Annotated in this window: 55 protein-coding genes and 2 pseudogenes (1 of these 57 running past the window's edge); 37 read left to right on the top strand and 20 right to left on the bottom strand. The window is 69.4% G+C overall.

Going from position 1 to position 56783, the window contains the following annotated elements:
• The 3 genes from PSU4_RS18885 to PSU4_RS18875 all read right to left on the bottom strand — a co-directional run.
• A protein-coding gene (locus PSU4_RS18885; RefSeq protein ID WP_147110107.1) for a pyridoxamine 5'-phosphate oxidase family protein crosses the window boundary here: on the bottom strand, positions 1 to 94 show its 5' portion. 410 nt of this gene lie to the left of the window's left edge; only the first 94 of its 504 coding nucleotides appear in the window; it begins with the start codon at positions 92 to 94; its stop codon lies off the left edge, out of view.
• Between the two features lie 59 nt (positions 95 to 153).
• The gene (locus tag PSU4_RS18880) at positions 154 to 1548 is read right to left on the bottom strand and encodes an MFS transporter (protein WP_147110105.1); all 1395 of its coding nucleotides are present in this window, start codon (positions 1546 to 1548) and stop codon (positions 154 to 156) included.
• 354 nt (positions 1549 to 1902) lie between these two features.
• On the bottom strand, positions 1903 to 2727 hold the full coding sequence (locus PSU4_RS18875) for an IclR family transcriptional regulator (protein WP_147110103.1): 825 nt from the start codon (positions 2725 to 2727) through the stop codon (positions 1903 to 1905).
• Positions 2728 to 2775: 48 nt separating this feature from the next.
• On the opposite strand from PSU4_RS18875, the gene PSU4_RS18870 reads away from it, so the two are divergent.
• The 5 genes from PSU4_RS18870 (at position 2776) to PSU4_RS18850 (ending at position 7616) form a co-directional block, all read left to right on the top strand.
• Positions 2776 to 3915, top strand: a complete 1140-nt coding sequence (locus PSU4_RS18870) for a cupin domain-containing protein (RefSeq protein ID WP_147110101.1) — start codon at positions 2776 to 2778, stop codon at positions 3913 to 3915.
• Positions 3912 to 4760 (top strand): fumarylacetoacetate hydrolase family protein, encoded by an 849-nt coding sequence (locus tag PSU4_RS18865; protein WP_147110122.1) that lies wholly within the window; start codon positions 3912 to 3914, stop codon positions 4758 to 4760. The genes PSU4_RS18870 and PSU4_RS18865 overlap by 4 nt, the downstream gene beginning before the upstream one ends.
• Complete coding sequence (locus PSU4_RS18860; RefSeq protein WP_281290705.1) at positions 4757 to 5437, top strand: maleylpyruvate isomerase family mycothiol-dependent enzyme; 681 nt, start codon at positions 4757 to 4759, stop codon at positions 5435 to 5437. The genes PSU4_RS18865 and PSU4_RS18860 overlap by 4 nt, the downstream gene beginning before the upstream one ends.
• Before the next feature lie 10 nt (positions 5438 to 5447).
• On the top strand, positions 5448 to 6665 hold the full coding sequence (locus tag PSU4_RS18855) for an FAD-dependent monooxygenase (RefSeq protein WP_147110097.1): 1218 nt from the start codon (positions 5448 to 5450) through the stop codon (positions 6663 to 6665).
• 492 nt (positions 6666 to 7157) lie between these two features.
• The gene (locus PSU4_RS18850) at positions 7158 to 7616 is read left to right on the top strand and encodes a GNAT family N-acetyltransferase (RefSeq protein WP_147110095.1); all 459 of its coding nucleotides are present in this window, start codon (positions 7158 to 7160) and stop codon (positions 7614 to 7616) included.
• Between the two features lie 759 nt (positions 7617 to 8375).
• Here PSU4_RS18850 and PSU4_RS18845 read toward each other — a convergent pair.
• A complete protein-coding gene (locus PSU4_RS18845; RefSeq protein ID WP_186817050.1) occupies positions 8376 to 8819 on the bottom strand; it encodes a hypothetical protein in 444 nt (147 codons plus the stop codon).
• A gap of 97 nt (positions 8820 to 8916) precedes the next feature.
• Entirely contained in the window at positions 8917 to 9360 is a 444-nt protein-coding gene (locus tag PSU4_RS18840; protein ID WP_147110092.1) for an Hsp20/alpha crystallin family protein, read from the bottom strand.
• A gap of 180 nt (positions 9361 to 9540) precedes the next feature.
• Here PSU4_RS18840 and PSU4_RS32915 point away from each other — a divergent pair, with 180 nt between their 5' ends.
• From PSU4_RS32915 to ppk2, 4 genes and pseudogenes are all read left to right on the top strand, one after another.
• On the top strand, positions 9541 to 10044 hold the full coding sequence (locus PSU4_RS32915) for a helix-turn-helix domain-containing protein (RefSeq protein WP_147110091.1): 504 nt from the start codon (positions 9541 to 9543) through the stop codon (positions 10042 to 10044).
• A 322-nt stretch (positions 10045 to 10366) separates the two neighbouring features.
• Positions 10367 to 10522 (top strand): annotated as a pseudogene (locus PSU4_RS18830) (IS1380 family transposase); the annotation flags it as partial.
• A gap of 1123 nt (positions 10523 to 11645) precedes the next feature.
• Positions 11646 to 13463: a glycoside hydrolase family 15 protein gene (locus PSU4_RS18825; protein WP_147110089.1), complete on the top strand. Its 1818-nt coding sequence runs from the start codon at positions 11646 to 11648 to the stop codon at positions 13461 to 13463.
• 95 nt (positions 13464 to 13558) lie between these two features.
• Entirely contained in the window at positions 13559 to 14455 is an 897-nt protein-coding gene (gene ppk2, locus PSU4_RS18820; RefSeq protein WP_147110088.1) for a polyphosphate kinase 2, read from the top strand.
• On the opposite strand, the gene PSU4_RS18815 is transcribed toward ppk2, so the two are convergent.
• Complete coding sequence (locus PSU4_RS18815) at positions 14445 to 15482, bottom strand: LysR family transcriptional regulator (RefSeq protein WP_147110087.1); 1038 nt, start codon at positions 15480 to 15482, stop codon at positions 14445 to 14447. The genes ppk2 and PSU4_RS18815 overlap by 11 nt on opposite strands.
• 83 nt (positions 15483 to 15565) lie before the next feature.
• On the opposite strand from PSU4_RS18815, the gene PSU4_RS18810 reads away from it, so the two are divergent.
• Genes PSU4_RS18810 through PSU4_RS18795 form a run of 4 tightly spaced genes read left to right on the top strand, consistent with a single transcriptional unit; the run spans position 15566 to position 18898 of the window.
• Entirely contained in the window at positions 15566 to 16759 is a 1194-nt protein-coding gene (locus tag PSU4_RS18810; protein ID WP_147110086.1) for a thiolase family protein, read from the top strand.
• A complete protein-coding gene (locus tag PSU4_RS18805; protein WP_147110085.1) occupies positions 16756 to 17433 on the top strand; it encodes a 3-oxoacid CoA-transferase subunit A in 678 nt (225 codons plus the stop codon). Before PSU4_RS18810 ends, PSU4_RS18805 begins: the two co-directional genes overlap by 4 nt.
• Positions 17430 to 18107, top strand: a complete 678-nt coding sequence (locus PSU4_RS18800) for a 3-oxoacid CoA-transferase subunit B (RefSeq protein WP_147110084.1) — start codon at positions 17430 to 17432, stop codon at positions 18105 to 18107. The genes PSU4_RS18805 and PSU4_RS18800 overlap by 4 nt, the downstream gene beginning before the upstream one ends.
• Positions 18104 to 18898 carry an alpha/beta fold hydrolase gene (locus PSU4_RS18795; RefSeq protein WP_147110083.1) on the top strand — a complete coding sequence of 265 codons (795 nt, stop codon included), beginning with the start codon at positions 18104 to 18106 and terminating at the stop codon, positions 18896 to 18898. Before PSU4_RS18800 ends, PSU4_RS18795 begins: the two co-directional genes overlap by 4 nt.
• A 45-nt stretch (positions 18899 to 18943) precedes the next feature.
• Here PSU4_RS18795 and PSU4_RS18790 read toward each other — a convergent pair whose 3' ends face one another.
• The 6 genes from PSU4_RS18790 to PSU4_RS18765 all read right to left on the bottom strand — a co-directional run bounded on the left by PSU4_RS18790 (position 18944) and on the right by PSU4_RS18765 (position 23778).
• Positions 18944 to 20248, bottom strand: coding sequence for an NAD(P)/FAD-dependent oxidoreductase (locus tag PSU4_RS18790; RefSeq protein WP_186817048.1), 1305 nt, complete (start codon positions 20246 to 20248; stop codon positions 18944 to 18946).
• A gap of 79 nt (positions 20249 to 20327) precedes the next feature.
• Positions 20328 to 21194, bottom strand: coding sequence for a ferritin family protein (locus tag PSU4_RS18785; RefSeq protein ID WP_186817047.1), 867 nt, complete (start codon positions 21192 to 21194; stop codon positions 20328 to 20330).
• A 157-nt stretch (positions 21195 to 21351) separates the two neighbouring features.
• Positions 21352 to 21693 (bottom strand): MmoB/DmpM family protein, encoded by a 342-nt coding sequence (locus PSU4_RS18780; protein WP_147110079.1) that lies wholly within the window; start codon positions 21691 to 21693, stop codon positions 21352 to 21354.
• On the bottom strand, positions 21690 to 22046 hold the full coding sequence (locus PSU4_RS18775; protein ID WP_147110078.1) for a Rieske 2Fe-2S domain-containing protein: 357 nt from the start codon (positions 22044 to 22046) through the stop codon (positions 21690 to 21692). The genes PSU4_RS18780 and PSU4_RS18775 overlap by 4 nt, the downstream gene beginning before the upstream one ends.
• A complete protein-coding gene (locus tag PSU4_RS18770; protein ID WP_147110076.1) occupies positions 22043 to 22297 on the bottom strand; it encodes a toluene-4-monooxygenase system B family protein in 255 nt (84 codons plus the stop codon). The genes PSU4_RS18775 and PSU4_RS18770 overlap by 4 nt, the downstream gene beginning before the upstream one ends.
• 14 nt (positions 22298 to 22311) lie before the next feature.
• Complete coding sequence (locus PSU4_RS18765; RefSeq protein WP_147110074.1) at positions 22312 to 23778, bottom strand: YHS domain-containing protein; 1467 nt, start codon at positions 23776 to 23778, stop codon at positions 22312 to 22314.
• A 201-nt stretch (positions 23779 to 23979) separates the two neighbouring features.
• On the opposite strand from PSU4_RS18765, the gene PSU4_RS18760 reads away from it, so the two are divergent.
• Positions 23980 to 24525 (top strand): hypothetical protein, encoded by a 546-nt coding sequence (locus tag PSU4_RS18760; protein WP_147110072.1) that lies wholly within the window; start codon positions 23980 to 23982, stop codon positions 24523 to 24525.
• On the opposite strand, the gene PSU4_RS18755 is transcribed toward PSU4_RS18760, so the two are convergent.
• On the bottom strand, positions 24446 to 25516 hold the full coding sequence (locus PSU4_RS18755) for a LysR substrate-binding domain-containing protein (protein WP_147110070.1): 1071 nt from the start codon (positions 25514 to 25516) through the stop codon (positions 24446 to 24448). The genes PSU4_RS18760 and PSU4_RS18755 overlap by 80 nt on opposite strands.
• A 73-nt stretch (positions 25517 to 25589) precedes the next feature.
• Here PSU4_RS18755 and PSU4_RS18750 point away from each other — a divergent pair, with 73 nt between their 5' ends.
• From PSU4_RS18750 to catC, 11 genes are all read left to right on the top strand, one after another.
• Complete coding sequence (locus PSU4_RS18750) at positions 25590 to 26585, top strand: AraC family transcriptional regulator (RefSeq protein ID WP_186817046.1); 996 nt, start codon at positions 25590 to 25592, stop codon at positions 26583 to 26585.
• Positions 26586 to 26913: 328 nt separating this feature from the next.
• Positions 26914 to 27828 (top strand): LysR family transcriptional regulator, encoded by a 915-nt coding sequence (locus tag PSU4_RS18745; RefSeq protein ID WP_147110066.1) that lies wholly within the window; start codon positions 26914 to 26916, stop codon positions 27826 to 27828.
• A gap of 160 nt (positions 27829 to 27988) precedes the next feature.
• A complete protein-coding gene (locus tag PSU4_RS18740) occupies positions 27989 to 28378 on the top strand; it encodes a hypothetical protein (RefSeq protein WP_147110064.1) in 390 nt (129 codons plus the stop codon).
• 54 nt (positions 28379 to 28432) lie between these two features.
• The gene (locus PSU4_RS18735) at positions 28433 to 29380 is read left to right on the top strand and encodes a ferritin family protein (protein ID WP_147110062.1); all 948 of its coding nucleotides are present in this window, start codon (positions 28433 to 28435) and stop codon (positions 29378 to 29380) included.
• The gene (locus PSU4_RS18730) at positions 29377 to 29661 is read left to right on the top strand and encodes an MmoB/DmpM family protein (protein WP_147110060.1); all 285 of its coding nucleotides are present in this window, start codon (positions 29377 to 29379) and stop codon (positions 29659 to 29661) included. The genes PSU4_RS18735 and PSU4_RS18730 overlap by 4 nt, the downstream gene beginning before the upstream one ends.
• 1 nt (position 29662) lies before the next feature.
• Positions 29663 to 31192, top strand: a complete 1530-nt coding sequence (locus PSU4_RS18725; protein WP_147110058.1) for a YHS domain-containing protein — start codon at positions 29663 to 29665, stop codon at positions 31190 to 31192.
• Positions 31193 to 31194: 2 nt separating this feature from the next.
• Positions 31195 to 31515, top strand: coding sequence for a phenol hydroxylase subunit P4 (locus PSU4_RS18720; protein WP_147110056.1), 321 nt, complete (start codon positions 31195 to 31197; stop codon positions 31513 to 31515).
• 10 nt (positions 31516 to 31525) lie between these two features.
• Entirely contained in the window at positions 31526 to 32578 is a 1053-nt protein-coding gene (locus tag PSU4_RS18715; RefSeq protein ID WP_147110054.1) for an NADH:ubiquinone reductase (Na(+)-transporting) subunit F, read from the top strand.
• A 24-nt stretch (positions 32579 to 32602) separates the two neighbouring features.
• Positions 32603 to 33706, top strand: a complete 1104-nt coding sequence (locus PSU4_RS18710; protein ID WP_147110052.1) for a mandelate racemase/muconate lactonizing enzyme family protein — start codon at positions 32603 to 32605, stop codon at positions 33704 to 33706.
• Between the two features lie 37 nt (positions 33707 to 33743).
• Positions 33744 to 34592, top strand: coding sequence for a catechol 1,2-dioxygenase (gene catA / locus PSU4_RS18705; RefSeq protein ID WP_147110050.1), 849 nt, complete (start codon positions 33744 to 33746; stop codon positions 34590 to 34592).
• A 115-nt stretch (positions 34593 to 34707) separates the two neighbouring features.
• Positions 34708 to 34983 (top strand): muconolactone Delta-isomerase, encoded by a 276-nt coding sequence (catC, locus tag PSU4_RS18700; protein WP_147110048.1) that lies wholly within the window; start codon positions 34708 to 34710, stop codon positions 34981 to 34983.
• Between the two features lie 165 nt (positions 34984 to 35148).
• On the opposite strand, the gene PSU4_RS18695 is transcribed toward catC, so the two are convergent.
• Entirely contained in the window at positions 35149 to 35643 is a 495-nt protein-coding gene (locus PSU4_RS18695) for a DUF1059 domain-containing protein (protein ID WP_147110046.1), read from the bottom strand.
• A gap of 281 nt (positions 35644 to 35924) precedes the next feature.
• Positions 35925 to 36956 (bottom strand): helix-turn-helix transcriptional regulator, encoded by a 1032-nt coding sequence (locus PSU4_RS18690; protein WP_147110044.1) that lies wholly within the window; start codon positions 36954 to 36956, stop codon positions 35925 to 35927.
• A gap of 89 nt (positions 36957 to 37045) precedes the next feature.
• Between PSU4_RS18690 and PSU4_RS18685 the strand changes: the two genes are divergently transcribed.
• The 6 genes from PSU4_RS18685 to PSU4_RS18665 all read left to right on the top strand — a co-directional run bounded on the left by PSU4_RS18685 (position 37046) and on the right by PSU4_RS18665 (position 43631).
• Positions 37046 to 37483, top strand: a complete 438-nt coding sequence (locus PSU4_RS18685) for an ester cyclase (protein WP_147110042.1) — start codon at positions 37046 to 37048, stop codon at positions 37481 to 37483.
• Between the two features lie 262 nt (positions 37484 to 37745).
• On the top strand, positions 37746 to 37895 hold the full coding sequence (locus PSU4_RS31425) for a hypothetical protein (RefSeq protein WP_186817045.1): 150 nt from the start codon (positions 37746 to 37748) through the stop codon (positions 37893 to 37895).
• 454 nt (positions 37896 to 38349) lie between these two features.
• On the top strand, positions 38350 to 39315 hold the full coding sequence (locus PSU4_RS18680; protein ID WP_222596320.1) for a DUF4268 domain-containing protein: 966 nt from the start codon (positions 38350 to 38352) through the stop codon (positions 39313 to 39315).
• Positions 39316 to 40401: 1086 nt separating this feature from the next.
• The gene (locus PSU4_RS18675) at positions 40402 to 40680 is read left to right on the top strand and encodes a hypothetical protein (RefSeq protein ID WP_147110038.1); all 279 of its coding nucleotides are present in this window, start codon (positions 40402 to 40404) and stop codon (positions 40678 to 40680) included.
• A 146-nt stretch (positions 40681 to 40826) separates the two neighbouring features.
• Entirely contained in the window at positions 40827 to 42008 is a 1182-nt protein-coding gene (locus PSU4_RS32910; protein WP_307724795.1) for an Rv2175c family DNA-binding protein, read from the top strand.
• 900 nt (positions 42009 to 42908) lie between these two features.
• Positions 42909 to 43631, top strand: coding sequence for a hypothetical protein (locus PSU4_RS18665; RefSeq protein WP_147110036.1), 723 nt, complete (start codon positions 42909 to 42911; stop codon positions 43629 to 43631).
• Positions 43632 to 43781: 150 nt separating this feature from the next.
• Here PSU4_RS18665 and PSU4_RS18660 read toward each other — a convergent pair whose 3' ends face one another.
• Positions 43782 to 44261 (bottom strand): very short patch repair endonuclease, encoded by a 480-nt coding sequence (locus tag PSU4_RS18660; RefSeq protein ID WP_307724794.1) that lies wholly within the window; start codon positions 44259 to 44261, stop codon positions 43782 to 43784.
• 91 nt (positions 44262 to 44352) lie between these two features.
• Between PSU4_RS18660 and PSU4_RS18655 the strand changes: the two genes are divergently transcribed.
• The 4 genes from PSU4_RS18655 to PSU4_RS18640 all read left to right on the top strand — a co-directional run bounded on the left by PSU4_RS18655 (position 44353) and on the right by PSU4_RS18640 (position 51287).
• Positions 44353 to 45453 (top strand): DNA cytosine methyltransferase, encoded by a 1101-nt coding sequence (locus PSU4_RS18655; RefSeq protein ID WP_246115204.1) that lies wholly within the window; start codon positions 44353 to 44355, stop codon positions 45451 to 45453.
• 49 nt (positions 45454 to 45502) lie between these two features.
• The gene (locus tag PSU4_RS18650; protein ID WP_222596319.1) at positions 45503 to 47146 is read left to right on the top strand and encodes an ATP-binding protein; all 1644 of its coding nucleotides are present in this window, start codon (positions 45503 to 45505) and stop codon (positions 47144 to 47146) included.
• 65 nt (positions 47147 to 47211) lie between these two features.
• Positions 47212 to 50163, top strand: coding sequence for a Z1 domain-containing protein (locus PSU4_RS18645; RefSeq protein WP_222596318.1), 2952 nt, complete (start codon positions 47212 to 47214; stop codon positions 50161 to 50163).
• Between the two features lie 182 nt (positions 50164 to 50345).
• Positions 50346 to 51287, top strand: a complete 942-nt coding sequence (locus PSU4_RS18640) for an HNH endonuclease (RefSeq protein ID WP_147110031.1) — start codon at positions 50346 to 50348, stop codon at positions 51285 to 51287.
• Between the two features lie 216 nt (positions 51288 to 51503).
• Here PSU4_RS18640 and PSU4_RS18635 read toward each other — a convergent pair whose 3' ends face one another.
• The 3 genes from PSU4_RS18635 to PSU4_RS32825 form a co-directional block, all read right to left on the bottom strand.
• Positions 51504 to 52613, bottom strand: coding sequence for a NaeI family type II restriction endonuclease (locus PSU4_RS18635; RefSeq protein ID WP_222596317.1), 1110 nt, complete (start codon positions 52611 to 52613; stop codon positions 51504 to 51506).
• Between the two features lie 311 nt (positions 52614 to 52924).
• A complete protein-coding gene (locus tag PSU4_RS18630) occupies positions 52925 to 53188 on the bottom strand; it encodes a hypothetical protein (protein ID WP_147110029.1) in 264 nt (87 codons plus the stop codon).
• A 91-nt stretch (positions 53189 to 53279) separates the two neighbouring features.
• The gene (locus PSU4_RS32825; RefSeq protein ID WP_281290704.1) at positions 53280 to 53408 is read right to left on the bottom strand and encodes a hypothetical protein; all 129 of its coding nucleotides are present in this window, start codon (positions 53406 to 53408) and stop codon (positions 53280 to 53282) included.
• Between the two features lie 23 nt (positions 53409 to 53431).
• Here PSU4_RS32825 and PSU4_RS32475 point away from each other — a divergent pair.
• Together PSU4_RS32475 and PSU4_RS31900 are read left to right on the top strand one after the other, a co-directional pair.
• Positions 53432 to 53797 (top strand): annotated as a pseudogene (locus tag PSU4_RS32475) (IS110 family transposase); the annotation flags it as partial.
• A 170-nt stretch (positions 53798 to 53967) separates the two neighbouring features.
• Entirely contained in the window at positions 53968 to 54669 is a 702-nt protein-coding gene (locus PSU4_RS31900; RefSeq protein WP_222596316.1) for a transposase, read from the top strand.
• A 533-nt stretch (positions 54670 to 55202) separates the two neighbouring features.
• On the opposite strand, the gene PSU4_RS18620 is transcribed toward PSU4_RS31900, so the two are convergent.
• Positions 55203 to 56285: an IS110 family RNA-guided transposase gene (locus PSU4_RS18620; RefSeq protein ID WP_246115203.1), complete on the bottom strand. Its 1083-nt coding sequence runs from the start codon at positions 56283 to 56285 to the stop codon at positions 55203 to 55205.
• Between the last annotated feature and the right edge of the window lie 498 nt (positions 56286 to 56783).

Here is a 56783-nt window from a genome sequence, read left to right as displayed (position 1 = left end):
AAAGATTCGGCGAGCCGTCTTCGCAGACGGTTGCTGCGAACGCGAGCCAAGCCCTCTCCACGATGCTGCGCATGTCTTGATCGATGAGTGCCATGAAGCCTCTCTCTTTCAGATATCCGTCCCGCACAACGTATGTCGGGCTGCGGGACACGGCTACGGGGTCACGCTGCTTGAGGCTGTGTCGCGTTCACCCTCCGGTGGAGCCTCTTCAACGCCCGCGGACGCCGATCCGAGGTCGACGTGCTTGGTCTCGGGTCCCAGCACCGCACCCAGAATGACGAGACAGCCGCCGAGCGCGAGGAAGACCAGTGGCGTCATGTCGTAAGGCATGAGCTGAGACAGGCCTTCCTGGTAGAACGCGTAGAACGAGGGGATGATGACGGCTGCGGTGTAGCCGAGTCCGTATGCGCTCGATCGGACGCCGACATGGAAGCGCTCAACGATGTAGGTGCTCACGACGGAGTAGATCGACACCACCACCAGCACCAGCAGCACCACAACGACCCCGACGGGGACAGCGCCGTGCACCCTGCCGCTCGCCACCAGCCAGAACAGCACTGGAGCGACCACCGTGATCAGAACACCGTTGCCGAGAAGGAACGTCTTCCGCCCTATCCGCTGCGACAGCGCACCGGCGCCCAGATAGCTCGCGGCCAGCAGCGCGTAGGCGATGACGAGCACCAGGGTGGACTCGACGCTGGTGAGCCGACCACTGGTCTTGAGCACGCCTGGTAGCACCGCGCCGATCATGTTGAAGGCGAGCCACACGCCCGACATCAGCACGAAGACCTGCAGGAAGCCCCGGAGGTTACCGCCACGCATCAGCTCTGCGAGGGGCGAGCGCCCCGGGTTCTTCTGCTTGTCGTTGGTCCACGCCTCCGACTCGTGGACGTTCCGCGCATACCAGACAGCCCACGCGAGGGCAAGTACCGCGCCGATGATGAACGGGATCCGCCAGCCCCACGTCACATAGGGCGAGTCCGGGCCGCCCACCGGAACTACGAGGAGCAGGCCGAAGGTGAGCAGGGCAATTGTGCAATATGCGAGCGGGAAGCCGGTCATGATGACCGCTCCGTCGAATCCTCTGCGCGACTTCTGACTCTGCTCCAACGCAAGCGGCGTCGCCGCGGTGTACTGCCCACCGAGGAAGACGCCATCAAGGAATCGCAGGGCCACGAGGAGAACGATCGCGGTCAGGCCGAGCGTGCCGTAGCCGGGCAGCAGTGCGATTGCCAGGGTGCACAGCCCGAAGCCGAACAGGGAGACGATCGTGACGCGCCGTCGTCCGTGACGGTCGGCCAGATGGCCGAAGATCAGTGCTCCGACGGGGCGGCCCAGGAGGGTGGCCACGAAGATCGCGGCGGCGACGATCCGGCTCGTCGACTCCGACATCCCTTGTGGCACGAAGTAGGCCAACGCCGGTCCGAGAACGATGACTGGGAGATAGACATCGAACATGTCGACAAACAACCCGACCTGTGCCCCGAGTCGGGCCTTGACGCCCGTGCCGGGGCGACTCTGCGCGCTGTGTGGTGGTGACTCGTTCATTGAGGCCACTCCGTGAGGGGTCGGGAACATGCTGTGAGGGACAGCGTCGACCGTTGAGCGGTCGATGCGGGCTCCCAGTAGATGCATTCATCACAGGAACGGCCTAGAGATTTCCGCACACCAGAACATTCGGCAGGACAGACGAGTCCCTGTGGTCACGAAGCCAAACATCACTGCTGGTAGACCGTCATTCGGCTCCGAAGGTGCGCGTGTCAGAGACGATGGTGGCTCTGGACGAGGCAAGTGAGCGTTCTTCACCAAGGAACCTCTGGGCGCCCTCGCCCTGAGGCGAAGACCTGTTCCTCCGCCGGAAAATCGGACATACACCTGGCGTGGGGGCGGTGCGACGCAGACTCACCCACCTAGCTGTCCCGATCTTGATCCGGCGCGCGCGGCGGTCGAACCGGCACCGTATCCTTCCTCTTCCCGCGAAGCGGCGGCGAGTTCGAGGTCCCGCGCGATGGCCTCCGCGGTTGCGGCCAGGAGGTTGACCCACTCGGGCAAGCGGTCCTTCTGATAGCGAGCCGTCGGCATCGCGATCGAGATCGCTGCGGGCAGCGACTTCGGAGACTCGGGCACGGCGCACCCAATCGCCGTGAGGCCGGTCTCGGTGAGCTCCTCGTTGAGTGCGAAGCCCTGTCGACGGATTCGGCGCAACGACCGCAGAAGTGCATCGGCGTCGGTCACGCCGGACTTGGACTTGTCGAAGAGTGCGCGAAGGACGTCAGGTTCGAGGGCGGCGAGCAGAGCTCGACCCCCGGAGGCTAGGTGGGCCGGGAGTACGCGCCCCTCGCGATCGCCGACTCGGAGCACCTGGTCGCATTCGGCTGTCGCGACGAACCGGATCTGGTCGCCGACGAGCACCATCAGGTTGCTCGTCTCCATCGTCCGTGTCGTGAGGATCGCCAGGTGCGGAAGTGCGATGCGACGCAGTTCGGTGACCGGCTCGGTTACCGGTTGGGCGCGCAGAATCGGGCCGGCAACGTACCGGCGGTCGTGGTCTTGTTCGGCGAAGTCCCGGTACACGAGCATCGCCAGCAGGCGGTGGGCCGTGGAACGTGCGACGCCCAACCGCGCAGCGGCCTCCGTGACCCGCAGCGGCCCCTCCTGCTGCAAAATCGTCGCCAAGCGCAGGGCATGGTCGACCGAGTCGATTCCGTACGTCGGTTTGTTCTTCACATCAGAACTGTAGCGCTCGTTTTGCGGAAACTCTTTAGTCTCCTGCCTATGACAGCCACGGCCGCACACCAACAGACAGGCGCTGGGTCGCCGGTGAACCTGCGCGCCTCCGAGGGCCCCCGGCAGCCCGAACCGACACCGGAGCTGAACGAGCTCTATCGCAGCTTTGAGGACGAACTCCTCGTCCCGCTCTGGACCGAGATCGGCGATCTGATGCCGCCCAGCCCACGCCCGCAGGCGCAGGCCCACACGTGGCGATGGGCGAATCTGCTCCACCTCGCTGAACGCTCCGGCACTCTCGTGCCGGTTGGGCGTGGCGGCGAGCGGCGGGCTATCGCACTTGCAAACCCCGGGCTGGGTGGAGCCCCCTATGCCACCCCCACGCTGTGGGCGGCCATCCAGTACCTCAACCCCCGTGAAGACGCCCCAGTGCACCGCCACAGCCAGCACGCGTTCCGGTTCGTGGTCGAAGGTCAAGGCGTCTGGACCGTGGTCGACGGTGATCCTGTCGCCATGCGCCGCGGGGATTTCCTACTCACCCCTGGCTGGCGATTCCACGGTCACCACAACCAGTCCGGCACGCCCATGGCCTGGCTCGACGGACTCGACATCCCGTTCTCTCATTACGTCGGTTCCGGGTTCTCCGAACACGGCCCTGACGCTGTCGAGGACCATTCGACCCCGGCACTGTCGCGGTCCGAACGACTGTGGGCACACCCTGGTCTGCGCCCTGTGTCGCAGCCGGGCTCTTCGGGGAGCTCGCCTATCGCCGCCTACCGCTGGGAGCACACGGACGCTGCCTTGCACGACCAGCTGGAGCTGGAGGCCGAGGGGCATCCCGGTGTTGTCGAGGCCGGCCACGCCGCGGTCCGTTTCACCAACCCCACGACCGGTGGCGACGTCATGCCGACGATCCGCGCAGAGATGCATCGATTGCGCTCAGGTGTCACTACCGCTGCCCGCCGCGAGGTCGGCTCCTCAGTGTGGCAGGTGTTCGAGGGCGCCGGCGCGGTCGAGGTCGGCAGCCGGCGTTGGGACGTCGAGCGCGGTGATCTGGTTGCGGTGCCTTCATGGCAGCCGATGACCATTACGGCTGGGACATCTCTGGATCTGTTCCGGTTCGCGGACACCCCGATTTTCGAAAGCCTGCACGCGGCGCGAGTTCACGTCGACGGAGACCACTCATGAAACTGACGACCCTGCGAACCTCGGCGGGCTCACGCGCTGCGCGCGTCGATGGCGAGACGACGGCAGTCGAGATCGGGCCGTCAGACGTCGGCGAGCTGCTCGCGGACCCGGGCTGGCGTCGTCGCGCCGAGGAGGCAGACGGACTGCGCCACGACATCAGCAGCACCGACCTCGGCGCCGTGGTGACCCGCCCCGGAAAGATCTTCTGTGTCGGCCTCAACTATCGCAGCCACATCCTTGAGATGGGGCGTGAGCTCCCGCGGTTTCCCACCCTGTTCGCGAAGTACCCCGAGGCCCTCATCGGTCCGAACGACGAGATCACCCTCGACCCAGCCTCGTCGGCCGTCGACTGGGAAGCCGAACTCGCCGTCGTCGTTGGATCGACGGTGCGGCGGGCGAGTCCAGCGGAGGCTTCGGCTGCGATCGCCGGGTTCGCCGTGCTCAACGATGTAACGATGCGCGACTGGCAGTACCGGTCAGCGGAGTGGCTCCAGGGAAAGACGTTCGAGGCCACGACGCCGTTCGGCCCGTACCTGGTGACCCCGGACGAGCTGCCGGGCGGAGTACACCCGGAGCTCGAACTCAGCTGTGCCGTCGAGGGGGAAACCGTCCAGTCCGCGAACACCAGAGACCTGGTGTTCGACCCGGTCGAGCTGGTGTCGTACATCTCGACGATTCTCACGCTGCACCCCGGCGACGTCATCGCCACCGGCACTCCCGGCGGGGTCGGCCACGCACGCGAACCCAAGCGCTACCTCTACGACGGCTCCGTGCTCACCACCTCGTTCGCCGGTCTGGGCGAGCAGCGCAACGTGGCTCGTGCAGCTGCGCGGGTGCCCGCGTGACCGGGGTCGCCCTGGACGCACGTCCCTGGGCCGAGGCCGGGACCCGGATGCTGCTCGACGACGTCGCTGATCTGTCCGCGGCCGACCTCGACCAAGGCTGCCGGCTGCCCAACTGGACACGCCGCCACCTCCTCGCCCACGTTGCGTCCAACGCCGAGGCGATCTGTCGGTTGCTCGCGTGGGCGCGCACCGGGGTCGAGACCCCGATGTACGCCTCGCCGACGCAGCGGGCAGCCGACATCGAAAACGGGGCAGCTCGCCCGGACCTGCGTGCCTGGGTCCGGGACACGGCCCGCGAGCTGGTTTATGCCGCGTCGAGCCTCCCGGACGAGGCATGGCCGGTCGAGGTCGTGACGGCGCAGGGGCGCACCGTCCCGGCGAGCGAGATCTGGTGGATGCGGGCCCGTGAGACCTGCATCCACGTCGTCGATCTGGACGCAGGCACAACATTCACCGACCTCCCCAGCCCGTTCCTCACAACACTGCTCGACGACGTCGCAGTCTGGCGCTCCGCACGGCCGGGCCCTGCAATCACGCTCGTCACACCGACCACTACCCACCACATCGCCGGGGACGGCGACCCGACGACGGTCTCCCTTCCGCTCGCGTCCGCTGCTGCCTGGCTGGTCGGCCGCTACCCAGAACCGTCGCTGCCGGGTCTGCCCCGCTGGTTGTAGAGGAGTTTCAATGACCGAAGCGTCCATCGACGTGTCCGGGACGGGCGGATCGGGAGCCCCTGTGGACGCCATTGTCGTCGGCGGCGGCATCGGCGGGCTCGGCACCGCGCTCGCGCTGCACCGCGCCGGCCGCACTGTCCGGGTCCTTGAGCAGGCCGCGGAGTTCGGTGAGGTCGGCGCGGGCCTGCAGATGGCGCCCAACGCCACCCGCGTGCTCCGGGAGTGGGGTCTGCTCGACGATGTGATCGAGCAGGGTGTCACCCCAAGGCGGCTCATCATGCGAGACGCCGTCGACAACCAGGTTCTGACCCAACTCGACCTCGAAGACGCCGGGCGACGTTACGGCGCGCCCTACGTCGTGATCCACCGCAGCGACCTGCACACCATCCTGGTGCAGGCGTGCCGAGATGCCGGGATCGAGCTGGTCACCGCGACGAAGGTCGAGCAGGTCGAAACCGGCCCAGACCACGCCACAGCGGTCAGCGACCAGCGCCGTGACACGGGCAGCATCGTGGTAGCGGCCGACGGGTTGAACTCACAGCTGCGCAGCCGGCTCAGCGACGACCAGCCGATCAGCTCGGCATACGTCGCCTACCGGGGCGCGGTCCCGCTGTCAGACATGCCCGACCAGGATGCGCTCGCCCTCGAGGACGTGACCGTCTTCGTCGGTCCCGCATGTCATTTCGTGCAGTACCCCCTCCGTCGTGGCGAGATGTTCAACCAGGTGGCGGTCTTCCAGTCCCCGAAGGCCCTCGCCGGCGAGGAGGACTGGGGCACCCCGGACGAGCTCGGCGCCGCATTCGCAGGCACGTGTGAATCTGTCCGCGCCGGCCTGCCGTACCTGTGGCGAAACCGTTGGTGGCGGATGTTCGATCGCGAGCCCATCGACTCCTGGGTGGACGGACGCGTGGTCCTGACCGGCGACGCCGCCCACCCCATGCTCCAGTACCTCGCGCAAGGCGCATGCCAGGCACTGGAGGACGCGGTATGCCTCGCGGAGCAAGCCGAGAAGTACCACGACGGTGAGCAGACCGACTGGGACCGGGCTCTCGAGAGCTACACAGCACTCCGGACCGTCCGCACAGCGACGGTCCAGCGACGAGCTCGTCAGTGGGGAGATCTGTGGCACTGCGGTGGTCTCTTCCGTGACACCCGCAACGCGCTGCTCCGTGACCGAGACACCCACGACTACCGCTATATCGACTGGCTCTACGGCTCGGAGCTCTGATCCCCCGCTCGTCCGGGTCAACGGCCCGAGACACACTCACCGGGCAGGGCGGCGGTAGTGGCCGGCACCCAGCGCGTCGCGCCTCGGTGGGTGAGAGCCTCGACTTCCGCGGCCTCGTCGGTCGCGCCGATGACCGACGTCGGGGCCGCATTCAAGTACGGCGACCCGGGGTCCGGTCGATCGTGGGTTCTACATGCTGGCACTGGCCGACCTGCTGACCAAGCAGCGGACCTTCGCTACGCGGAGTTCCTCGGTCCGCAACACTCGCAATGCTTTCGGCGACGGGACAGCAGTGCACCTACGAGATCTGGACGTAGTTTTCCGTGAACATCGGAGCCAGGAGGTCTGGCCCCGAGCGGACGGCGGGGCAGCCGGCGGCGTGCTCGGTTGGCTGACGCACAGGTGAAGCTGTCGACGGCAGATCGAACGATGCAGACGTGAATCACCCCTTCCGAAACGGGGGTGATCCACGGGGTAGGAGAGCGGAGCACCATGAGCACGCAGGGGCACGTCGGCGGCGGAGACGTCCTCATCCGTGAGGTCGACAGGGCGACGTTCGACTCGGGGCTATTCGATCTGCTCGCCCAGCTCCGCCCCGGCTTCACTCGTAACCTCTTCGAGGAACTCACGACCGTCGGTTACGACCAGGGCCTGAGATTCATCGTCGCGGATGACTCCGACGGCATTCCCATCGCTGCTGCCGGATATCGGGTCCTGTCGACGAGTCGCGGTCGGATTCTCTACGTCGACGATCTGGTGACCTCTGAGGCGCTCCGCTCGAGGGGATTCGCCAGCCAGTTGCTGGCCGAGCTGCGAACCCGGAGCCGTGATGCGGGCTGTGTGCGGGTGGAGCTCGACTCCGGTGTCACGAATACTCGTGCCCACCGGTTCTATCTCCGGGAGCGACTCGACATCGGTGCCTATCATTTCGCGATGCGGGTCGACGTCTGATCTCCGCGCCATCAAGCACGGCAAGGGGCCTCGGCGCCGCCGACATAGGTGTGTCGCTCCGCGCATTCGATCGGCTGACGCTGCGCGACATCCAGGATGCCGCCGGCAACGCCGGCTCACGGCACCACCCGCGGCTACGGGAGCGAGCCCGTCACAACCTCGATCGCCATGCCACCTACGCCGTGGCGGCCTACTTGGTGGCCGAGACTGCTGCCGGTGAGGCGGAGGAACAGCGGTGGCAGTAGCCACCGCCGGACAACTCGTGCGTCTCGGCATTAGAATCGTTGGCGCACAACGATGCAGAAGCCCATACGGGCTGGGCCTGAACCGCCCACTGACCGCTCCGCCGACCGCGAAACTCCGACACTGCCCAGGGTCCAGCGGCGTTCCTCAGGCCCCGCTGGCGGCAACGCAGCTTCGGTCGGTTCAGCGGTCGCGGCGGGCGAGACTCGGTCAACGCGGTGACCGGGCCCTCCCAACCTGGTGGAGAGAGGCCTCGGCGCGCTCATCCAGGGAACCGAGCGCCCGCTGTTCTGTTCCTCGTGACCTGCGCATGTCGTTGCAGGTGGTGGCCGAGGGGGCCCGGCCACCACCTGCTGGTCGTCATCGGTTCGTTGTGGGCGCGGCCAGGGGGCGTTCGGCCGCGCGCGTGCGTTCGGTGACGCTCACCCCCTCTCGTCGGCAGCGGATCGGTGGGCTCGGCCGTGCGGCGCCGTCGCGGCGTGCCGTCCGGTCGGTCTCGGGGCGTGGTCTGCGAGGTCAGTGCACGACTGCGGGACGGGGCAGGCCGTCCGGTCGGACGTCGCCGGCCTGCACGGCCGCGGTGTCGGGGTGCTCGGCGGGCGGGCAGGCTCCGGTGCGGAACGAGGTGACGACGAACCTCGTCGACGCGGGGCCGTCGTCGGCGCGGGTGGACACCACCCCGGCGACGTCGAGCTCGTCGAGCTGCGCGAGGAGTCGCGCCAGGGCCACCGGGGCGTCGGGCGGCTCGTCCTGCGACTGCGCGAGGGTGCGGTGCAGCGACCCGGTGTGCCATCCGTGACGGTCGCCGGCTCCCGACGGGGTGGGCACGACGACGTCGATCAACCATCGTGGTCGGCCACCGGACGCCGCCGGTGCAGGCCGGACGACGATCTCGCTGATCCGGTCGGCGCGGACGAGGCCGCCGTCGCACATCTGCAGCCATACGTGCTGGAGGCTCACGGGAACTCCTGGTCGGTGTCCGGTTCGGGGGGGGGTTGGTCATGGGCCCGGTACGGCCCGGGCCGGCGCGACGGGCCGGGCCGTACCGGGCCGACGGTCAGGGCGATCCGGTGCTCAGCGCCCGTGGGCCTGCGCCGGCCGTCACTGCGATGGAGCGGGGCTTCGCCCTCTCGGCGACAGGAATCCGGAGCGTCAGGACGCCGGCGTCATAGGAGGCGTGGATGTGGTCACCGTCGAGCGCGTCGCCGAGGAACAGCTGGCGGGAGAAGGCGCCGAGCGGGCGCTCGGACACCTGCATCTCGACGGAGCCGTCCTGGGTCGGCCGGCGTTCGGCCCGGACGGTGAGGACGTCGCGTTCCAGGGAGATGTCGATCGCGGACGGGTCGACACCCGGCAGGTCGAACTCGACGACGTACTCGTCGCCCTGCCGGTAGGCGTCCATCGGCATGCCCGCGGGACGCGACCAGGTCCCGGGTGTGGCGCCGAACGCCTGCTGGGCGATGCGATCGAGCTCGCGGAACGGGTCGGTACGCATCAGCATCGCTGATTCTCCTCTCGTGTCGGTGTGCGATGCACCAGCCGTGCGGCTGAATACCTGAAGTCTAGACAGGAGATTTTCCGAGAAGCAAGCGGAGATTCGAAGAAATTTTTAGCGACGGCTGGAGGTTCTCGGTTTGCTCGGCTGTAGAGTGGAGTACCCTGGAGTGTGCGGAGGTGGGCGATGACGGGGCTCGAGCAGCTCGACGACGAGGACTACCCGTCGGTGTCGATGGGTCAGGCGGCCGAGCTGCTCGACGTGCAGCCTGCATTCCTGCGCAGCCTCGACACCGCGGGTGTGCTGCACCCGCACCGCACGGCCGGTGGGCACCGCCGCTACTCCCGCCGCCAGCTCACCGAGGTCGTCAGGCTGCGCGCGCTCCTCGACGCCGGGCACAGCCTCGGTTCGGCCCGGACGATCGCCGACCTGGAGAAGCGGGTCGAGGCCGAGGACGACGCGCGCCGGCGCGCCGACGACGCCCGCGACGAGGCCCGCCGGGACCGCGACCAGGCCGAAGCCGCTCGCCGGCGTGCCGACGAGGAACACCGGCAGGCCGTCCGCGACCGCGACGAGGCCCGCGCCGACCTCGAGGACCGCGAGGACCAGCTGCGCGTGACGCGGCGCCGCCTCGACGAGGCGCGCGACGAGATCTCGACCCTCACCGCGCAGTTGGACCGTCGCACCTGAGCGCCGACCAGCCCACGGATCACAGTGCGTGGCAAACGAGCGAGGGTGACCCCACACCCCTGCGGCGCCCGCGACAGTCGGTCCGCGACGGCCACTCCGACGCAGCCGGAGGGCCTCGCGGGCCGGCATTCGGGCAGTTCCGATAACCGATGTCACCAAAGCGAGCCCGGCACAACCTCGATCGTCACGCCACCTACGCCGTCGCGGCCTACCCGGCTGACATCGACGCCGGCGAGTCGCGGGCACAGCCTCGGCCGTAGTTGTCAGCCCACCGCCGGCCGGCTCGATTCGCCACCACACCCGCCCCGGCGGACCCGGCCGCCAACTTGCCGACCTCGAGCTACGCCACCGCCGACGCGCCCGCGCCGAGGACCGCATCCGCGCTGCGAAGGACACCGGGCTGACGAACCTGCCGCTGTACGAGCTGGACCAGAACCGCATCTGGCAAGCGGTCGTCGCCTTGGCCTCTCCTGTCGTGCCGGTCCGCCCGGGGCCGATCCCGAGTCGCTCGCCCCTGAGATGGCGCTGCCAGAGCCGCTGCCAGGGCGACCCGGCGGAAGGCTGAAACGCCGCGTGCTCGAACCGGGCCCGAATGTCCGGCGGGGGGCGGCGAGGCGGAACCGGACTTGGCCGGGATAGACCGGGTGCGGGGCCCAGCCGTCGATGATCCGGACGTCGACGACGAACCCGCTGATCGCGGGCAGCAGCGGCAGCAGGGCCAGCGCGTAGGGCGCCGCTCCGGCGGCGTCTCTGCCGGCGTCGGGCAGCACCCGGCGCGCGGCGAGCTCGGCCCGCGCGGAGGGATCGATGAGCCGGGTGCGGCCGTGGCGGCCGGTCGCGGGGAGAGCAGTCCGGGCGCCACCAGGCGCACCTGATACCCGGTTGCGGGCCAGCACGGTCGTCGCGCTGGTCGCCGTCACCAGCGCACGAGTGCGGTCATGGTTGTCCCCGGTCTCCTGGCTGACACGTCGTCGGCACCCGAGCAGGATGACCTCTCATCGGTAGATGAACAAGATGATGGCTCGTTGGTACCGATGACGTGATAACCGGCATTGTCTTGCGGCGCAGGGAACAGCGTCGCGACGGCTTGCCCGCGAACGTGTTGAACGAAGCGGAAGTCCCCTGCGCGGACGACAGGACGACCTCCCCGAGGAGCACACTCGCCGAGATCACCACCAAGGACGACAGGCACCACCGGACCTTCACGCACCCCTGCACGTACCGACGCAGCAGCTCCCCGGGCCGCCCTGACCCTCCGCGGCCCGGACCATGACGAAACGCCGCCGCGGCAAGCGCGGAGACCGACACGAGCGGATGCCGGGCCATGGCCCCGGGCCGTGCGTCGTCGGGTCGGGCGCCGACGTCCGATGTCGTCATCGCGAGCTTTCCGCCGGCCCCGAACGGCAGGTCGTCGGCGACGAGGCGCGCCCGGGGATCAGCAGACCAGGCACCGCAAGGCGGTCTCCGGCCGCGGTTCCCCCGATCGTGTGGCACAGCCAGACGTTGGGCGCCCCGTCCGGTGAGGACACCGCCGCCGGTCGGCCCTGGCGCCCGCGCCCGGTCGCTGCAAGTCTGATCTCCCGGCGAGCGAGGGGGAGCGAATGGTCGAGGCGGCGATCGCAGAACACGGGCTCATCGGGGACCTGCACACGGCCGCGCTGGTGAGCACCGACGGCTCCGTCGACTGGTTCTGCTGCCCACGGTTCGACTCCCCCACCGTCTTCGGCGCGCTGCTCGACGACGAGAAGGGCGGCCACTTCCGCATCCGGCCCGCCCTCGGCAGTTACGACGCCAAGCAGATGTACCACCCGGACACGGCCGTGCTCATCACACGCTTCATCACCGAGGCCGGCGTCGGGGAGGTCCTGGACTTCATGCCGCCCGCCGGGCCGGACGTCACCGGCCGGCACCGGATCGTCCGGATGATGCGCTGCGTGCGTGGCCAGATGTCGTTCGACGTCGACATCGCGCCGCGGTTCGACTACGGCCGGGCCCGGCACGCGCTCCACATCGGCGACCACGGTGCGGTGTTCGCCGGCGACGACCTGACGCTCACGCTGCACGCCGTCCGCGAGCCCGGCGATGCACCACTGGCCCACATGGCGGTCGACGACGGGGACCTGCGCGTCCGCGTCGACCTGCGAGCCGGTGACCTGCGCGGGTTCGTGCTCGAGGCGGGTGCGGACGGGCCGCCGCGCGACTTGCGCGTCGCCGATCTGCGGGGCCTGTTCGACGAGACAGTCGGGTTCTGGCGGGTGTGGCTGGGCCGCTCGACGTACAAGGGCCGCTGGCGGGAGATGCTGGGCCGGTCCGCGATCACCCTCAAGCTGATGACGTACCGGCCGACGGGTGCGCTCGTCGCCGCACCGACCGCCGCGTTGCCCGAGCAGATCGGCGGGGAACGCAACTGGGACTACCGGTACACGTGGGTGCGGGACGCGTCGTTCAGTGTGTACGCGCTGCTCAAGATGGGTTTCACCGGCGAGGCGGCGCAGTTCGCCGGGTGGTTGCGCGACCGGGTCGCCGAGGCCGGCGGTACCGGGTCACCGCTCAAGATCATGTACCGCGTCGACGGCACGTCCGACCTCGTCGAGGAGGAGCTGCCGCACTGGTCGGGCCACCGCGGGTCGCGGCCCGTCCGGATCGGCAACGGCGCCGCCGACCAGCTGCAGCTCGACATCTACGGCGAGGCGCTGGACAGCATCTCTTTCGCCGACCGGCACGGCATCGCCTACGGCCACCGCGGCTGGACGCAGATCGGTCTGGTCCTCGACTGGCTGGCCCGCAACTGGGACCAGCCCGAGGAGGGAATCTGGGAGACCCGGGGCGGGCGCAAGGACTTCACCTACGGCCGGCTGATGAGCTGGGTGGCGTTCGACCGCGGCATCCGGATGGCCGCCGAGCGGGGCCGTCCGGGCGACGTCGCCGGCTGGACCGCCGCCCGGGACGCGATCTACGACCAGATCATGACCCGCGGGTTCGACGAGGGACGGCAGGCGTTCGTCCAGCACTACGACGACAAGGTCCTCGACTCGTCGCTGCTGCGGATGTCGACGGTCGGGTTCGTCGTCCCCTCCGACCCGATGTGGCGCTCCACCCTCGCCGCGATGGAGGACGAGCTCGTCACCGACAGCCTCGTCTACCGCTACGACCCGGCCGCCTCCCCCGACGGGCTGCGCGGCTCGGAGGGCACGTTCTCGTTGTGCACCTTCATGTACGTCGACGCGCTGGCCCGCGCCGGGCGTCTCGAGGACGCGCGGCTGGCGTTCGAGAAGATGCTGACCTACGCCAACCACGTGGGGTTGTTCTCCGAGGAGATCGCGCTGACCGGCGAGCAGATCGGCAACTTCCCGCAGGCCTTCACCCACCTCGCGCTGATCGACGCGGCCATCACGTTGGACGAGGCGCTCGGCGACTGACCCCGTCCCTGCGGCTCCCCCGAGCACATTGCGGGACGACGCCTCCCCGACCAGGCTGGCGCGTGAGGCCACCGAACACGCTTGGGGATTCCACGATGATCCACGGCAACTTCCGCGAGTACCTGGACGAGCTGCTGCGCGAGGGCTACAGCGTGCGCCACGACGCGCACGGCTCCGACCCCGACCTGATCGACCCGGGTGGCAACCCTGTCCTGACCTGGCACGAGGACTACCCCTACAACGAGCGCCTCGACCGCGACCTCTACGAGGCGGAGAAGTACCAGCTGCAGGTCGAGCTGTTGAAGTTCCAGTACTGGACCCAGGACGTCGGCGCCAAGCACGTCATCCTCTTCGAGGGGCGCGACGCCGCCGGTAAGGGCGGCACGATCAAGCGCTTCCTCGAACACCTCAACCCGCGCGCCGCCCGGGTCGTCGCCCTGAACAAGCCGACGGAGACCGAGCGCGGGCAGTGGTACTTCCACCGCTACGTCACCCAGCTCCCCACGGCCGGGGAGATCGTGCTGTTCGACCGCTCCTGGTACAACCGCGCCGGCGTCGAACGCGTCATGGGCTTCTGCACCGACCGCGAGTACGAGATCTTCCTGCGCCAGGCCCCGCAGTTCGAGGAGATGCTGATCGAGAGCGGGTTCACCCTCACCAAGCTGTGGTTCTCGGTGACCCGCTCCGAGCAGCGCACCCGGTTCGCCATCCGCCAGATCGACCCCGTCCGCCGCTGGAAGCTGTCCGCGATGGACCTCGAGTCGCTCGACCGCTGGGACGACTACACGGCGGCCAAGGAGGCGATGATCGAGCACACCGACACCGACTTCGCGCCGTGGACGTCGATCAAGAGCAACGACAAGAAGCGCGGCCGGCTCGCCGCGATGCGGTTCTTCCTCGACCAGTTCGACTACGTCGGCAAGGACCCGTCGCTCGTCTACCCGCCCGACCCGCAGCTCGTGCAACGCGGACGCGACTCGATCAAGGACTGACGCCCGGTCGATCCGCGGATCCGCGCCCGCCACCAGGCCTGTCACCGGGGGTGGTGCCGGCCGCGCCCGTCCCGCTCGAGCATCCCGGGTCAGCGCCGGTCCTCGGTCGGCGGTCGTCGGTGGTCCGTCGTCGGTGGTCCGTCGTCGGGGCGCACACCGCGGCGACCAGCGCCGAGACCCGGGCGACCGTGGGCGCGGGGTCACGTCGTCGCGCGAGGACCAGCGCAGCCGTGATCCGGCGGCCGGCGAGCGGGACGTAGGCGACACCGTCGAGGCGCAGGGCGTGCACCGAGGCCGGGACCAGACCGAACCCGAGACCCGCCGCGACGAACGCGACGAGCGTCCCGGTCTCGCCGACCTCGACCACCCGGGGATCCAGGCCGGCCCGGCGGCAGACGTCGAGCACGAGCGGCTGCATCGTCGACCGGTGCCCCGACGGGTGCGTCACCAGCTGCATCCCGTCGAGCTCGCGCAGCGCCACGCTCTCCGCGCCGGCCTTCGGGTGGTGCGCGGGCAGGACCGCGACCAGGGACTCGTCGCGCAGGTGGACGACGTCGAGGTCGTCGAGCGGTGCGGGGCCGGGCCGCAGCACGGCGATGTCGAGCTCACCCTGGCGCAGCCGGTCGAGCAGCACCGGCCCGAGCAGCTCGCCGTACAGGTCGAGCTCCACCTCGGGCAGCTCCTCGCGTACCCGCAGCGCGACCCGCGGCAGCACGTCGTAGGTCGCGGTGCCGACGAACCCGAGCCGGGCCCGTCCGGCGCGCCCCGCCGCGAGCGACCCCAGATCGGCGGACGTGCGGTCGACAGCGGCGAGGATCTCGGCGGCGCGGCCCTGCAGCAACCGGCCCGCCTCGGTGAGCTCGACCCGGCGCGTCGACCGATCCATCAGCCGGGTGCCCGTCTCCCGTTCCAGCTGCCTGAGCTGCTGGGACAGCGCCGGCTGGGCGATGTGCAGCCGCGCCGCCGCACGGCCGAAGTGCCGTTCCTCGGCCAGGACGACGAACGACCGGAGATGACGGAGCTCCACCCCGCAGATTCTATGCGTGTTGCTTATCAATGGACGTCCGATGAGTATTGGACGTGATGGACCGATGTTCCTACCGTCGAGACATGACGTCCTGCTACCTCTACGCGGCCGCCCGCACGGCGTTCGGGCGGTTCGGCGGCGCCCTCGCCGATGTCCGGCCCGACGACCTCGCCGCGACCGCGCTCGCCGGCGTGCTGTCCAAGACCCCCAGCCTCGACCCGGCGCTGATCGGCGACGTCGTCTGGGGCTGCGCCAACCAGGCGGGCGAGGACAACCGCAACGTCGGCCGCATGGCCGTCCTGCTGGCCGGGCTGCCCGTGTCGGTGCCGGCCACCACCGTGAACCGGCTGTGCGGCTCCTCCCTCGACGCCGCGATCCAGGCCTCGCGCGCGGTCGAGGTCGGCGAGGCCGACATCGTCGTCGCGGGCGGCGTCGAGTCGATGACCAGGGCGCCGTGGGTGCTGCCCAAGCCGTCGCGCGCGTTCCCCGCGGGGAACGTCACCGCCGTGTCGACGACGCTGGGCTGGCGGCTCGTCAACGACCGCATGCCCGCCGAGTGGACGATCTCGCTCGGCGAGTGCAACGAGCAGCTCGCGGACCGCTTCGCGATCTCGCGGCGTCGCCAGGACGAGTTCGCCGCCCGCTCACACCAGCTCGCCGCCCAGGCCTGGGCCGACGGGTTCTACGACGACCTCGTCGTCGACGTCCCCGGCGTCACGCTGGAGCGCGACGAGAGCATCCGCGACGGCTCCACCCCCGACACCCTCGCCGGGCTCAAGCCCGCGTTCCGCCCCGACGGGACGATCACCGCCGGCAACGCCAGCCCGCTCAACGACGGCGCCGCCGCCCTCCTGCTCGGCTCCGCCGACGCGAGCACCCACATCGGCGCCGACCCACTCGCCCGCGTCGCCGGGCGCGGCGTCCACGCCCTCGACCCCCGCGAGTTCGGCTTCGCACCCGTCGAGGCCGCCGAACGTGCCCTCGCCAGGGCCGGCATCGGCTGGGCCGACGTGAGCGCCGTCGAGCTCAACGAAGCGTTCGCCGCCCAGTCCCTGGCCTGCGTCGACGCCTGGAAGATCGACCCCGGCATCGTCAACGCCAAGGGCGGCGCGATCGCCCTCGGCCACCCCCTCGGCGCGTCCGGCGCCCGCGTCCTCGCGACCCTCGCCGCACGCCTGCACGAGTCAGGCGACCGGTGGGGCGTCGCCGCGATCTGCATCGGCGTCGGCCAGGCGCTCGCCGTCGTCCTCGAGAACGTCGCCGGGGCCCGGTCGTGACCGCCCGCATCTGCACCGGCTACGACGAGGCCGTCGCCGGCACCGCCGACGGGTCGACCGTCCTCGTCGGCGGCTTCGGCATGGCGGGCATGCCCGTCGAACTCGTCGACGCCCTCGTCCGGCAGGGCGCCGCCGACCTCACGATCGTCTCCAACAACGCCGGCAACGGCGACACCGGGCTGGCCGCGCTGCTCGCGACCGGCCGCGTCCGCAAGATCGTCTGTTCCTTCCCGCGCCAGACCGACTCCTGGGTCTTCGACGACCTCTACCGCTCCGGCCGCATCGAGCTCGAGGTGGTCCCCCAGGGCAACCTCGCCGAACGGTTGCGCGCCGCCGGCGCCGGCATCGGCGCCTTCTACAGCCCCACCGCCGTCGGCACCCCGCTGGCCGAGGGCAAGGAGGTCCGGGAGATCGACGGCCGCACCTACCTGCTCGAATACCCAATCCACGGTGACCTCGCGCTGGTCAAGGCCCACGTCGCCGACCGGATGGGCAACCTCGTCTACCGCCGGACCGCCCGCAACTTCGGCCCCGTCATGGCCACGGCCGCCAGTACCGTCGCGGTGCAGGTCGACCGCGTCGTCGACGCCGGCGCCCTCGACCCCGAGGCCGTGATCACCCCCGGCGTCTACGTCGACCGCATCGTCCCCGCCGCCCAGGAGGCCGCCGCGTGAACACCCGCACCAAGGACGACATCGCGGCCGCGATCGCCCGCGACATCGCGGGCGAACACCCCGACGGCGCCTACGTCAACCTCGGCATCGGGCAGCCCACGCTCGTCGCCGACCACCTCCCCGACGGCTCCGGCGTGGTCCTGCACACCGAGAACGGCATGCTCGCCATGGGCCCCGCAGCCCACGGCGACGACATCGACCCCGACCTCATCAACGCCGGCAAGATCCCCGTCACCGAGTTGCCCGGGGCCGCCTACTTCCATCAGGCCGACTCCTTCGCGATGATGCGCGGCGGCCACCTCGACGTCTGCGTCCTCGGCGCGTTCCAGGTGTCCGCCGGCGGCGACCTCGCCAACTGGCACACCGGCGCCCCCGACGCGATCCCCGCCGTCGGCGGCGCCATGGATCTCGCGATCGGCGCCAAGCGCGTCTGGGTGATGATGACGCTGTTCGACAAGCAGGGCACGCCCAAGCTGGTGCCGACGTGCACCTACCCGCTGACCGGCGTCGGCTGCATCGAACGCGTCTACACCGACCTCGCGACCTTCGCGGTCGGCCCGGACGGCGTCCGCGTCCTGGAGGTCCACGGCATCGACGTCGACGGCCTGGTCGAACGGATGGCCCCGCTCGAGCTCCACCTCGACCGGGTCGTCGGCTCCGGTACCGGCCGATGAGTGCGACGACACGCGTCCCGACGATCGCGTTGACTCGTCCCGCACCGGCGCCGGATCGACCGGCTCTGGTGCTCGGGCCGTCCCTCGGTACCTCCGCGACGGCGTTGTGGGGCCTGTGCATGCCTGGGCTGCTCGAGGCGTTCGACGTCCTCGCGTGGGACCTGCCCGGTCATGGGCGCAGTCCGGCAGCGGCGGCGGACTTCACGATTTCCGACCTCGCCGACGGAGTTCTCGACGCCGTCGACGCCGCCCGCGGCGGCGGCAGGAATCAGGAGATCCACTACGCAGGCGACTCGATCGGCGGTGCGGTCGGACTCCACCTGCTGCTCGACCACCCCGGCCGGGTCGCCGCCGCGTCGCTCATATGCACGGGGGCGAGGATCGGCGAGCCCCGCAACTGGCTCGACCGGGCGGACCTGGTGGAGCGGTCGGGTGTCGATGCAGTGGTCGACGGGTCCCGACAGCGATGGTTCGGGCCCGGTTTCGGCGAACGTCACCCCGACCGGGCCGACGCCCTGCTCGATTCGCTGCGTGCGGCCGACCCGGTCGACTACGGACGAGCCTGCCGAGCCCTGGCGTCCTACGACGTCCGTGACCGCCTGGGGAAGGTCACCGCTCCTGTCCTCGCTGTCGCCGGTAGTCACGATCAGCCGACTCCTGTCGCGACGCTGCGGGAGATCGCGGACGGCGTCGTGCACGGTCGTCTGGAGGTTCTCGACGGCGTCGCGCATGTCGCACCGGCCGAGGCCTCGGAAGAAGTCACGACACTCCTTCGCGACCACCACAGCTGATGTGCCGCCCCGACCTGCCGGGTCGGACGCTACGGCGCGCCGACGTCACGGTCCTGTCGACGAGCCGGCGCGACGAGGTGCCGAAGGGTGCGCGGGGACAGGGTCTGTGGATTCCGCTGTTCGCGGTTCGATTCCGTCCAGCAGCGTTCGGACGGTCGCCTCGGCCTCGTCCATGGGTGTGCGGCGGCGCAGCATCCGGCGCGCGCGGACGAACGCTTGATCGACCCCCACCGCCAGGACAGATGTCAGCACACCGTCCTGTCCGGAGAGCACGACCCGACGCTCTGGTCGGGTTGCGGAGCCGAGGGGCAGTACCCGGACGTCGCTGCCGGCGACGCCGCTGAACTGGATCCGGACGTCGTACTGATCGGACCAGAAGTACGGCACGAGATCGGCCGGGTTCCGGTCGACGCGCGCGACGAGCAGGTTCCGTGCCGCGATGGCACCCTGCTGCGCGGCGTTCGTCCAGTGCTCGACGCGCATCCGCCGGCCGTAGCGGGGGTTGAACCAGTCGACGACGTCGCCGGCGCCGACGACGTGCGGCGCTGCGGCGAGGTACCGGTCGCACGCGAGGCCGGCCGACACGTCGAGACCGGCACCGGCCAGCCAGCCCGCCGCGGGCCGGGCACCGATGCCCACGAGGACGGCATCGGCGCGGACGACGGACTCGTCGTCGAGCTCGACCGCCCCGACCCGGGACGCACCGTGCACGACCCGCACGCCGCGCCCTAGCCGGAACCCGACGCCGTGCTCAGCGTGCAGTCGTTGCAGGGCGCGCCCGGCGTCGCGTCCCAGCACCCCCTGCATCGGCGCCTCGAGCGGGTCGACGACGGTCACCTCGGCCCCGAGGCTGCGCGCGGTCGCCGCGACCTCCATGCCGATGAACCCCGCGCCGACGACCACCAGTGCGGCGCCGTCCTCGAGGTCGCGGCGCAACGCCAGGCAGTCGGCCTGCGTCCGCAGCGTGTACAGGCCCGGCCGGGTGCCGGCACCGGGGAGGTCGCGTGCGGTGGCCCCGGTGGCCACCACGAGCCCGTCGTAGCGCAGCGGCCCGGCGCTGGTATCCAATGTGGATGACTGGATGTCGAGCCCGACGGCCCGGACGCCGTGTCGGACGTCGATCCCGCGCCCGGCGAGGGCATCGGCGTCGCGCAGCTGTGTCTGCTCGCGGGTCCAGACCCCGGCGAGCAACTGCTTGGACAACGGCGGCCGGTCGCACGAGGGCTCCTGGTCGGCGTCGAGCACGGTGACGGGCCCGGCATAGTCGGCGTCGCGCAGCGCCTCGGCGGCGTGCAGGCCGGCGACGGAGGCGCCGACCACGACCACACCGGCTCCGGTGGACGGGAGCATTGGTCCTCCTCGGGGACGAGCAGCATGGGACCGGGCCCCGCCGGCACGGCCGGGGCCCGGCGAACGGCGAAGCGGACCGTCAGCCCTCCGGCTCGTCCATGCCGTCATCGATGCCGCGCAGCCCGGCCTCGACGGCCTCCTCGGCCGCACCCCGGGTCTCACCCGGGTCGAGGTCGAACGCGGGCGTCGACAGCAGCGCCGACGCGTCGACGACGGCCGCGAGGACCGACTCGCGTGCCCCGTCGACCCAGTCCTGGATCAACGCCCGGTTGGCCGGCTCGTCCGCGATCGCGGTGCGGGCGAGCGCGACCGACCAGCGCCTGCTGCGGACGGTGTCGCGGTGCAGGTTGCGGTGCATCGCCGAGGTGAGCTCGTCGCCGTTGGCGGCAGCCGCCTCCGCGAGCCGGAGGTTGAACACCGCGTCGACCGCCGGCTTGAGCAGGAAGCAGAGGCCCACGAACGATCGGCCCCAGTCCCGCTCGACCAGGTGCGACTCCACGGCCTTGCGCAGCGGCTGCAGCGCGGGCTCCTGCTCCCAGGTGCGCCGGTCGTGCACACCGAACTCGCGGTCCGGGTGGTGCAGCTGCAGCTGACGCGTCTGGTAGGCGATCCGCTGGATTCGCCTCAGCTCGTCACCGGCCTGGAACCCGATCGCGTTGCTGATGTAGCTCGACGGCGCCATCGACATCACATACGTCGCGGCCATCAGCAGTCCATGCCCCACGAACCGGAACGGGGTGTAGCCCTTTCCGAGCGCGGTGAGCCAGTCCGCGGACAGCCGACCGTAGGAGCCGCGCGCCTCGTGGTCGTCGATCACGCCGTCGACGTAGGTCTCCGCCGCGTCCTGCGTCCGCACGTAGGTGCGGTAGACGAGCATGTCCGGGTCGCGGAACGCGTTCCAGTCCGAGCACCGGAAGGTGAATCGTTGCGGTGCTCGACGTACCACCGGTTCCAGACGTGGTCCGGGGACATCTCCCACGGCGTCTGGCCCGGCTTGTAGTGCCAGTGCAGGTCGTGCGACACGAACTCGTACTCGGTGGGGATGCGCCGCTCGCTGTAGCGGCTCCAGCTGCGTCGCTTCTGGGCAAGCTCGCTCACCGGTCTCAGCCCTCCTTCGGGGTGGGACGCGCCGCACCCTGCTTCGTGTGCCAGACGATCTCGTCGGTCGTGGTGATGATGTGGCCCGCGAAGAACGCCATCTGCGGTTCCACGTCGCCGATGCGGACCGGCCGCCCGGCCAGCTCGGCGAGGGTGCTGCGGGTCAGCCGGCAGCGGCCGCGGGTGTGGATGTGGATGTAGGACCCCTCGTCACGGAGGTGGACCTCCGACCCGGGGTTGTCCTCGGCGATGGCGGCCGCGACGAGCTCTGCCATCTCGCCGGACTGCATGATCGGTCCGACGAGTGCCGCGTCGGCGTGGTCGGTCTCCGGTGGGTGTGTGGTCATTCGACGCTCGCCTTCTGGCTGGCTGAGACGGGGGTCCGGACGTAGAGCTCCCCGTCGCGGATCTCTGAGGGGTACTCCGGCAGGCAGGTGGTGGTGGGATTGACGCCCGCGCCCGTGCCGGCGTCGAACTCCCACATGTGAGCGAGGCAGGTGATGATCTCGCCGTCGAAGTCGGCGTCGTCGAGGGTGTTGCCCTGGTGCGGGCACAGCCCGCGGAAGGCCTTGACGGTGCCGCCGGTGTTCACGAGCAGCACCGCGGTCCCGTCGCCGAGGCGCAGGAAGGACGCCTCCCCCTCCCAGACGTCGTCGGCGCGGCCGGCGCTCTGCCAGGTCCCGTCGGTCTCGGCGGTCATCGCGGCGCGTAGGAGACGATCACTTCCTCCATCGGCACGATGCCGGCTTCGGAGGCGGTGAGCGAGTCGTCCAGCACGGCACCCGCGTACTCGACGCGCAGTCCGGCGTCCTGCACCGGTACGCGCCGGCCGACCGAGTGCTCGGCGCACTTGCGCGCCACCTCGAAGACGGTGTCGGTGTCCTCGACGAGGACCAGGTTGTAGAGGAAGTCGCCGCGGAAGTGCGCGACGACCGGCATCGGGTTGCCCATGTCTCGTCTCCCCCTCAGGCCCCGCGCGCCCAGGCGTAGTCCAGTGCGTCCTTGCCGGCGATCTCGGGTGTGATGCCCATGTAACCCAGCGCCCCGTTGAGGTCTGGTGGCTGGATCTGGCCCGTGACGAACCTGTCTGCCAGCGCTTCGTGACCGAGGTACTTCTCCGGCTCCTGCTCGAAGATCCACTGACACGGGTCCGAGCAGAAGCGATAGGTGCGCCCACCGCGTCGGACCAGGCGCAGCGGGGCCGCCTCGTCGCTCCACACGGTCATCGGCAGGTGACACAGGTTGCAGGTCACCGGCAGCGTCGACGGCAGGGTGAGGTCCTCGCGGCCGGCCCGCGCGTTGGCAGTGATCACGTCCCACTTGCGGCCCCAGTTGCGCTCCCACGTCGGGTACTTCGACGCGAGCCACTCGCGCTCCTCGGGGGACACGCCGGCGGCCGGGTCCCACCAGAGCGTCGGGCGGTAGGTCCAGGAGCCGAGGTGCATCGAGTGGTGGAAGTTGTCGACCTCGTCGATCAGCTGGTCCCAGTACCACGGCAGCTGCATGCCCGCGTCCAGCATGTACTTGCTGAACTGGTCGAGGATCATGTCCTCCATGAACTCCTTGAAGGAGTGCCGGCGGTGCTCGATCGGCATGTAGTAGTCCATGCCCATGCCGGTGAGCAGCGCGAACACCTTCCAGGTGCGCCACACCGACTTGTCGACGATGTACTGCGCGTGGTCCGGGTCGTGTTTGCGCAGCACCTCGATGACCGCCGCGCCCTGCTGCGAGTGGCGGGCCTCGTCGGTCTGGATCGACTGCAGCAGCGAGGAGAACTCGACGTCGCCGGCCTTGAGCGCGTCCGACGCCATGCCGAGGAACTGCAGGTTGGTGAACGCGGTCTCGAAGACGAAGGTCTCCGCGATGGCCGCGTCGACCGCCGTGCCGGCAAGGAAGAGGTCACTGAACAGCGAGCGGGCGGCGATCGCGCCCCACTCGTTGGTGTGGAACATCTTGTGCGCCCAGTCGAACTGCTCGTCCTGCCTGACGTACGAGTGCGGGAAGAACAGCTGGAGCTGTCCGTGGCGGATCTCGTCGAGCATCCCGAGAGTCGCCACGGTGCGCCACGCCGCGGACGGCGCGAATCGGGCGAGCTTGGCCTCCGACAATCCGGCGAAGTACTCCGCCAGGGCCACGACGCCGTAGTGCTCCTTGACGATCGCACGCCACCGGGGGTCGGCACCCTCGATGTAGCGCGAGCGGCCGACCGCGGTCTTGACGCCGTAGAGCCCCTCGTCCTTCTGCCGTTGGATGTCGACGTACTCGCGGTAGGACACCTTGTACGGCTCGTCCCACTCCTCCCAGACCTCGGCGGGCAGGGCGGAGGCGTCGGTCGCGAACTCGGGGAAGAGGTCCTCCCTACTCACGTATTCGGGCGTCCAGTCCAACTTGCGACCGAGGTCGAACCATTCCTCGCGTTTCAGTTGAGGCATTATCGGGTCCTTTCCGAGACCAGATTTCGTGACCGGCGGGGACAGCATCGCGCCGTCGACGTCCGGAAGGGAAAGACCGGAACGGTCCCACTCGGACCCGTCTGGTCACTATCCCTCTGACCTGCGTGAACGACCGCGCCGGCAGGGTGGCGACGCATCAGCGCCTTGCCCCCGCTGGGGCCCGGTCCCACGATGGAGACCATGTCCGAACATGTCGCCGCCCCATTTCCTGCCGAGCGCGACCCGCTGGCTGTCGCACTTTCCTCGCTGCCCCCGGATATCGCCGGTGCAATCGACTCCCTGCCGCCGCTCGCGGTCGTCCACCGAATGCCCGGACATGCCGTCGACACGCTGGCCGCGCACTGGTCCGCAGGCACCCCGGACAGCGAGGTGCACCCGCTGCTCGCGCGGCTGGGCCCCGCGGCGCGGCGGCTGCGCGAGTTGCAGGTCGCCGAGCGGGTCGCGACCACCTGCCCGGCGTGCGCCTTCGACGGTCTCGAGGCCCCGCCCTACCTCGCCTTCGAGGGCGTTCCGGTGCCGCAGGAGGGCACCACTCCACCGGCTCCCCCGTACGCGGTCCACTTCGGGGATCCGTCGGGGCAGCGCTGCCCGTGTTGCGGCTACGGGTTCGGGATCGACGACGACCCGGCCGACGGCTCGGAGCCGATCACCTTCGAGTCGTGGGCGCGGCGTTGGCAGGAGCGAGGTCGCCCCGGGTACGGCGCATCGACACGGCCGGCGGGATGAGCTGTGCGCGGTGACCCCACACGGGTTCGGCGACAGGGGCGACGGGAGCCCGCCGGGCCACGGGCTCGGCCACCGGCGAGACAGGCGGGCCGCCGGCGCGCTGCGGCTCGAAGTCGCGGGACACGGCGTCGACGACGGCCAGGACGGGTCGGCGCGTCTCGCTGCGCCGCCAGATCATTGCGATCTCGGCGGTGACGGCGTTCGCGAGCGGACGGACCGACACCCCGGCGGCAGCGCCGTCCCGGACCGACAACGGCAGCACCGCGCAGCCGACGCCGGCCGCGACGAGCCCGAGCACGGAGCTCGTGTCCCGCGCCGCGTGCACGATGCGGGGCTCGAAGCCCTGCTCCGCGCACATCAGGTTCAGCAGACCGCGGGTCGCGGACCCCGACGAGGTGGGGAAACCGACCAGCCCGATGTCTGCCAGGTCGGTCAGCGGGACCTCCGGTACGTCGGTCAGCCGGTGCCCGTCGGGCGCGACGAGGGCGAGCGGCTCTGCCAGCAGGGTGTACGCGTGCAGATCGGCCGGCAACGGGGTGAGTGGGCGGACGACGAAGCCGAGGTCGATGTCGCCGCGCACGACGGCCTCGACCTGGCGAGGCGTCAGCATGTCGGTGCGCAGGTCGGCGGCCAGTTCGCCGGTCACGCTCCGGACGATCCGCAGCACCGGACCCAGCGCGGCGTTGGCGGCGCACGCCGTGAAGCCCAACCGCAGGAGCGGCCGGGCAGCGCCGTCCAGCCCACGCACGACCTGAACCGTCTCGTCCGCACGCGCGAGGAGGCTCCGTCCGCGCTCGAGGAGCTCCGCGCCCGCCGGGGTGAGGCTGACGCTACGGGTCGTCCGATGGAGCAGCCGCGTCCGCAGCTCGCGTTCGAGGCCCTGGATCTGCCGGCTCAGCGGCGACTGCGCCATGTGCAGGCGCTTGGCGGCTCGCCCGAAGTGCAATTCCTCGGCCACGGCGACGAAGTACCTCAGCTGGCGCAGTTCCATCGAGGGGGTCCTTTCTGGACGGAGGCGAGGACGATGGTTTGCCCCAGCTCCGGAAATGGGGGACGATCCTGCGGTGCCGTCAGGCGAGGCCCGCGGCGCCGCGGGCGAGGTGCGCGAGTTCAGCACCCGGGACGTCGACCGGGCGCGCGCGCATGTCAGCTCGGCCTACTACCCGCTGACACTGCGCCCCGGGGCCGACAGCGCCCGGTTCGGTCTCCGCATGCGCACCGTGGTGCTCGGCCCGCTCGTCCTCGGCGAGCTGACCTACGACTCGGACGTGACCAAGGACTGCGGAGAGCCCAGCACCGCCTACCACGTCAACGTCCCGACCTGCGGTGAGGTCCGCACCCACTGCGGTGAGCAGCACGTCGTCGCCACACCGCGTACCGCGGCCGTGTTCAACCCGACCGGCCGCACCCTGCTCGACCGCTGGGCGGGCGGCACGACGCAGCTGTGCCTGAAGATCGACCGTGGGGTGGTCGACCAGGAACTGGCCGACCGGTTGGAGCGCCCGCTCCGCGCCCCCGCCTCCTTCGAGCTGGCGATGGACCTCGAGTCTCCGAGCAGCCGCGCCTGGCTGTACGCCGTGCGGCTGCTCGCCAGCGAACTCGACGCTCCCGGCGGGTTGGCGGCCCAGCCACTGTTCGCCCAAGAGGTTCAGCGGCTCATCGTCGGCGGGCTGATCTGGGGACAACGCCACTCGTACTCCGAGGCGATTCGAGAGGAGGCCACCGCGCTCCGGCCCCGCACCGTGAAGATCGCCATGGAGCTGATGGAGCAGCAGCCCGAGCATCCCTGGACGGTCGGCGAGCTCGCCGACGCCGCCGGGGTCGGCGTCCGTGCCCTGGAGGACGGGTTCCGCCGGTACGTCGGCGAGTCCCCGACGACCCACCTGCGTGGGATCCGTCTGGAGCAGGCTCGCAAGGAACTGTTCGCCGCCCCACCGGGGACGACGGTGAGCGAGGTCGCCTACCGGTGGGGTTTCACGCACCTCGGCCGCTTCGCCGGCGCCTACGCGCGGCGCTTCGGAGAGCCGCCGTCCGCGACCCTGCGCTACGGCAGTCCCTGACCGCCTCGGCGTCGTCGTCATGTCTGGAGATCACCTCAGCACCACTGCGCGCTCGGCCGGACTGGCTGATGCGAGGCCTCGACACTTAGGACCGTGACGTCGGCCACCTGATCCGCTTTACGCAGCACCTGTCCACGGATCGCATCGGGTTCCACCTCGGCACGAGCCAGTTGGAAATCACGAGGAGCCGCCGCGCAGACCGGGCCGCCGCCGTGCCCAGGCCCTGCTACCGGGTCGCCGGCTGACCGGCGCACTGGTCCGACGGGTCGGGTGCCGCAGCGGCTGCACGAGCCGCCCGGCACCCGGATGACCAGGTTATTCTGCCGCCGTGGAGCTGCGACGAATCCAGTACTTCGTCGCCGTTGCGGAGGAGGCGCACTTCGGGCGCGCCGCGGAGCGGCTGCAGATGGCGCAGCCCCCGCTGTCCCAGCAGATCAAGGCTCTCGAGGCCGAGATGGGCGTGACGCTGTTCCGCCGCACCACCCGCAAGGTGGAGATCACGCCGGCCGGGCAGCGGTTCCTCCACCGGGCCCGGGAGATCCTCGCCGCGGTCGACGATGCGGTGACCGAGGCCGAGCAGGTCGCCCGCGGCCTGCTCGGCCGGATCGCCATCGGGTTCACCGGGTCGGCGACCTACGACCTGCTCCCGTCGTTGGTCAGGGTCCTGCGAGCGGACCTGCCGGGCATCGAGCTGGACGTCTACGGGGAGATGCTCACGCCGCGTCAGGTGCTCGCGCTGGAGGACGGCACGTTGGACCTCGCACTGCTGCGTCCTCCCGTCCGCAGCACCGCGATCGACGTGCGCATCCTGCGCCGCGAGCCGCTGATCGCCGTCCTGCCCGCCCAGCACCCGTTGGCGGACAAGGGGTCCGTCCGCCTCGCGGACCTGGTCGACGACACGTTCATCACCTACCCGTCGCACAACCGTTCCGTCGTGTACGAGGCGGTGATCGACGCCTGCCAGCACGCCGGGTTCGTCCCGGCCGCGATGCACGAGGTCGCCGAGACCTCGACGCTGGTCTCGTTCGTCGCGGCCGGGCTCGGCGTCGCACTCGTCCCGGCCTCGGTGCGGCACCTGCAGATCACCGGGGCGTGCTACCTGCCGCTCGCCGGCACCACCCGGGAGGTGGAGCTGGCCCTCGCGACGCGCGTGCACGAGCCGTCCCCGCTCGTGGCGCGCGTCCGAGCCCGTGCGGAGGCCTTCATCGGCGGTGGCCGGAGGGTGAAGACCCCGCGTCATTGAGATGGTTCAGGTCTCAGTGAGGACGATTTCTGTATTTCCCACGACCCAGTCCGTCCACGAGACTCGGGCGACGGTCCGGTCGTCGAGGACCGACACCGTCTCGGAGGATCACCGACATGCCTGTCTCCCATCCCCCCGCTCTGCTCGAGGACGAGTCGACATGACGCCGTTCATGCACAACGTCCAGGCGCTTCTCGACGGCGAACCGGCTCCGGCCACCGGCACCGAGCAGAGCCTGCCCACCCCGATGCCGGTCGCGACCGACACCCAGGTCATCGTCCGCTCCCTCGCCGAGCAGCTCGTGTCGGAGGCGAATGCGGTGCTGCGGGCCCGCGGCGACGTCATCAGCCTCGACGACGTGGTGGGCCCCGGCGAGCTCGCGTTCACGCTGGGATACCGGGATCGTGCCGCCCGCGTGCAGACGGTCATGTCCGGCCGCTCGGCCCTGGTCAGCCTCGTGGTGACGGGCCGGCAGGAGGAGCACCCGCGGCGGCTGACCGGTGAGGACGAGCTCCAGTCGCTCCTGCTCAACCTGATCGCACCGGCCTGACACCCGATCGCGGCGGAACAGGCCGTAACCCATCCGAACCGACAGGAGCCACCCGTGCAGTACGAGTTGCGCTACCAGGTCATCGAAGCCAAGCGCCAGAGCTACCAGAACGTCATCGACCGCTTCGGCGACCAGCCGGCGACCCGCTACCAGGAGGCGACGCTCGACGTCGAGCCTCGCGAGAACTTCCACTACCGCCCGACCTGGGCGCAGGACCGCGAGCTGTACGACCCGCGGTACTCGGCGCTTCGGCTGACCGACCCGTACTCCTACGCCGATCCGCGTGGCTTCTACTACACCCCGTACGTCACCAACCGGGCCGCCCTGCACGACGAGTTCGGCAAGACGCTGACCTACCTCGAGGACCGCGAGCTACTGGTGACGCTGCCGGAGGCGTGGCGCAGCGTCCTGGGATCGGTGGTGATCCCGTTGCGCCACTACGAGTCCGGCTGCCAGCTCGTCTCCGTGACCGGCGCCCGCTTCGCCCACGGCACCTCGCTCGCGCAGTGCTGCACCTTCGCCGCGTTCGACCGCATCGGCAACGCGCAGATGCTCTCCCGGGTCGGCATCGCCGTCGCGGGCGGTGTCGGTGACACGCTCACCACCGCGAAGCAGGAGTGGCTCGACGGTGCGCACCTGCAGCCGCTGCGGCGGCTCGTCGAGGAGATCATGGTCGTCGACGACTGGGCGGAGGGCCTGCTCGCGATCGACCACGTCGACTCCCTGCTCTTCCCCGCCATGTACGCGGGCCTCGACGAGAAGGCGCTCCTCGGCGGGGCCGGCGCGTACAGCCTCGTCGCCCAGTACCTCACGACGTGGTTCGCCGACCAGCGCCGCTGGATCGACGCACTGGTCTCCGCGTGGCGCGGCGACCCCGAGCACGGACCGTCGAACACCGCGCACCTCGACCGCATCGCCGCCACCTGGGGGCCGCGCGCCGAGGAGGCCGTCGGCGCACTGACCGCCGTCGTCGCCGGGCGTCTGGACGGGGTGGCGGCATGACCTCCACGCTGCGCCAGGTCGGCATCGACATCCAGGACGCCGAGGAGAACCGGCCGCTCGTCAACGCGATCAAGGCTGACAACCCCGAACTGACCATCCGCCACCTGCCCGGGCTGCTCAAGCTGCAGGCGGCCGGCCGCATCGTCATCAACCGCGAGACGGTCGAGTCGCAGCTCGGCCGCGAGTGGGACACCGGCGAGTTCCAGCTGGCGATCGTGTCCTACGCCGGCAACTTCTCCGAGTGGGACGACGACCAGATCATCGTGAGTTGGGAGCACTGACATGACCCAGGCGAAGCCCCGCGCGAAGAAGTTGCCGCTCAAGGAGCGCTACGCCCTGCTGACCCGCGACCTCGACTGGGAGCCCAGCTACGTCGAGCGCGAGAAGCTGTTCCCCTACACCTCCTACGAGGGGATCAAGATCCACGACTGGGACGGCTGGCAGGACCCGTTCCGGCTGACCGTCGACGCGTACTACAAGTACCAGGCGGAGAAGGACAAGCGCCTCTACGCGGTCCTGGACAGCTTCGCCCAGAGCCAGGGCCACCTCGGCCTCGCCGACGCCTCGTACCTCAACGCGATCAAGCTGTTCATCCAGGGCGTCACGCCGCTGGAGTACGCGGCGCACCGCCACTTCGCCTATCTCGCCCGCTACCTGGAAGGCCCGGCGCCGCGCTTCGCCGCGCTGTGCCAGAGCGTCGACGAGCTGCGCCACTGCCAGACCCAGATCCACACGATCAGCAACTACAACAAGTACTACGGCGGCTTCCACAGCTGGTCGAAGATGCACGACCGGGTCTGGTACCTGTCCGTGCCGAAGTCCCTGTTCGACGACGCGATGACCGCCGGCCCGTTCGAGTTCCTGATCTCGATCTCGTTCAGCTTCGAGTACCTGCTGACGAACCTGCTCTTCGTGCCCTTCATGAGCGGTGCCAGCTTCAACGGCGACATGCCGACGATGTCGTTCGGGTTCTCGGCGCAGTCGGACGAGAGCCGGCACATGACGCTCGGCCTCGAAGCGATCAAGTTCCTGCTCGAGCAGGACGAGGGCAACGTCCCGATCATCCAGGCCTGGATCGACAAGTGGTTCTGGCGCGCGTACCGGATGTCGGCGCTGGTCGCCGGGATGATGGACTACATGCTCCCGAAGCCGGTCATGAGCTGGAAGGAAGCGTTCGAGCTCTACTTCGAGGACCAGATGCTGGGCGGGCTGTTCCCCGACCTGGAGTACTACGGCATCACCCCGCCGCGGCACGTCGAGGACGCCATCGCGGAGAAGGACCACCTGTCCCACCAGGTGTACAAGATCCTGCACAACTTCAGCTTCGCGGCGGCGTTCACCACCCAGACCCCGAGCGAGGAGCACTCGGCCTGGCTGTCCGAGCAGTACCCGGGCAGCTACGACGAGCTCTACAAGCCGGTGTGGGACAAGCACGCCCGCACCGAGGCCGCGGGTGGCCGCATCTTCTTCCAGGGCCTACCGCAGCTGTGCCAGGTCTGCCAGGTCCCGATGGCCTTTACCGAGCCGGACGACCCGACCGCGATCTCGTTCCGCACCAGCGAGTTCACGGGCGAGACCTTCCACACCTGCTCGAACGGCTGCAAGTGGATCTTCGACCGGGAGCCGGAGAAGTTCGTGCAGGCGTGGCTGCCCGTCCACCAGATCTACCAGGGCAACTGCGGCGGACCGAGCGTGCCGGAGGTGCTCGACTGGTACGGCATCCAGGACGGCGACAACGGCGAGTACAAGGGCTCGCCCGACCAGAGGTCGTGGGCAGAGTGGCACTCCGGCGCACCGAAGCAGGAGAGCTGATCATGGCCGTCAAAGCGCTCTACGACTACGAGTTCCCGTCGGCCGACCGTGCCGAGAACTTCGGCGACGACCAGCTCGTCTACGTGCACTGGGACGGCAACCCGCTGTTCTGCTCCGCCGCGTGCTTCCGCGTGCCGACGGCGATGCCGTTCGGCGAGTTCGTCGCCGGCGTCGTCGCACCGTGGGCCGCGTCCGACCCCGACTTCGACGCCTCCGCCATCACCCGGTGGCGGCTGTTCGACCAGCCGCTGCAGCCCGCCGACGACGCGTCGCTCGCCGACCTCGGCGTCGGGCACAAGGCGCTGCTGCACTTCTCCGTCTGAGGAAACCACCATGGAGACCTACACCGTCACCGTCGAGCCCATCGGCGCCGAGATCGAGTGCCGCGGGGACCAGACCGTCCTCGACGCCTGCCTGCGTGAGGGGGTTTGGCTGCCGCACGCCTGCACGCACGGCACCTGCGGCACCTGCAAGGCGCAGGTCCTCGACGGCGAACTCGATCTCGGCGACGCCTCCCCCTACGCCCTGCTCGACAGCGAGCGGGACGAGGGCGTGGCGTTGCTGTGCGTCGCCACGCCACGCAGCGACGTGACGATCGAGGGCGAGGTCGACGTCGAGGAGGGGGTCGACGTCCACCCGGTGCGCGACTACACGGGCACGGTCGTCGAGCTCGCGGACATCGCCCCCACGGTGCGGCGGCTGCGACTCGAGCTGGACCGGCCGATCCCGTTCAACCCCGGCCAGTACGTGCAGCTCACCACCCCGGCCGGCGAGACCCGGCCGTACTCGCTCGCCGTCGCCCCCGCCGACGCGACGACGATCGAGCTGCACGTCAAACGCTCACCCGAGGGCGCGGCGACGGAGGGCTGGATCTTCAAGGACCTCGCGGTCGGTGACACCGTGCCGGTATCCGGGCCCTACGGCCAGTTCTTCCTGCGGCCCGCCCGCGACGAGCCGATCCTCATGCTGGCGGGCGGCACCGGCCTGGCGCCGATGAAGGCGATGCTCCGGCACATCGAGACCCTCGGCAGCGGGCACGAGGTCGTCCTCTACCACGGGGTGCCCGGTGCAGCCGATCTCTACGAGCACGACTGGCTGCAGGAGTTCGCCGAGACCCACGACTGGTTCACCTACCGGCCGGCGCTGTCCCAGGAGGAGCACGAGGGCCGGACGGGGCGGGTGCCGGCGATGCTCGCGCAGGACTACCCGCGAGCGTCGGGCAACGTCGCCTACATCTGCGGCAGCCCGGCGTTCGTGGGCGACACGATGAAGGCCCTCATGAAGGCGAGGCTCTTCCCCCGCAACATCTACCGCGAGGACTTCTTCGACTCCGCCGACCGCGCAGCGGGCTCGAACGTCGTCCGGAGCCCACTCATCCGACGCTGATCCGCCGGGTCAGGAAGGCACCTCATGAAGATCAGCAAGATCGAGGCGATCCCCTTTGCGATCCCCTACCGCAAGCCGCTGCGGTTCGCGTCGGGGTCGGTCTCGGACGCCGAGCACGTCCTGGTCCGGGTCCACACCGACGACGGTCTCGTCGGGACCGCGGAGGCGCCGCCACGGCCGTTCACCTACGGCGAGACACAGGAGTCGATCGTCGCGATCGTGATGACCGTCTTCGCACCCCAGATCGTCGGCCTGTCCCCCCTCGACCGGGAACAGGTCCGCGTCCGGCTGGACCGGACCGTCGGCAACCCCACCGCCAAGGCCGCCATCGACATGGCGCTGTGGGACGTCGTCGGCCAGGCACTCGGCGTTCCCGTGACGGACCTGCTGGGCGGCTACGGAGACCGGATGCGTGTCGCCCACATGGTCGGGTTCGCCGAGCCGGCGGAGATGGTCGCCGAGGCGGGCCGGATGCAGGAGCGCTACGGCATCACCACGTTCAAGGTCAAGGTCGGGCGCCGCCCCATCGGCCTCGACGTGGCGGCCTGCCGCGCACTGCGCGAGGCGATGCCGGACGCCGAGCTCTACATCGACGGGAACCGCGGCTGGACACCGACCGAGTCCGCACGCGCGCTGCGGGCCCTGGCCGACCTCGACCTGCAGTTCGCCGAGGAGCTGTGCCCCGCCGACGACGTCCTGGGACGTCGCTGGCTCGTCACGCAGAGCCCCGTCCCCATCTTCGCCGACGAGAGCGCCCCGACCGCCGGCGACGTCACCCGCGAGCTGCTCGGTGGGTCCGCCACCGGCATCAGCATCAAGACGGCGCGCACCGGGTTCACCGGCTCGCACCGCATCCTCGCCCAGTGCGAGGGGCTCGGCGTCGAGGTCGTGCTCGGCAACCAGATCGACGGCCAGATCGGGTCGCTCTGCTCACTGGCCTTCGGCGCAGCCTTCGAGGGCACCTCGCGCCGGGCCGGCGAGCTGTCGAACTTCCTCGACATGAGCGACGACCTGCTCACCGAGCCCCTGGAGATCCGCGACGGCACCGTCCGGGTGCGGCAGGCGCCCGGACTCGGCATCGACATCGACGACGACAAGCTCCGCCACTACCGGACCGACGCCCGCTGACCCGGACGAACAACGACGTCTCGACGAAGGGACCAACATGACCACCACCACTCCGTCACCCACCGCCGCCGGATCGGGCGCCAACGCCTCCGAGGCGTTCCGCGCGAGCTCCGAGCGTCGTGGTGCCGCCGCGGCGAGCCAGGAGCGGACCGACCGCGTCGTCCGCCGCGTCCTCGAGGCCATCTACCAGGTCGTGCGCGAGGAGGAGGTGACCTATCCCGAGTTCCAGGCCGCGAAGCGCTGGCTGATGGACGTGGGCGAGGGCGGCGAATGGCCGCTGTTCCTCGACGTCTTCGTCGAGCACGAGATCGAGAAGGTCGCCGCCCGGACCCAGGAGGGCACCGCCGGCACCATCGAGGGCCCGTACTACCTGCCCGCCCAGACCCGGCTGCCCGCGGCCGCGACCCTGCCGATGCGCGAGGACGAGAAGGGCGAGAAGCTCCTGTTCACCGGCCAGGTCCGCGACCTCGACGGCACGCCCCTCGCCGGTGCGGAGGTCGACTTCTGGCAGGCCGACGCCGACGGCTACTACTCCGGCTTCGCGCCCCACCTGCCCGACGGCAACCTACGGGCCGTCGTCGTCACCGATGATCAGGGCCGGTTCGAGATCACCTCGATCAAGCCCGCCCCGTACCAGATCCCGACGGACGGACCGACCGGCGCGCTGATCGCGGCCGCCGGCTGGCACCCATGGCGCCCCGCCCACCTGCACCTGATGGTGCGCGCGGACGGGCACCGCCAGGTCACGACGCAGCTGTACTTCACCGGCGGCGAGTGGCTCGACAACGACGTCGCGACCGCGACCAAGGACGAGCTGATCCTCGACCCCGCACCCACCGCCGACGGCTGGGCCGTCGAGTACGACTTCGTGCTCGAGCGCGCCTGATCCCGCGGGTCCGGCTCCGCGGTCCGGAGCCGGACCCATCGGCACGCGCGGCCGCACCCGTCCGGTACGCGACGCCGCCGGAGTGGGCCACGTACTACCCGAGAGGACCCACCGCATGCTCTTCCACGTCACCATGGACGTCGACATCCCCCGCGACCTCGACACCGGGGCCAGGGCCGAGCTGGTCGCGCGCGAGAAGGCGTACTGCCAGGACCTCCAGCGGCAGGGCCGGTGGGTCCACATCTGGCGGGTCGTCGGCAAGTACTCCAACGTCAGCGTCTTCGACGTGGGCTCCACCGACGAGCTGCACGACGTCCTCTGGAACCTGCCGTTGTTCCCCTTCATGACGGTCACGGTGACGGCGCTGTGCCCGCACCCGTCCGCGCTGTGACACGCTGCGGCACCGACCACCACCTCGGGTGCGGCGCGAACAACTCCCCGTCGAGTCGACGTACCGGTCCCCGCGACCACCCGCGGACCTCCCTCCACCGTCCGACGGTCGCGGCGGCCCGCCGCGCGAGCACGCACGTCGACGCGGCGGGCCCCTGCCACCCGGTCAGAACACCCGCACCTCGCGCACGTCGAGGTCGCGGAACACCGGCTCGCCGTCGCACATCGCGCGCAGCTGCTCGGCGATCCGGCCGGTCGCCGGATGCTTCGAGTTGGCCGCAGCCTGCTCGGCATCCGGGAACGCCACGACCTGGACGAAGCGTCTCGGCTCGGACCGGTCCACCCCCACGACGCCCCAGACAGCCGTCCGGTCGGACCCGATCTCGTCCAACCACTGCTGTTCGAGATCGCGGAACCCCTCCATCCGGTCGGTGCTGAACTCGATGAGCTGGACGAACGCCCCCGGCTCCAGATCCAGGGCGGCCGCCTCGCTCAGCGCCGTGCGCAGCCCTTCGCGCAACTCGTCGTCGTCGACGTGACCGTGCACGTCCACGGCGTGGGCGGCCGCCGCCCGCAGCACCTCATCGGGCTCGCCGCTGATGGTCAGCGAGCAGTTCGACTCGCTCGGAACCGATCGGCAATCGAGAGTCACCCTGGCCACGTACCCCACCTCCGTACTCGGGCCCACCCGGCGCGGCCGCGCCGGGACACCGACCCAAGCCCTCCACGAGGGTGATGTCGATAGCCGGATCCGGTCTCCCCGAACGGTCGAGGCACCACGCCTCGACCCCGGGCGCGGCCCATCAGCCCACGGTCGGCCGTCGGTCGTGGCCGGACGGGTTGCGCGCGACGCCGGCAGGCGGTGCACGGCCGCGGGCCCGTCGCCGGCGTGAGCGCAACCAGGCGCGGTCGACGTCGGCGTCGACAGCCACCCGGCGGCCTTCACCCCGGCGGTCCCGCCAGAAGGCGTCCGACCAGGTCCCGACGACTGCGCACCCCGACCTTGTCGAACACCGACTTCAGGTGGTCCTGCACGGTGTACGCAGAGATGTGGAGCGCGGCCGCGATGGACCGGGTCGACTCGCCGCGCAGGACGAGCCGCGCGACGTCGAGCTCGCGCGACGTCAGATCGTGGGCGGCCAACAGCAGCCCGAGAGTGGAGCGCGGCTCGGCACGCTCGACGACAACAGCGATCGGTGCCGCGGCCGCGGCTGTGCGGGACGCGTGCAGATACAGCCAGCCGCCGTCGCCGGCCCGGACCCGCACACCGGCCGATCGCCCCGGTACGTCGACGGCTGCCGCGACGGCGTACACACTCACCGGCAGCGGCAGCCGCGAGGACCGGTCGGGCAGCAAGGCGAGCAACTCCTCGGCCTCGGCGGTGCACGCAACGAGCTCGTGACGTTCGTCGAGCAGCACGACACCCGGCCGGCCCACCACTTCAGGGGCAGGTGCGTGCAGCACGACGGCCTGGCGCAGGGCGTGCGCGAGATGCGGGACGACGCGCTGGACGACCTCGATCTCGCCCGGGCCGAAACCCAGACCACCGTCGGCCCGGTGCAGGCACAGATAACCCCAGCACTGCCCGGCCGAGACAAGCGCGGCACGCAACTCGTCACCCAGCCCGATCGGGCGCAGAATCTCGCGATAGCGCGGGCTGGCCATCCGATCACCGCCAGTCGCCTCGTCCAGCGAGCACACGTGACCGGCCGAGCCGACCAGCCCCGCGAACGTGTTGACGCCCCCGCCGCCGAACTCGTTGGCCAAGAACTGCGCGGTCACCGCGGCCAACGGCTCCTCGACGTGCACCCCGGTGAACAGCAACGTCTCCGGATCGGCCGCGGTGACGAACGCCGCGTCGACCGTCACCACCCGGCGCAGCGCCGCGAGCACGCTCCGCTGGAGCTCCCCGACGTCGGGCCCGACACGACAGGCGCGCAGCACCACACGTTCCGCATCGGACACCGTCGTCATGAGACGACAGTGTCGCCGCCGGCGGCCACGTCGGGAACCCCACCTTGTTGGGATGGTGGTCCGGACCAGCAGCAGACCAGGCTGAGGCCATGACCAACGACCAACTGACCCGCAACAAGAACCTCGTCGCCGACTTCATCCAGGACCTGTTCGGCAAGGGTGACCTGACCGCCGTCGACCGCTACCTCGCCGCGGACTTCGTCAACCACGACCCGCCGTTCCCGGGCTCCCCCGACGGCGCGGCCGGCATGCGCGGAGCCGCCGAGAGGTTCCGGACCGCCCTCCCCGACTGGCGCACCGAGGTCGAACACCTCGTCGCCGAGGACGACCTGGTCGTCGAGCACTTCCACGCCCGGGGAACCCACGTCGGCGAACTCTTCGGACAGCCCGGCACCGGCCGGACCCTCACCCTGCGCGGCGTCCAGATCTTCCGCATCGCAGGCGACCGGATCGTCGAGCGCTGGGGCCGGCTCGACGAGGCGGGCCTGCACACCCAACTCACCACACCCTGGGCCGGCGGCGACTGATCTCAGGGTTCTGCGGATTGCGCGAATTTTCGCGGGCCCGCCCACTGCCGGTCCGAGAGGAGCATCGCGAGGCGGCTTTCGTGGAGCGACAGCGGCGTTCCAGCGGTACAGGTCGACGGCCCGGTCCAGGTCGCCGCGGCAGGCGGCGACGTAGGGCGCGAGCCAGCTCCTTGCTCGACGGCAGCCACTCCGTCCAGGTTCCGTTCTCGACCTTGCCTCGACGCGGCGCCTCAGCGACCAGCTCGGGCACTCCAAGGTGAGCATGACCCAGGACCGCTACCTCGGCCGCCGGCTCACCGATCGGCAGACCGCCGACGCGCTGGAAAATCTGCTCGTCGAGAACGGTGCGGAGACGAAAACCGTCCCAAAAGTGTCCCGTGATCTTGAAGACGAGACCGGGCCGAGTCGCTGACCTGCGAATGTGGTGGGCCCCCGGGGGATCGAACCCCGAACCCGCGGATTAAAAGATGGCGGCGTCGCACCTTGCTGCGAGCATTTCGCAGGTCAGAGTGACCTCAGCCGTGTCCATGCTGCCTTGTCTGCACCCAGCCGATCGAAACTCGCAGTCATTCTCGCAGTCATTGAGTCCAATGTGGACGTTTAGGCCGTTCGTTGACATTCGCGCCGCAGCGTCCAGCTGCGGCGGTCAGCCCAGGCTCGAACCGGGCCGTCAGATCGGGGTCGGAGCGCGACGATCATGGCTGTATTGACTACCTGACGCTACCTCGACGGCGTCGGGCATAGCCCCCCGTCGGAGCAAGCGCGCCATCGTCCAGCATTACGAACCCCACCTCGCGTTGCGGGCGATTCACATGGGCGAGCCGAACCGGTGCTCGGGCGCCAGACCCAGCCGATACGTTTGCGCGGTGTCTCATCAAGGTCGCGGGCTCACCGCGCTCGGTCGCCTCGCCGTCGTGCCCGCCCGTGAGGTGTGGCCGCACGAGGCGTTCGACTTCACTCCATGGCTCCTGCAGAACGTCGATGTCCTCAGCGACCTGCTGGGCATGGACCTCGTACTGGAGGTCGCCGAGCACCCGGTCGGAGATTTCAGCCTTGATCTGAAGGGCTACGACGAGCTCACCGGCGAGACGGTCATCGTCGAGAACCAGTTGGCGCAGTCCGACCACAACCACCTCGGCCAGATCATCACTTACGCGGCCGGCACGAACCCGACCACCATCGTGTGGATCACCACCGGCTTCCGCCTCGAACACCGGGCCGCGATCGACTGGCTCAACCAGCGCACCGACGACAACACCCGCGTGTTTGGCGTGGTCATCCGAGTCGTCCGGATCGGGACATCCGAACCCGCCCCGAACTTCGAGCTGGTGGCGCAGCCGAACGATTGGGAGAAACAAGTCAAGAAGGCCACGTCCACCGCCAGCGGCCCGACGTCGGCACGCGAGGCGCAGTACCGAGAGTTCTGGGAGTTGGTCCTTGATCGCGTTCGCGCCGAGCATCCCGACTGGACCCGGGCCCGCACGAGCGGTACGTCATGGGTCAACACCGCCACCGGGACCAGCGGTGCAGTCATCTCCATGGCCTGGACGCGCGCCGGGCTCGTCATCCAGATCTACTTCGAGTCTGCAGACGCCGACCTGAACTCGACGCGATTCGACGTGCTGTACGCCCAACGCGAGATCTTCGAGGCCGCCCTCGGCGAGACGCCAGTCTGGGACGAGATGGACGGCCGGAAGGCAGCCCGGATCGTCATCCCCTCCGAGTTCACCGACCTCACCGATAAGAACACATGGCCGCAAATGATCGAGTGGCTGATCCAGAAGCAGAACGCCCTACGCAGCGCCCTAGCGGTGGTCGGCGGCGTCAGCTGACCGCCGCCCTGCCCGCGCCGAGGCCGAAGCGGTACGACAGAGCATTGCGCGCCGCTGGCTGGTGTCGTGCCCGCCCGGAACCCGAAGTCGAGTTCACGCTGCACCCACGACCCGCTGCGAGTCCATCCGGCAGATGATCGGGGACACCGCCGGTGCCGAGGCCACCGTCCGGCGGCTTTGTCCATGTCCTGACCTGCGCCCGCATCGGCGACGCTCCCCGCAGCGAGACCGGCCGAACGTGGCGGCCAGCTGGTGGCGACCCCGCACGGGCGGCGGCGCACCGTCACCCCGGCCGATGCCTGCGCGGACACCCCTCCGCCGGGCCCGCCAAGCTGGCTCGGTACCTGGATACCGCGCGGCGCGACCGGCCACTCCGGGCACCGCTCGTGGAAATGCCGCATCCACTGCGCCCCGCGGCGCCGAGTGCGGCGCCGAAGGCCGCCACCCCCGCCCAACCCGGGATGCCGATTCGTCGGCATCGGCTGACCCACGCCCCAGCCCACCAGGTCGACTGCCGGCGAATCGCCCCCACCGGCCAAGTGTCCAGGCTGTCATGGACCCCTTTTCGTCGCCTTCCGCTCGTCCCGCTCGTACGACCACGTGTTGGCCGTGTTCACACGCGCAACGATCGGACCCGGATCGGCCTGAATAGCCTCCAGACTCGGGCGTGATCGCGGACACTATCGGAGTGAATGCGCAGCAGGCCCGGCTGGTGAGGTCCCACCGCGCCGCGAGCTCGCTCGCCGAGCTACTCGCGGCTGTGGACGCCAACTGGCTCGCCCTCCTCGACAGCGACGCCCTCGCCACCCAGGTCCGCACCCGGCACACCGTGTACGCGGCGGTCGACCGAGTCTGGGAGAACCTCAAAGCCGAAGGAGCCGACCCCGCCCACGACCCGGCATGGGCATGGTTGGCCATCTTGCGCGACCTCACCAACGACCTACAGATCACCTCGACAACCCGAGCCGCCCGCGCCGAGACCCCTGCGCACCATCCCGCAGCTCAGCCACCCGAGCCACGCGCCACCCCAGACCCATCGCTTCAACCAGTCACTCCAGTGACCGGCCTCACCGGTAGAGTCCGCGTGTGTCGTGGTGGCAGTCGCTGCTCTGGGCGCTCGCAGGCGGCGGCCTCACCGAGATCTACGACTTCTACAAGTCGATCCACTCTCGCAAGGCCTGGCCCTGGAATAAGGCACGGACCAAGAAGCGTGACCCCAACCAGGGCACCCCTGCGTTGTACGTGACCGCCACCCTCGCCCGGTTGGGCCTAGCGGCTGGCGTCGGCGCCGTCTTCGGTGCATCCGGACAGGTGAGCACCCATACGTCGCAGCTGGACTCGGACTTGGCGCGATGGCCATCGTAGAGCGAGCTGCTCGAACTGGTGCCCTGTCTCCCCCGCCGGTGGATAATGGAGCGGGCGACGCGACCGAGGACGGGCCAGCGAAGGGTGAGGCAGAGCCATCGCCGGGCCCGACCGAGAGCGAGACCAACGAGGGGCGGTGAATAGAGATGGCCACGAGCTGGTGGCACCGTCTTCTTGCCATCGTTGGACGCGCTGACTCCGCATTCGCGTGTACGGAGGCGGGCGCCCAGCCATCGAAGGTCAGCGCGCTTGCAGGTGTAATGGCGCGCACCGACCCAGTCTTCAGATCTGAGACTTTTCCTGATGCCTCACGAACAAGGCCTCAGCAATTCTCAGACATCATTGGACGCACTGACCCCGCTTTTTGGTCTGACGATATCCACGGCCAGTGGAATGAGACGCCGCCAGCCCAACTTGACCTAACGCCAAAGGATCCCGACGTCGAGACCTACTCACGGGCCGGGTCGCAAGAACCTAAGCATGCCCTTCCGAAGCGAACAACACGCCGCCAACCAACTAGTCTTCTTGAGGAATTTGCTCGGTCCATTATCCACGATCTCCTATCCATCTCCGGCGCTAAGGAAATTGGGACAAACTATGTGCCTGACACGGAAGCCCGGACCGTTTTAGTTGTCATCCTCCTGGACGGACCTGCAGGCGTGTCCGCGATGTTCGGCGCGCTGAAGTACCTCATAGGCGACCCTCCTTCAGGTCAGTTGCTTCTTCGGCACTTGAATGTTGGTCGCCTCCGATTCGATCTCACACTTTCCGAAGACGCCATCCGGCGCTCCCAGAAAGACCCACACTGGATCCGAAAGTCATTCATACGCGAAGACCCACTCCTGGCGCACGAATGGTGGCGCCTAATAGGCGAGAACACCCAACTCGAGAGTCCAGGGACCCCTAGGCAGCTCAGCGATCGTCAGCGCGGCGGCAGCCTCGTTCCGGCAGGCAGCGGCGACATATCGCGACGACCTACTGAGACTGATGTTGACTTCGCCAGAACAGCAACTCTGTCGTTGGACCAGGTGGCAGCAGCCTTAGCCATTTCACGCAGTGGAGTGCTCCAGCTAGTCAGAGATGGCTGGCTGCTTGGCGTTCGACGAGACGGATTACTCCAAGTTCCAGCAGCCTTCATCCAAGGCAATGGAGTCGTACTGGGCCTCGCTGGAGTTGTCGTACTGCTTCGAGACGGAGGCTACAGCGACGACGAAATCTTGCGATGGCTATTCACCAACAACGATTCGATACCAGGAACTCCGATTGACGCTCTCCGGGCGGGCCGACTCAAAGAGATCAGACGACGCGTCCAAGACATGGTGAGCTAACTCGCGACGTCACACGATCATCTACCGGCAAACCCCTGCTCGGCGATGAGGCCGCCCGCAGTTTGGTGCGCTGACCACCTACGCGGCCGCTGGCGATGATGCCACAGCAATGACGCCATCCCAGCACCGCCGTTCGGTCTCACCAACGACGTGACTTCTGACGCGGGCAGCCAACGCGAGCCGAGCCGACGAGCCGGGCCGGGCGTCGACGAGCACGTCCCGGACCGCTCCGCTCGCGGCCCGGCATCTCGGCTGCGGGGCGCCAGCGTCGGGATCCGTTGACGGCATCGTGTCAACGCCGGTTCGCTAGGGCCGGTTCAGGAGCCGATGACGACGATCCGGCTTCCCGGCGGGGCGGGCGAGTCGAGGCGGGTGACCGGCTCGCCGTCGAGATGAAGTCGTTGGGCCGCGATGTAGCAGGCGACCCGTTCCTCGCTCAGGCCGGCGGGCGAGCATCCAGCGTGATCGGGTGGTTACCGCCGGGACCGGCGGCGCCGGATCGGGGTGGTCGCTCACGACTCGTCCAACGAGCGGAGCGCGCGTGACCCCAGGGACCTCGCCGGGGCTTGAACGGAACCGACCAAACCAGCATCCGCCGACACCCCCCGACGATCGCCGAGCAGACGCCGGGCGGTAGCTGATCGAAATGCCGGCCAACGTGTCGCGGGATGCTTGCAACGCGAAACGCCGCCTCCATCTTCGCGTGCCCGGCGGAGCCCTTCTGGATCGCGGTCGTGCGGAGGAACCCGGATCGGGGAGCTGCTCGACATTTGCCGCGCAGCACGGGAGTGCCGCGGCGGGCGCGTGGCTGACCGGTCACTCGGTTCGATTGCGTCCGGCGCGGGCCACGCCGCGGCAAGGTCAGGCCCGTTGCTCGGACTTGTGGAAAGGTTATGCCGCGTGACCCACGTGCACGCTAAGGCGGGAGCTGCGCTCGGCACAGTCGTGGCCGGGGGGATAGCCGGCGTCAGGTCGTACAACTCGACGCAGCACCGTTGGGCTGCGCACCACTTCGCTCGGCTCGCTGCCGACTTCGAGGCCGACCATATCGGCGAGGCGCGCCCGTACTGGCAGCAGTGGGCATACGTCGACGCGGCGATCGCCGCAGCCCACGGCTTCCTCGAGGCCTACATCAATGAGATCTACGCCGACGCTGCCGATCCCGAGATTGCAGACGGAGCGCATAACGGGCTGTCCGAGCGGACCGTGGCGTCCATGACGGGCTACTGGAAGGCGCACCACGAAACCGCGTCGGTCTTGACCAAGTACCGGATGGCCCGAATCTTCGCCACGGGGGCCGCTGGCGACGACGGCCGCCGGCCGAATGAGGACGTAAAGCTGCTGATCGAGCTTAGGAACTGGCTCGTCCACTTCAAGCCGAAGACTCTGGTCGGCGGCGCCCCCGCGCCGAAGAAGTCCCTGGAGACGCTGCGAACGCGGTACTCCGACAACCGGATCTTCGAGGGTGTTCCAGCATCGTGGTTCCCCCACGTCGCACTGTCGGCAGGCTGCGCGCGGTGGGCAATCGAATCGGCCGAGCAGTACGTCGGGGAGTTCATCGAAGACGTCGGCGGGACTCGGACCCACCATCGTCTCGATCCGGATCCGCCCGAGACGCCTTAGGTCTTTGGGTGGGGGCACCCGCGCACCTCAGGGACTTCTGCTAGCGCGTTCGCAATTCCGAGCTTGGCCGTCAACATGACGGCTCGCAGGCCGTCGCACCGCGTCGACAACAGGTCCCGGAGGACCTCGTCGTCCTCGAGTTGCGAGCGTTCAGGTCGCGCGCACCCGCATGGGGTTGGCGTCGTCGAGGTGCGCACCCCGCTCTCCGGCGCGGCGTTCACGGAAAACCGCTTCGACCCGACGGGCGGCCTCGACCGGGTCCTCGTGCTCCCACACCCGCAGCACCACCCAACCCGCCTCGCGGAGCCGTTCGTCGGTGTCACGGTCACGCCGACGGTTCGTCGCGACCTTCTCCGCCCAGAACCCCGAGTTCGTCACCGCAACGGTGTGGTGTTCGGGGCAGCCGTGCCAGAAGCAGCCGTCGAGGAAGACCGCCACCCGGGCCCGGGTGAACACCAGATCCGCGGTGCGGCGCAGCCGCGGCAGCGGGCGAGCCCCGACGCGGTAGCGCAGCCCCAACGCGTGCACCGCCGACCGCAGCGCCAACTCCGGACGGGTATCCCGCCCCTTGTTCGAGCGCATGCTCGCCCGCACACCCGGCGAGGACGCCCACGACCGCTCCGCGTCCACGAACGGCGAGTCTAGGGCCGGCCGGCGCAACGGGCGCGCTGCCTGGCGTGCCGCCGCGGAATCGTCAGAGCTCGCGCATAACATCACCTACGTGGCCCAGAACCCGACCCTCGTCGACTTGTTCGCCGGGTGCGGCGGGATGACGACGGGGTTCACCCGCCACGGCTTCGAACCCGTCCTCGCCGTCGAGCACGACCTGCACGCCGCCGCCACCTACGCCGCGAACTACGGCGAGGACCACACCTACTGGGGCGACATCGCCGAGGTCTCCGACGACGCGATCCCCGAAGCCGACGTCGTCATCGGCGGCCCACCCTGCCAGGGCTTCTCCAACCTCGGCAGCAAGGACGTCGACGACCCCCGCAACCAGCTGTGGAAGCAGTACCTGCGCTTCGTCCAGGTCGCCCGCCCGCAGGTCTTCGTGATCGAGAACGTCGATCGGTTCCACAAAAGCGCCGAGTTCCAGCTCCTGCGCGACGAAGCCGACCACGGCATGATCAAGGATTACGAGCTCACCCACGGGCTGCTGCTCGCGGCCGACTACGGCGTCCCCCAGCGTCGAACCCGGACCATCGTGATCGGGTCGCGCATCGGGAAGATCCCGCACCCCGAGGCCACGCACTCCAAGCTTCCGACCCTCGACAAGAAGAAGCCGTGGCGCACCGTCCGCGATGCGATCAGCGCGCTGCCCGAGCGCCCCGACACCACCGAGCTCCCCGACACCAAGACCGAGTACTTCGGCCGAGTCGTGCCTGGCGAGTTTAAGTGGTTGGACCTGCACTTCGGGCGCAATCCCCGTGAGACCTCGCTGCTGCGCTACGACTGCATCCCACCCGGTGGTGGCCGGTTCGACCTGCCCGACGAGCTGTTGCCGCGGTGCTGGCGGGAGAAGAAGACCGGCACCACCGACGTCATGGGCCGCATGCGATGGGACCATCCCTCCTTGACCATCCGCACTGAGTTCTTCAAGCCCGAGAAGGGCCAGTACCTCCACCCCCAATGGGAGACTGACAATCCTCGGCGGCGGGTGAACCGGGTCATCACCCACCTCGAGGCCGCCCTGCTGCAGGAGTTCCCCGACACCTTCGCCTGGTGCGGCTCCAAGATCCAGATAGCCAAGCAGATCGGCAACGCAGTCCCCGTCGGACTGGCAGCAGCCATCGCGGGACACATCCGCAAGCACCTGGGCTGAGCAACGCGGCGGTCCCGGGAGCCCGCGCCTCCAGATGCGGTGGGTTCTGATGAGCCCTCCGGCCTCACGACGACTCAGCGTGATTCGTTTCCTACCGCACAGTCCGAGCCTCATCGTCCGATATCCTTTATGCCCACGATGCTCAAGCTGGCCCCCGCACTCGCCCTGCGTAGCCGCTGGAACGGAGGCGCGAGATATGGCCGCGAGTGACGTCGTCGATCGCATCGTCCTCGCCCCGGACGCAGGTCTGGTGCGGAGCCTTGGCGCGAACCACACCCTCGAGTCCGCGATCGCCGACCTCGTCGACAACAGCGTCGACGCCGACGCGACGCGCGTGTCCATCCGCCTGCTGACCGACCTCGACCGGCTGGTGCAGGTCGAGGTTGTCGACGACGGCGGTGGGATGAACTCCGAGACGGTCAACGCCGCGATGACCATCGGCCACCAGCGCGAGTACGACGAGGCGGACCTCGGGCACTTCGGGATGGGCCTCAAGGCGGCGTCTTTCGGGCACTGCGACGTCCTCACCGTCTGGTCGAGGCAGCAGGCGGCAGAGCCGGTCGGTCGCCGGATCCGCCGAGCGGACTTCTCGAAGGACTTCACCTGCGAGGTGCTGGCGAAGACCGTCGCCGCACGCCAAGCGACCGCGAGACGCAAGGTCGTGGGCGGCGTCCAGGGAACCACCGTCGTGTGGTCAGAGATCAGGAACGCCTACCGCGGTCGGAATGCGGAGGAGGCGCGCGAGTGGTTGGCCCTTCGGGAGTCCGCGCTCCGGGCGCACCTCGGCGTGACGTTCCACCGGCTCCTCGCGGCGGGCCGCCTGCAGATCGACATAGTCGTCGACGACGTTGCCGCAGGCTCGACGAGTCCCGGGGTGCCCGTTCTCCCCATCGACCCGTTCAGCTACGCACGGTCCGGTCACCCCGACTACCCGAAGGCACTCTTCACGCAGAGCGCACACACGAAGATCAAGCTGACCTGCCACATCTGGCCAGCCAAGACCGACAAGACCGGGTTCCGGATCGGGGACAAGCCCGGCGGGCAGCTCCAGGGCTTCTACATCTACCGCAACGACCGGCTACTGCAGGTCGGCGGCTGGGCGGACACCGCCAACCCCGCACCGGCGCGCCAGCTCGCTCGAGTCGTCGTCGACGACGACTCGATCGGGAAGTTGCTCACGATGAACCCCGAGAAGAGTGGCCTGAAGTTCGAGCCGACGTTCCACGACGCGCTCGGCGCCGCGACCGCGGACGACGGCACGACGTTCGCTCAGTACCTCGAGGACGCCGAGTCCATCTTCACCACCGCCAACAAGCGGAAACGACGCCGGAAGCCGGCGATTCGCCCCGAGCGAGGATTCGCACCGGAACTGCGGCGCCGCATCGGCAGCGAACTCACGTTCATCAGCGGTGATCCGGTCAACGTGCTCTGGCGACGATTGCCGGTCGGGGAGTTCTTCGATGTGAACCTGCGTACGAAGACGCTGCTGTTGAACACCCGGTATCGCCACCTGTTCGCCCCAGGCGGGGGCAGCCTCAATGATGCCCCGTTCTTGAAGGCGCTCATGTACCTGCTCACCCACGAGCTGTTCGAAGGCCAGGCGCTCGGTTCCAGCAAGAAGGACGACCTGGCCCTGTGGAAGAGCGTGCTCGGAGCCGCGGTCCTGACCGAGACGATCAACCGAGGCGGATAGCCCATCGGGCCCGTGAGCGGCCCGCCGACCAGTAGCGAACGATCGCCAAGAGCAAGGAGCGATGAGTGACCGGATACGAGCGGCCGCTCTGGGGTGACGCGTTGCGGAACGCGTTCCTCGCACTGGCCCAGCAACGTCCGACACCGCTCCTGCCGCTGCTCGGCATGCTGTCGGGAACCGTCGTAGACGCGGCGGCATTGGGCGAGTTCATCGAGCGCGCCGCCGACGACGACCCCGCGCATACGCAGACTCGGCTCACGCTCGCCAAATGGGACGCGGACGGCAGCCCGGACTGGGCGAGCGCCCCGCAGTCCGAGGACCGCCGCTCGCAGGTCTACGAGGCCCTCGCGCTGTCACCTGAGCTGGCTGCGATGTTCGGTAAGCATTTCCCCGTCTTCGACTCGCCGGCCACGGTCATCTCGAGGGTCTTCCAGCCCTGGTACGCGACCGCGCGTTCGACTCGGTCGAACGTGTACTGGGTCGACTACGAGTCGTACCTGCGCGATGTGAAGCGGTGGTCGGCCTCGTCCATCGCCTCGCTCGACCAGACGACGACAGAGGTCGTCGAGCGTCTCAGCGACCCCACCCGTGCCGATGTCAAGCAGACCAAGGGCCTCGTCGTCGGCTACGTCCAGAGCGGCAAGACCGCGAACTTCACCGGCGTCGCCGCCAAGGCGGTCGACGCCGGCTTCCGACTCGTCGTCGTTCTGACCGGGACCATCGAGATCCTGCGTGCCCAGACCCAGCGCCGGATGGACATGGAGCTGATCGGCCGCGAAAACATCCTGCGCGGACAGGACCCCGACGACCCGAAGGTCGCCAAGGAACTCGACTACCAGCAGGACGACAAGTGGCTGGCGGACGAGTTCGTCCGCCACGGAGCAGCCCTTGACCAACCCGGCGTCGTCCACATCGACCGCGTCACCACACATCGAAGCGATTACAAGCGTCTGCCCCAGGGCCTGACCAAGCTGCGCTTCTTCAAGACCGACAAACGGGCAGCGCTGAACGACCCGGTCAACCTGTTCAACTCCGACGCCTACGTCGCGGTCATCAAGAAAAACCGTGCTCCCCTGGAGAAGCTGCTCGCGGACCTGAAGCCGCACAAGGGCGACCTCGCACAACTTCCGGTGTTGATCATCGACGACGAGTCGGATCTGGCGTCAGTCGACACGACCAACCCGGCACGGTGGAAGGGGGACTCGGCCAAGGATCGTGAGCGGAAGACGATCAACAGGCTCATCACCGAGCTGTTGCAGGTCTGTCCTCGTGCGCAGTACGTCGGCTACACCGCCACCCCGTTCGCGAACGTCCTCATCGACCCCGACGACGAGCGTGACCTGTTCCCGGGCGACTTCGTCCTGGCCCTTCACCGCCCTCCCGGCTACATGGGCGTCCGAGAGTTCCACGATCTCGACAAGTTCGCGGCCGGCGAACCCCGGGACGTCAGCACCTCCAACGAACTCGCACATGTGCGAGCCCTCGCCGGCGACCGCGACACCGACCCGGCCCGACGAGACGACGAGCTCCAGGAGGCCCTCGACGCTTGGGTACTCGCTGGCGCGGTCAAGAAGTTCCGGGAGGCCCGCGGCGCGAAACCGTTCCATCACCACACGATGTTGGTCCACGAGTCCGTCAGGCGGGCCGATCACGGAGACACCGCAGAGGATGTCCGGGCCATCTGGAACCGCTCGCGGTTCACCTCGACCGAGGGAGGAATGCGTCGCCTCGAGCGCCTCTTCGACGCGGACTTGCTCCCGGTCATGCGGGCCCGGGCCGGGCTTTCGGCGATCCCGAAGAGCTTCGCCGAGCTCGCCCCGTTCATCGGGACGGCGCTGGCGCAGATCACCGTCGACGGCGACCCGATCCTGATCGTCAACTCCGACGCCCAGGTCAAGGCCCAGCAGAAGAAGCTCGACTTCGAGACCGACCAGGTCTGGCGCATCCTCATCGGCGGCACCCAGCTCAGCCGAGGATTCACCGTCGAGGGACTCACGACCTCCTACTTCCGCCGCAAACCCGGCCAGGCCGACACGTTGATGCAGGCCGGACGCTGGTTCGGCTTCCGCCCCGGCTACCAGGACCTCGTCCGGCTCTACATTCGGCGTGACGAGGTCGTAGACCTCCACGACGCGTTCGAGGCGCTGCTACTCGACGAGGAGGCGTTCCGAGACGAGGTCCGGCAGTACCACGGCTTCGACGAGGCCGGGATGCCACTGCTCGAACCACGCCAACTCCCGCTGCTCGTGTCGCAGCACCTTCCGTGGCTTCGCCCCACCGCCCGCAACAAGATGTGGAACGCGAAGATCACCTCGAAGGCGACGGGTGGGCGGTTCCAGGACCGGTACGGCGTGCCCGACCGCGGCGCCTCGGCGAACGTCCGCAACCTGACCGACGTCGCCGTCCCGCTGCTCCAGCACGCCACCCGCCACCTCAAGCTCGGGTACACACTCGACGACGGCCGATCCGGCACCGAGCAGTTCAAAGTCGGCCTCGTGCCCGGTGCGGAGTTCCTCCGCCTCATCTCCAGCTACGCCTGGCATCCCGACTACCGAGACGTCGTCACACCGCTCAAGAACTTCCTGGCCACCGCGACCGCAGACGCACGCATCACCGAATGGGTCATCGCCTGGCACCAGCCAGCCAAGGCAGGCGACACCCTCGAGGTGCCCGGGCTGGGTGCCTCGCCCGTCGTGACTCGCCGGCGGCGCGCGGACCGGCTCGACTTCGTCGGCTCCGACCGCAAGCACGCGACCGCGCTGCTACCCATCGCGCACGGAAGGGACGTAGCCGAGCTCGACGGTGCACCAGGACGTGGCGTATTGCTCGTCTACCTCGCCGACGACCGCGCCGAGGACAACCTAGGTCACAAGGTCGGCCCGCTCACCGCGGAGAGCCTGGTCCCGCTGCTCTCGTTCGCCACCCCGTCCTCGGCCACCCCACGGAGACGCGACGTCATCCAGTGGACCGTCGAGAGCAAGGATCACGCAGACGAAGCCACGGTCAGCAAGGCATAGACCCCGGCATGTGCGGCTGTCGCATCCCGAGGACTTGTCCGCGGCGACGGCCGAGCTCGACATGGCGGGGCGGTCGCCGCGTGCCGCGACTGTCGCCGGCGGCTGATGCGTCGCGTTGGACGCGGCCGGGCAAATACCCACAACCTCCATGACCCAATCACTGCACTGACGAGGGAGATCGCATGGGCGCCGCCTGGAGCTTCCTCACGCTCGAGGAATCGGCTCGCCAGTACGTCGGCAACGAGGGCTACGCCGACCGGCTCGACAGTCATTACGTCTTCGACAGCACGGTCGCGAACCACGGGAGAGTCGCCAGAGGCGATCTGGCTGTGCTGCGCGACGGCAAGCTCGTGCTCGGCGTGGGGTGGATCGACGCGGTCGACGTCTCGGCGACGCAGAAGACCCGCCGCCGGTGCCCTGAGTGCGGACGGACGGGCTTCAAGCAGAGACGGAACCTCAGGCCGGTGTTCAAGTGCAGCCCCTGCGGCGCCGAGTTCGACGAGCCTGTGGCCGAGCTCATCGACGTCCAGCAGTTCCGCGCCAACTACGCACGAACCTTCACACCGGTCGACGGCGTCGTCACTGTCGCGGACATCGATCCGGCGTATCTCGGGCGCGCGGTGCAACACGCGATCCGTGAACTCGATATGGACCGCCTCCGCCCGCTCCTCGCCGAGACCACGATTCGGGGCAGCGCATTCTGGGCACCCGACGGCCGGGTTCGTCCGTGCATGCCCGGCGGCTTCGCAGAGCGGGTGGGCCGGTACCGAATCGGCCAGCAGAGCTTCCGCGAGCAGCTCCTGCGGAAGTTCGGAGCGGTGTGCGCTTTCACCGGGCCACAACACCCGGCAGCGCTCGACGCCGCACACCTCTACCGCTACTCGGAAACACCCGAGCATGACACAAGCGCCGGCCTACTACTGCGACGCGACCTGCACAGCCTGTTCGACCGGTGGCTGATCGCGGTGGACCCCGGCCAGTGGTGCATTCGAGTCTCGCCCGCCCTACTCGCCTTCACCGACGTCGCGGGGCTCGACGGTCTCCCGCTGCAGGTGCGTGCCGATCTTCGTCCGCACCCCAACCACCTGACAGCTCATTTCGCCCTGGCTCGAACGGGCTGGTGACCAGCCAGTTCGGACACTCCCACCTGACGCCGGGGCTGCGGTGGAGCCACGCGGACCTCACCCCGCGCGGCCGCCGAGTTCGATGGCTTCGATGGGCGCTGAACGTCGGGCTCTTCACCCAGGAATCACAGTCGGAACCCGACCTCGTTCGACGACCGCTGAGGAGGGTTTCGGGCTACTGCTTCCGACCCAGAGGCTCAGCTCTATCCGATCTGCTCAGAGTTCGGCCATTTCATCAGGGCCGAGTGGAACCTCGAAGTGTCTGCCGGGTCGGGCGATGTCGGCGATGTCGGGGGCCGGCGTCTCCGGCTCAGCGGGATCAGCCTTCGCCCACCATCTACCACTGTGCCAGAACTTCGGGCGCTGGTCCTCGACCTCGACCGGCGCCAGCCGAACTGAGATCCACTCGCCTTTGGTCGGAATTTCGAGTCCCAGCAGCGCCGCGACCTTGGGGTGGACGCCCTGGTGGCCGAGGACGATGATCCCCTGGCCTCGGAGCTGGAGACGGGCGTCGCGGGCCCGTTTGGGGGCGTCGTCCTGCTTCGCCACGGTCAGTACCGTCGCGCGGCGAATGATTACATTCCGCACCCGCGAGAAGAGTTCATTGGTGCGTTTCTGCCCTGATCGCCTATCGGCGAAGATATTCGCACGCACCCCGTCGTCGAGGTGGCGCAGCGTGTTCTCCGGTAGTGCATGGTCAGGGCGATCCCACAGCCAACAGATCTGATCCCTGGCTTCGACCGACAGCGTCCGCTTATTGTCTCGGTTGTAGCGACGGCGCAGCAACCCGGTGTTCTTGTCCTTCGTCCAGCCGAGACGGTCGTCGGTGATTTGGATGATTCCGGCGCCCCAGAGATTGTGGTCGTCACAAAGCCAGACGAGAAGAGCCGGATGGTCCGCTTTCCCGGAACGTTCATCATGCGCGGGACAGAGGTACATCTCCATCGGGATCTCCCAGCCACCCAACGACTTGGAGAACTTGCAGTCGAGATCGATCCCGCTGATATTCCAGTCGAGATCGACGCCGTCTGCGAGTTCGAACTCCTTGGTGAGATTGACCTCGACCACGGTCCCGAGATGAGTCTTCTCAGTCTTGGTCAGCTGCTGATAACACCAGCGACCGGTCCGCTGCCCGTCCATCAACTCGTCGAGTGAGTCTCGTAGCGCCCACTGGAAACGTTCCTTCGCATCCGGCTGCCGTTCGAACCACGCGGCCAGGAACCGCACCGCCTCGGACGCCTCGTCGCGGTCTCCGAGCGATGGAAGCTGCCGATGGCTGGACATGTGCTCGGTCGGAGCGGGGAAGTCGACGAATTTATTACGCATCCGTCGGAGCTGCGCGGGCGACCGGTGGAACGACTCGATCGACCTCGAACCTGACGTGGCGGAACCCTCGCTGGCGCCCCCGAACAGGTCTGGCCCAGCCTGCGAGGAGGATCTTCTCGGCATGACAGGTGAGCGTGCCGGCGACCGCCAAGCCCGCCACGATCGACCCCACGACCAACCCTCGGGCGCGGGTGTGTCGTTGGCGGACGGCCACGTAGGGCGTCAGCGTGCTCCGGTGACCGACCGTGGCCAGACCGAGAGATCGCGGGCCGGGAGAACTACCCCGCCGCGTCGCGTTGTGTGGGCCGTCGCTAGCCGCCGGCGGTGAGGTCATGGCTGCAGACCGGTCGTGTGGCGTCGTGCAGATCGAGGCGGTCGACCTCGCCCTGCTCGGTCAGTCCGGGAACCACGATGATCTGTGTGTCGGCCACGGTGAGCCGATACTCGTGACGGCCGCGCTCGGACGCGGCCACGACGAGAGCGCCGGACGCCGCATCGATCGCCTCCCCGCGGCTCGGCTCGATCCCGTCATCCAGCGCAACCGTGTTCTCGGCTCCCCGGTGCAGCACACCCAACGTCCACCTGGTGGCAGTGTTCATCCGGGCATGATGACGAACCCGGCGCGGTCGCATCGTCGACCGCGCCGGGTTGTCCACAACCGGCCCGCTACTCGTCGTCCTCGGTCGGGTTGTCCCCCAGCAGCCGGGCTGCCTGACGCCACGCCCGCAGCATCGCGGTATAGGCGGTCGCGTCGGTGATCTCCCATGTGACCGGGCCGGTCACGATCCGCAGCACCGCCGGCGTCGCACCCCCGGCCCATCTGCATCATCGACGACACCGGCACCGCACTCGAACGCATCACCGTCCGCCACACCGCCGCCGGCCTGCGCAAACTGGTCACACTGCTACATCAACACCACGTCGCAGGTGTCGCGATCGAACGCGGCGACGGCCCGGTCGTCGCCTCGCTACTCGAGGCCGGCCTCACCGTGTTCCTGATCGTCCCGCAACAGGTCACCGCCCTACGAAGCCGCTACAGCGCGGCTCGCAACAAGGACGACCGCTTCGACGCCTACCTCCTCGCCGACGTCCTGCGCACCGACCGCCGCCGCCTCACCCCGCTCACCGTCGACACCGACGCGACCGTCGGGCTGCGGATGCTGGTGCGCGCCCGCGCCGACCTGGTCAAGGCCCGCGTCGCCGCGCACAACCAGCTCCGCGCGCACCTGCAGCTCGCTCACCCCGGCGCGGTCGGGCTGTTCCACCAGCTCGACGGCAAGATCTCCCTGGCATTCCTGACCCGCTTCCCCACCCCACGCCACGCCCGCTGGCTCTCCGAGAAACGCCTCACCGCGTGGCTGAAGCAGCGCACTACACCCGCCCGACCACCCGCACCGCCGGACAGCTGTTCGACCACCTCACCCAGGCCCCGGCCGGGCATCCCGACGGCCCCACCACCGACGCGGCCCAGGCCATCACGCTGGAGCTCGTCGCGCTGCTCACCAACCTGCGTGAACGGATCACCGTGATCGAGTCCCACATCGAGCAGGCCCTGGCCGCGCACGCCGACGCCGCGGTGTTCACCAGCCTGCCCCGCTCCGGAACGGTGCGCGCCGCGACCATGCTCGCCGAGATCGGCGACGCCCGCGGCCGCTACCCCACCGACAACGCCCTCGCCGCCGCAGCCGGCATCTCCCCCTCCACCCGGGCGTCCGGGCGCGCGCACTACGTCGCGTTCCGCCGCGGCTGCAACCACCGGCTACGCCATGCCATCGTCGACTTCGCCGACGCCAGCCGCGCCGCGCACCCCTGGGCCCAGGACGTCTACGCCCGAGCACGGGGCCGCGGGCACAACCACGCCCACGCCGTCCGCATCCTCGCCCGCGCCTGGCTACGGATCATCTGGCGCTGCTGGACCGACCACACCCCATACGACCCCGCACACCACGCCGCCGTCGTCGCCACCAGAACAGCACGACTCAGTCCGCCCGATACCGGCGAACCCGTTGACGCGCACCCGAACCGGCACGAGACCAGCACCGGCGTCGCTTCCTGATCGCAGCCCGCTCCAGCCGCCCGCAGGCGGTGTCCAGGCTGGCCGAAGGCCACCCGAAGGGCACCGGCCTGGACACCGCCGAGGACGGTAGGACACTCCAGCGACGGGAACGACCCACCCCGAGGTTGACATGGGGTTGTCGAGGGCGGACGAAGTCCGTCGCGTAGCGACGCGCAGCGCCCTTGACGGTGAGTGCGGCCGTGCTGATATGGAGACCGCTCCTGTCAAGAGGCAGGGCGGAGCAGCGCCCGTCACCGTCGACTGACAACGGGCGCTGCTCCGCAGGGAGTCCAGAGTTCGCACTGGTCAGAGCGGTGAGCGTGTCACTTCGACGCGCATCATCAGTCTGATATTCGCGGGTTGGGCACCGCAGGACGGCTGGTTCGGCTGGAGCGATGTCACTGCTCTAAGCACGAGCGTCACCGTCACGGACCGGATCCGCAGCGGCTGCTCATAACGCGGTCGTGCATCCGCTCCCAGGCGCTGCCACCACCCCAAACCAGTGAACCCCGGACGCTCACAGGCGGACCGGACTACTCGAGCACGGCCAGCGACCAGCACCAGCCGGCCAACTCGCGGGCGATCGCGGTATTAGCGACGACCGCCCGCTTGCGACGGGCGTCGAACCCCGCCCAGCGGGCGTGCAGGCGCCGGTTGCCCTGCTCGGCCCGTCCCCGCGCCGCCGGCGACGCGAGCTCCCACCGCCGGGCCAGCGCCGCCGAGGTCCGATAAGGACGACGGTGATGCCACGCGGCCTCGATCAACAGCCGTCGGGCGTGACCGTTGCCGGTCTTGGTGATCGCGCCCCGCGACTTCGTTGCGCCGCTGGAGAACTCCGAGGGCACCAACCCGAGGAACGAGCCGATCGTGCGGCCCGACAGCCGGTGCCAGTCCCCGATCTCCACAGCCAGCGCGAACCCGGTCAACGTCGAGATCCCCCGCAGACAGCCCAGCCGGCGCACCACCGGCGTGAGGTCGCAGTCCGCGACCATCGCCTCGATGGCCTCGTCGAGACGATCCCGACGTCCCCGCGCGGAAACCACGGCGCCGTAGGCGGACTCGAACGCCATCTGCGAGTGCAGCATCGGCAACCGCTGCCGGCGCAGCCACTCCTCGTGACGGGCGGTCCAGGCAGTGCCGCCGGAGCAGACGATCCCGTGGCGCAGCAACAACTTCATCATCCGGTTCCGCGCAGCCATCAACTCCCGCCGCGCCGCCTCCCGGGAGCGGGTCAGGTCCCGGCACGCCTCCAACTCCCGGCTCGGCACCGCGACCTCGACGATCTCCGACAGGTGCAGCAGCCGGGCCAGATGCCTCGCGTCGCGCACATCGGTCTTGACCCGATCCCCCGTCGGGCGCTGCAGCTTCGACGGCGCCGCGACCAGACAGCGGATCCCGACCTCGGTGAGCGCCCGCGCGAGGCCGAACCCGGTCGGGCCGGCCTCATAGGTCACCGCCGCCGGCCCCGGTAGGGCCCGGACCCAGTCGATCACCGTCGCCGGGTCCGGGACCAGGCGCTGCTCGAACAGCTGCCCGGTCTGCCCGTCGAGCCCGCACGCCACCACCGACCGGGCATGCACGTCCAGGCCCACGCTCGTCCGCACGTCGATCACCACGGCCAACCTCCCCAGGTCCACACCGACGGCTACCAGCGCAGGCCTACTCCCCCCGGCCACCCCGCCCGCCCGCCTCGGTTCTGGCCCTTCCTCCGCACCAGGCCAAGAGGTCGTCGACGAGGAGCAGGTCAAGGTGGAGCGCCCGCAGCGCAGCGAGGACGAACGACCTTGACCCGCGACGAGCGACGACCACGATCACGCCGCGGAGGAAACCCACTGCTCATACCGTCTAAGCCAAGGGCCGACAGGCCCCGCCGCAGGCGGTCCACCATCTGTTCTCGGCCGCGGCCTTGAGCGCACCCCGTCCCTGCCACCTGCTTGCAGACGTGACGGCATCTCTGGTCTCGCCCCGCGTGGGTGTCCGGTCCTGTCAAGGTCCGCCCGATACGTCCTGCTCTGGGGCGTCGGAAGGGTGGAAGCGATGCGAGACAACGATCAGGTCGGGGGCGGGCGCCGGTGGGTGCTGCGCGTCGTGGCGATGGCTGCGGTCATCGGATG

The organism is Pseudonocardia sulfidoxydans NBRC 16205, assembly GCF_007989085.1.
Taxonomy (GTDB): domain Bacteria; phylum Actinomycetota; class Actinomycetes; order Mycobacteriales; family Pseudonocardiaceae; genus Pseudonocardia; species Pseudonocardia sulfidoxydans.
The sequence above is the reverse complement of the archived record's forward strand: the minus strand, read 5'-3'. Positions and strand labels throughout refer to the sequence as shown.

Excerpts from the sequence above, each read along its gene's own strand:
- catC (WP_147110048.1), top strand. The coding sequence starts at position 34,708 with ATGCTCTTCCACGTCACCATGGACGTCGACATCCCCCGCGACCTCGAC.
- PSU4_RS18755 (WP_147110070.1), bottom strand. The coding sequence starts at position 25,516 with ATGGAACTGCGCCAGCTGAGGTACTTCGTCGCCGTGGCCGAGGAATTG.
- PSU4_RS18775 (WP_147110078.1), bottom strand. The coding sequence starts at position 22,046 with ATGACCGCCGAGACCGACGGGACCTGGCAGAGCGCCGGCCGCGCCGAC.
- PSU4_RS18810 (WP_147110086.1), top strand. The coding sequence starts at position 15,566 with ATGACGTCCTGCTACCTCTACGCGGCCGCCCGCACGGCGTTCGGGCGG.
- PSU4_RS18770 (WP_147110076.1), bottom strand. The coding sequence starts at position 22,297 with ATGGGCAACCCGATGCCGGTCGTCGCGCACTTCCGCGGCGACTTCCTC.
- PSU4_RS18635 (WP_222596317.1), bottom strand. The coding sequence starts at position 52,613 with ATGCGTAATAAATTCGTCGACTTCCCCGCTCCGACCGAGCACATGTCC.
- PSU4_RS32915 (WP_147110091.1), top strand. The coding sequence starts at position 9,541 with ATGACGGGGCTCGAGCAGCTCGACGACGAGGACTACCCGTCGGTGTCG.
- PSU4_RS18720 (WP_147110056.1), top strand. The coding sequence starts at position 31,195 with ATGGCCGTCAAAGCGCTCTACGACTACGAGTTCCCGTCGGCCGACCGT.
- PSU4_RS18880 (WP_147110105.1), bottom strand. The coding sequence starts at position 1,548 with ATGAACGAGTCACCACCACACAGCGCGCAGAGTCGCCCCGGCACGGGC.
- PSU4_RS18850 (WP_147110095.1), top strand. The coding sequence starts at position 7,158 with ATGAGCACGCAGGGGCACGTCGGCGGCGGAGACGTCCTCATCCGTGAG.
- PSU4_RS18855 (WP_147110097.1), top strand. The coding sequence starts at position 5,448 with ATGACCGAAGCGTCCATCGACGTGTCCGGGACGGGCGGATCGGGAGCC.
- PSU4_RS18790 (WP_186817048.1), bottom strand. The coding sequence starts at position 20,248 with ATGCTCCCGTCCACCGGAGCCGGTGTGGTCGTGGTCGGCGCCTCCGTC.
- PSU4_RS18765 (WP_147110074.1), bottom strand. The coding sequence starts at position 23,778 with ATGCCTCAACTGAAACGCGAGGAATGGTTCGACCTCGGTCGCAAGTTG.
- PSU4_RS18685 (WP_147110042.1), top strand. The coding sequence starts at position 37,046 with ATGACCAACGACCAACTGACCCGCAACAAGAACCTCGTCGCCGACTTC.
- PSU4_RS18795 (WP_147110083.1), top strand. The coding sequence starts at position 18,104 with ATGAGTGCGACGACACGCGTCCCGACGATCGCGTTGACTCGTCCCGCA.
- PSU4_RS18715 (WP_147110054.1), top strand. The coding sequence starts at position 31,526 with ATGGAGACCTACACCGTCACCGTCGAGCCCATCGGCGCCGAGATCGAG.
- PSU4_RS18710 (WP_147110052.1), top strand. The coding sequence starts at position 32,603 with ATGAAGATCAGCAAGATCGAGGCGATCCCCTTTGCGATCCCCTACCGC.
- PSU4_RS18840 (WP_147110092.1), bottom strand. The coding sequence starts at position 9,360 with ATGCTGATGCGTACCGACCCGTTCCGCGAGCTCGATCGCATCGCCCAG.
- PSU4_RS18740 (WP_147110064.1), top strand. The coding sequence starts at position 27,989 with ATGACGCCGTTCATGCACAACGTCCAGGCGCTTCTCGACGGCGAACCG.
- PSU4_RS18870 (WP_147110101.1), top strand. The coding sequence starts at position 2,776 with ATGACAGCCACGGCCGCACACCAACAGACAGGCGCTGGGTCGCCGGTG.
- PSU4_RS18865 (WP_147110122.1), top strand. The coding sequence starts at position 3,912 with ATGAAACTGACGACCCTGCGAACCTCGGCGGGCTCACGCGCTGCGCGC.
- PSU4_RS18780 (WP_147110079.1), bottom strand. The coding sequence starts at position 21,693 with ATGACCACACACCCACCGGAGACCGACCACGCCGACGCGGCACTCGTC.
- catA (WP_147110050.1), top strand. The coding sequence starts at position 33,744 with ATGACCACCACCACTCCGTCACCCACCGCCGCCGGATCGGGCGCCAAC.
- PSU4_RS18825 (WP_147110089.1), top strand. The coding sequence starts at position 11,646 with ATGGTCGAGGCGGCGATCGCAGAACACGGGCTCATCGGGGACCTGCAC.
- PSU4_RS18725 (WP_147110058.1), top strand. The coding sequence starts at position 29,663 with ATGACCCAGGCGAAGCCCCGCGCGAAGAAGTTGCCGCTCAAGGAGCGC.
- PSU4_RS31425 (WP_186817045.1), top strand. The coding sequence starts at position 37,746 with ATGACCCAGGACCGCTACCTCGGCCGCCGGCTCACCGATCGGCAGACC.
- PSU4_RS18730 (WP_147110060.1), top strand. The coding sequence starts at position 29,377 with ATGACCTCCACGCTGCGCCAGGTCGGCATCGACATCCAGGACGCCGAG.
- PSU4_RS32910 (WP_307724795.1), top strand. The coding sequence starts at position 40,827 with ATGGCCACGAGCTGGTGGCACCGTCTTCTTGCCATCGTTGGACGCGCT.
- PSU4_RS18640 (WP_147110031.1), top strand. The coding sequence starts at position 50,346 with ATGGGCGCCGCCTGGAGCTTCCTCACGCTCGAGGAATCGGCTCGCCAG.
- PSU4_RS18650 (WP_222596319.1), top strand. The coding sequence starts at position 45,503 with ATGAGCCCTCCGGCCTCACGACGACTCAGCGTGATTCGTTTCCTACCG.
- PSU4_RS18760 (WP_147110072.1), top strand. The coding sequence starts at position 23,980 with ATGTCCGAACATGTCGCCGCCCCATTTCCTGCCGAGCGCGACCCGCTG.
- ppk2 (WP_147110088.1), top strand. The coding sequence starts at position 13,559 with ATGATCCACGGCAACTTCCGCGAGTACCTGGACGAGCTGCTGCGCGAG.
- PSU4_RS18690 (WP_147110044.1), bottom strand. The coding sequence starts at position 36,956 with ATGACGACGGTGTCCGATGCGGAACGTGTGGTGCTGCGCGCCTGTCGT.